The following is a 57671-nucleotide window of genomic DNA, read 5'->3' on the forward strand; positions in this document are numbered from 1 at the left end:
CCCCCCCCCCCCCCCGCCCAGTCGCCCGTGGAGGTGGCGGGAATCGAACCCGCGTCCTCCGTCGCCTTGCCAGGACTTCTCCGTGCGCAGTCCGCTGTGCCTCTGCTCGGCCCCACCGGTCACGCGGACGAGCCGGTGTGACGGGCCCAGTCGCTGTGGGTGTCCCGCTCAGGCCCCGCGACCGGGCCTGACGGTGAGCCTCCTCAATGATGCCAGCGACCGGGGCGGAGGCACCCCCGGGCCGACAACTTCGCTACCTAGCTCAGGCGGCCAGGGCGAAGTCAGCGCGACTCTTGTTGGCGCTTATTGGTTTGCAGCGACGCTTGAGGTGGTCTCCTGCCTGCACCTGCACGCTTCCCCTGACTCAACGTCCGGAGTCGAAACCGTTCACCCCCTTGTTCGTGGTAACCACCAGGATAACGTCCCGGCCCCACTCGATCATTCCCTATTCCGGGATGGCCCCGTGCACCGGCCCGGGACACACACCCACCAGCAACACCCGCCACAGCCGCCGCAGCGCCCCCATGCCTACCAGCGGCCCTTCGCCGCCCGGCCCGCGGTCCTGGCGATGTAGCGCTCGGCGTCCCGCTTGGCCAGGTCGCGCCGCTTGTCGTAGGCCTTCTTGCCCCGCGCCAGCGCCAACTCGACCTTGACCTTGCCGTTCTTGAAGTACATCGACAGCGGCACCAGCGACAGCCCGCCCTCGCGCGTCTTACCGATCAGCCGCACGATCTCCTTGCGGTGCAGCAGGAGCTTGCGGGTCCGGCGCGGCGCGTGGTTGGTCCACGTGCCCTGCGTGTACTCGGGGATGTGGACGTTGCGCAGCCACACCTCGCCGTCGTCGACCGTGGCGAAGGCGTCCACCAGGGAGGCCCGCCCGGCGCGCAGGCTCTTCACCTCGGTGCCGGTGAGCACGATGCCGGCCTCGTAGGTGTCCAGCACCGAGTAGTCGTGCCGCGCCTTGCGGTTGGACGCGATCAGCTTCTGGCCTGTCTCCCTGGGCATGACATCAACCTTACGGCGTGTGACCAGCGGTTTTCACATCACAGCCGGACGTAGAGCCGTAGGGTGACGTACCCGGTGACGGCCGAGATGACCGTGGCCACCAGAACCAGGATCGGCGACACGTACGCCACGTCGGCCAGCCCCAGCTTGGGGAAGACCCCGGCGCGGATCGGCGCGGCGAACACGGTGTCGATGAACAGCGACTTGAACCCGAACAGCATCCCGACGGCGAGCACCGCGCCGACAAGGCCGGCCACCACCGCCTCGAGCAGGAACGGGAGCTGGGTGTACCACCGGGTGGCGCCCACGAGCCGCATGATGCCAACCTCGGTGCGCCTGGTGAACGCCGAGAGTTGGATGGTGTTCGAGATCAGCAACAGCGCGGCCAGCGCCTGCAGCAGGGCGATCGCGAACACGCCGTTGCGCAGCCCGTTGAGCAGGCTGAACAGCCGGTCCAGGAACGCCCCCTGGTCGGCGACCCGATCCACCCCCGGCTTGCCGGCGAGCTCCTTCTGGAAGGCGTCGAACCGCTCCGGGTTCTTCAGCTTCACCCACAGCGTGGCCGGCAGCGCCTCCGGCCGGGTGAGCTGGACCAGCTCCGGGTTGCCCTCGAACGAGCGCTTGAAGCGCTCGAAGCTCTTCTCCTGGTTCTCGTACACGACCGAGTCGACCTGGCCGTTGGTCTCCAGGCTGCTGCGCAGCGCGGCGCACGGGTCCTTGCCGCAGTCCCGGTCGTTGGCGCTGACGTCCTTGGTCAGGTAGACCGCCACCTCCACCTTGTCGTGGTAGCGGTCCTGCATCTTGTCGATCATCCGGACCACGAGCAGGCCGCCACCGAGCAGGAGGAGGGAGATCGAGGTCGTCAGGATCATCGCGATGGTCATCGTGACGTTCCGGCGCAGGCCGGTGATGACCTCGCTGAAGACGAAGCTGGCGCGCATCGGGGTCGTTCCTCGTGATCGGGGCGGGTGGGGTTATCAGCGGCCGACGCCGTAGACGCCGCGGCGGTCGTCGCGGACCACCCGGCCGAGCTGCAGCTCCACCACCCGGCGCCGCATGGAGTCGACGATCGAGTGGTCGTGGGTGGCCATCAGGACGGTGGTCCCGGTGCGGTTGATCCGTTCCAGCAGCAACATGATGTCCTGGCTGGTGTCCGGGTCGAGGTTGCCGGTGGGCTCGTCGGCCAGCAGCACCAGTGGCCGGTTGACGAAGGCGCGGGCGATGGCGACCCGCTGCTGCTCGCCGCCGGACAGCTCGGTCGGCATCCGGTCGGCCTTGCCCTCCAGGCCGACCAGCTCCAGCACCTCGGGCACGACCTTCTTGATCGTGTGCCGGGGCTTGCCGATGACCTCCAGCGCGAAGGCGACGTTCTCGGCCACCGTCTTGTTCTGCAGGAGCCGGAAGTCCTGGAACACGCACCCGATGCGCTGGCGGAGCTTGGGCACCCGGCGGCGGGGCAGCTTGGCCACGTCCCAGTCGGCGACCTCCACCAGGCCCTTGCTGGGGACGTCCTCGCGCAGCAGCAGGCGCAGGAACGTGGACTTGCCGGACCCGGACGGACCGATCAAGAACACGAACTCGCCCTTGTCGACCTGGACCGAGACATCCTGCAGCGCGGGCCTGGTCGAGGTCTTGTAGACCTTGGTGACGTGTTCGAGCCGGATCACGAGGGGCGAGTCTAGCCTGCGGCCGTTCGGTTGACCCGGCTAGCCCACGCGAGTCAAGAGGACATGAGGTGATTGATCACGCCGTGACCACTTCGTGGCATACGGTGCGCCACCGGCTGTTCACCTATCGCGACCGTCGCGGCTACCCGGTCGGGTCGTCTCAGGCGTCCTGGGTGGCGTGGCGGCGCCGCCAGCGAATGCCGGCCTCCAGGAACCCGTCGATGTCGCCGTCGAGCACCGCGGCCGGGTTACCCACCTCGTGCTCGGTACGCAGGTCCTTGACCATCTGGTAGGGATGCAGCACGTAGGAGCGCATCTGGTTGCCCCAGCTCGAGCCGCCGTCGCCCTTGAGCGCGTCGATCTTGGCCTGTTCGGCCTGCCGCTGCCGCTCCAGCAGCTTGGCCTGCAGGACCGCCATGGCGGTGGCCTTGTTCTGCAGCTGCGATCGCTCGTTCTGGCAGGAGACGACGATGCCGGTCGGGATGTGGGTGATGCGCACCGCCGAGTCGGTGGTGTTGACGCCCTGCCCGCCCGGGCCGGAGGAGCGGTAGACGTCGACGCGCAGGTCCTTCTCGTCGATCTCGACGTGGTCGGACTGGTCGACGACCGGGACCACCTCGACCCCGGCGAAGGAGGTCTGGCGGCGGCCCTGGTTGTCGAACGGGGAGATGCGCACCAGGCGGTGCGTGCCCTGCTCCACCGACAGCGTGCCGTAGGCGTAGGGCGCCCTGATCTGGAAGGTCGCCGACTTGATGCCGGCCTCTTCGGCGTAGGAGGTGTCGTAGACCTGCACCGGGTAGCCGTGCCGCTCGGCCCAGCGCAGGTACATGCGGGTCAGCATCTCGGCGAAGTCGGCGGCGTCCACCCCGCCGGCCTCGGCCCGCACCGTGACCAGTGCCTCGCGCTCGTCGTACTCGCCGGAGAGCAGGGTGCGGACCTCCAGGGCGGAGATCTCCTCGCGCAGCTTGGCGCGCTCGGCGTCGGCCTCGGCCGCGCTGTCCGGGTCGCCTTCGGCCTCGGCCAGCTCGTACAGCACGCCCAGGTCGTCCAGCCGGCCGCGCAGCTCGCTGACGCGGCGCAGCTCGCCCTGCTTGTGCGAGAGCTGGCTGGTGACCCGCTGGGCGTGCTCCTGGTCGTCCCACAGGTCGGGCCGGGCGGCCTCGGTCTCCAGCGCCCCGATGTCGCGCCGCAGCCGCTCGAGGTCCATCACCGCCTCGACGCTGGCGAGCGTGGCGGTGAGGTCCTTGATGTCGGCAGCGACGTCGGGGTTCACATCCGCCAAGGGTACGTGAGCCGGCCGGCGCCGACAGGCCCGGGACCGCCCTGCCCGCGCCGGCTCACCGGCCGATCGCGTCCAGCAGCTTCAGCACGGCCCGCACGTGTGCCACGGTGAAGTCGGCGGCCGCCTTGGCGTAGGGGTCGTCGACCGACTTGGCCGCCTGCTTGGCCTCGTCGAGCTCGGCCGTGTAGGTGGCGCGGGCGGACTCCACCAGGGCGGAGCGCTGCTTGGGGGTCAGCATCCCGGCGTGCACCAGGCGCAGGATGAGCGGGCTGCGCAGCTGGTCCTGCCCGGGCTCGCTGGCCAGCCAGGACTTGAATGCCTTCTTGCCGGCCGCGGTCAGCACGTACTGCTGGCTGGAGCGGGGGCCCTGCTTGCCCAGCCGGAGCAGCCCCGCGTCGGCCAGCGCCGGCAGCTCGCGGTACACCTGGCTGCGCGTGACACTGAAGAAGCCGCCGAAGCGCTCGGTGGCCGCGGCCACCAGCTGGCCACCCGTCATCGGACCGTCGTGCAGCAGGCCCAGCAGGGCCGCGGCAGTGGCGTTGAGCGCGTTTTGATCGGTCACCTTTCCCACGGTGCCACGCCTTTCCCCCGCTGTCCACAGTGGTCGGCCGTTCCGTCCACAGTGGCTTGACGAGGTTGCGCCAACCGGCGGACAGTGGGCCGTCGTTCGCGCCGCCGCCATCCGGCGGCAAGGGCGCCGACGTGTCCGGACACACCACCCGAAAGACGGGCGCCGCCCGCCCGTGGCGGGAACAATGGGCGCCGATGGGTTCGTGAACGTCACGCCGTGCGTCGCCGGCGTCCCGCCGTTCGGCCCTAGCGGTCGACCTGCCGTGTCGCCTTAGCTTCAGGGCGTGATGACGGTGCTGGCGGGTTCGCGCCCGGGGGCACGTGGCGGGCCCGACCCCCGACCGGACCCGTCAGCGGAGGTTTGGACCCTGTGGGCGGTTTCCTGATCCGGCGGCTGGCCAACTACGTGCTGCTGTGCCTGGTCGCCACCTTCCTCGCCTACGCGCTGGCCTCGCTGACCTTCGACCCGCTGGCCCGGCTGGCCGAGCGTAACCCGCCGCCCCCGGCCGCGGTGGTGGAGTCGATGCGCCAGGAGCTGCGGCTGGACGAGCCGGTCCCGCAGCGGTTCGCCAGCTGGTTCGGCGGGGTGGTGCGGGGTGACTTCGGCCGGACGGTGACCGGCCAGACGATCTCCGACGAGCTGGGCCGTCGGATCGGGGTGAGCCTGCGACTGTTCCTGTTGGGCACCGTGGTCGGCGTCGCCGCGGGAGTGCTGGTCGGAATGGTGGGGGCGGTGCGGCAGCACCGGCCGGCCGACTACCTGGGCACGTTGTTCGCGTTCGTACTGTTGTCCATGCCGACGTTCCTGGTCGGAACGTTGTTGAAGTTCGGTGGGCTGCAGCTCAACCTCGCGGCCGGCACGACGCTGGTGTACTTCACCGGTGAGTACGACCCCGGGCTGCGCGGGGGCTGGGGCAGCGCGCTGGTGGACCGGCTGCAACATCTCGTTCTGCCCACATTGACCATCGCACTGCACCAGATCGCCTATTACAGCCGGTACCAGCGCAGTGCGATGCTCGACGTGCTGGGCAGCGAGTTCCTCCGCACCGCGCGGGCCAAGGGGCTCACCCGGCGGCAGGCGCTGTTGCGGCACGGGCTGCGGACCGCGCTGGTCCCGATGGCCACCCTGTTCGCCTTCGGGTTCGGTCTGCTGGTGACGGGCAGCGTGTTCACCGAACGCATCTTCGGCTGGTACGGGATGGGCGACTGGTTGGTGTACGGGATCGAGCAGCAGGACACCAACATCGTGGCCACGGTCACGTTGTTCGTGGCCGTGATGGTGTTGGTGTCCGGGTGGCTGGCGGACGTCCTCTACGCCGTGCTCGACCCGCGGGTGCGGATCGGGAGCCTGGGGGGTCACCGGTGACGCTGGGGGTACGGGAGGCCAAGCGCGCGGGCACGACGGGTGCCGGTGGTGGCGGGCCGGTGGACGCCGCGCCGGACGGGCTGCGGGCGAGCACCCGGGGCCGGCTGGTGTTACGCCGGTTCTTACGGAGCCGGTCCGCCGTGTTCGGTCTGGTCACGATCGCCGCGTTGTACGTGCTGGCCTTCGTGGGCCCGCTGCTCGCGCCCTGGGACCACACCCAGCAGGACTACTCGGCGTTCCTGCGGCCCCCGAGCACCAGCCACTGGTTCGGTACCACGCAGATCGGGGAGGATGTCTTCGCGCAGACGATGCGCGGACTGCAGAAGTCGCTCACGATCGGACTGCTGGTCGGTCTGTTGTCGACGCTCGTGGCGGCGGTGGTCGGGGCGGTCGCCGGCTACTTCGGCGGCTGGGTGGACCGGGTTCTCATGTGGCTGGTGGACCTGTTGCTGGTACTGCCGTCATTCCTGGTGGTCGCGATCGCCAGTCCCGCCTTCCGGGGCCACTCCTGGGTGTTGTTCGCCCTGTTGCTGGCGGCGTTCGGGTGGATGCTGACCGCCCGGATCGTGCGGGGCATGACGTTGACGCTGCGGGAACGGGAGTTCGTCAGGGCGGCACGGTTCATGGGCCAGCCCTCCTGGCACATCATCGCCAGGCACATCCTGCCCAACATGGCCTCGCTGCTGATCATCGACGCAACGCTCAACGTCGGCACCGCGGTCCTGGCCGAGACCGGGTTGAGTTACTTCGGGTTCGGGGTGCAGCCGCCGGACGTCTCGTTGGGAACGCTGATCGCCAGCGGCAGCCGGTCGGCACTGACCTTCCCGTGGCTGTTCCTGTTCGCGGGTGGGTTCCTGACGTTGGCGGTGTTGTGCGTGAACCTCGTCGGGGACGGCCTGCGGGCGGCCATCGACCCGAGTGCGGCCCGTGGCACCGCACGGGTTCGTGGTGCTCGCCGTGCCAGGCGGTTTCTCCGTCGGGCGGGGGCTGCCTGATGCGGTTCCACGGTTGTGTTAGCCCAGTCTCGCGGGCGCTCGGCCCGGTGGTGCTGGCGGCATGACGTCTGCGCACTCTCCCCTCGACCCGCCGAAGGCCGCCCCGGGCGAGCCCGTGCTGGAGGTGTCCGATCTGGAGGTCTCCTTCCCCAGCGAGGCCGGCCGCGTGCGGGCGGTGCGGGGGCTGGGATACCGGGTGGACCCCGGCGAGGTGCTGGGGATCGTCGGCGAGTCGGGCTCGGGGAAGTCGGTGTCCTCGCTGGCGGTGATGGGCCTGTTGGGCGCGGGCGCACGGGTGTCCGGATCGATCCGGTTCCGGGGCCGCGAGCTGCTGGGCCTGTCCGACGGGGAGCTATCCCGCATCCGTGGCCGGCGCATCGCGATGGTCTTCCAGGACCCGCTTTCCGCGCTCACCCCGGTCTACTCGGTGGGTGACCAGGTCGCCGAGGCGGTGCGCACGCATGCCGGCGTGTCCCGGAGGGAAGCGGCGCGGCGTGCGGTGGAGCTGCTCGATCTGGTGGGCATCCCCAACGCGGCCGAGCGGGCGGGCGCGTTCCCGCACGAGTTCTCCGGCGGGATGCGGCAGCGGGTGGTGATCGCGATGGCGATCGCCCACGACCCGGACCTGATCATTGCCGACGAGCCGACCACCGCGCTGGACGTCACCGTGCAGGCCCAGGTCCTGGACGTGCTGCGCACGGCCCGCGAGGTCACCGGTGCCGGCATCGTGCTGATCACGCACGACCTCGGGGTGGTGGCGGGTGTCGCCGACCGGGTCCTGGTGATGTATGCCGGCCGTGCGGTCGAGACGGGCACGGTGGACCAGATCTTCGCGCGCCCGCGGATGCCTTACACCCTCGGCCTGCTGGGTGCGCTCCCCCGGGTGGACGAGGCCGAGAAGCGGCCGCTGGTGCCGATCGACGGGCAGCCGCCGTCCCTGGTGCAGCTGCCACCGGGGTGTTCGTTCGCCCCGCGCTGCCCGGTGTCCGTTCCTCAGTGCACCCTCGGCGAGCCCGCGCTGGCTCCCGTCGACGGTGGCACCGGGCATCGGGCGGCGTGTATCCGCAGTGACGAGATCGCCCGCAGCGAGGCGGTGCCGGCCGAGATCTACCACGTCGAGCCGGTGCGACCGGCGCGTGAGCCGGGACCGGTGCAACGGGCGTCGCGGGTGGTTCTTCAGGTGCGGGACCTGGTCAAGCACTACCCCGTCAGCAAGGGCTTGCTGCGGCGCCGGGCAGGGCTGATCCGCGCGGTGGACGGGGTCACCTTCGACATCCGGCAGGGTGAGGCGTTCGGGCTGGTCGGTGAGTCTGGTTGTGGCAAGACCAGCACCCTGATGGAGATCCTCGGCCTGCGGGCGCCCGCGGCCGGGACCGTGCGGATTCTCGGCCGGGACGTGGTGGAGCTGGACCGGCGGGCCCGCAGGGCGGTTCGTCGGGACCTGCAGGTGGTGTTCCAGGATCCGATGGCCTCGCTGGATCCGCGGATGCCGGTTGGGGCCGCTGTGGCCGAACCCATGGAGGTGCACGGCTACCCGCGCGAGCGGATCCGGCGGCGGGTGCCGGAGTTGCTACGGCTGGTCGGGCTGGGTTTCGAACATGCCGACCGCTACCCGGTGGAGCTTTCCGGAGGGCAACGGCAACGGGTCTGTATCGCACGGGCGCTGGCTCTGGAGCCGAAGCTGGTGGTGCTCGACGAGCCGGTGTCCGCGTTGGACGTCTCGATCCAGGCCGGGGTCATCAACCTGTTGGACGAGCTCAAGGACCGGCTCGGGCTGTCCTACCTGTTCGTCGCGCACGACCTGTCGGTGGTGCGGCACGTCGCGGACCGGGTGGCGGTGATGTACCTGGGGCGGATCGTGGAGGTCGGCGAGGCGGAGACGGTGTTCGGCGCTGCCCTGCACCCCTACACCCAGGCGTTGTTGTCGGCTGTGCCCGTGCCGGATCCGGTGACCGAGCGCGCGCGGGAGCGGATCGTCCTCACCGGTGACCTGCCGAGCCCGGCCGATCCCCCTTCGGGATGCCGGTTCCGTACCCGCTGCTTCCTGCATGCCGCGTTGTCGGCGGAGGACAGGGCGGTGTGCGCCACGGTGGATCCGCCGCGCAAGCCGCGCGGCGACGGCGCGGACCACGAGGTGGCCTGCCACTTCGCGCGGCCGCGGAAGGTGTTGTGAACGTGCCGTGCGTCCGACCGGGGCGGCTCGGTGGGACGCACCGGCGACGTCCGCGGGCAGCAGGGCGCGCGGGCGAGGGGTCAAGAGAGGGAGGTTCCACGGACGTGACTCGTGCGAGAGGGAGGCTCGCCAGGATCACCACGGTGGTCGCACCGCTCACCGTCGCGGCTCTTGTGTCGACCGCCTGCGGTGGTGGCGACGACGATGTGCTCAAGGGCGCGGAGCACCAGGCCGTGGGGGTCAATGACATCAACCCGCAGGACCCGTCCACATTGCGTGATGGTGGCGACCTGAGATGGCCGTTGGACCAGTTACCCACCAACTTCAACCGGAACCACGTGAGTGGCACCACCGGCTACGCCAAGCGCGTCATGGACGGGCTGATGCCGCACGCGTTCCGCGCGAACGCCGACAACACCCTGGAGGTCGACAAGGACTACTTCGACTCCATCGAGTTGACCTCGCTCGATCCGCAGGTCGTCACCTACCGGATCAGTTCGAAGGCCACCTGGGACGACGGCACGCCGATCACGTGGGAGGACCTGAAAGCGCAGGTTGAGGCGCTCAACGGGGCGAACAGGGACTACCAGGCGGGCAGCACGGGCGGCTACCGGGACGTGGCGTCGGTCGAGCGGGGCACGGACGACCGCGAGGCGCGCGTGACGTTCCGCAAGCACTACGGCGAGTGGCGGGCATTGTTCACCGACCTCTACCCGAAGTCCACGAACTCGGATCCGCAGGTGTTCAACAAGGGGTGGGTCGACCGCCCGCTGGTGACGGCGGGCCCGTTCAGGATGGAGTCGGTGGACCGCACCGCCAAGACGATCACTCTGGTGCGCAACGAGCGGTGGTGGGGTGCGAAGCCGCGGCTGGACCGCATCATCTTCCGTGCCCTGGAGCGCGGCTCCTGGCCGGAGGCGTTGCAGAACAACGAGATCGACTTCTACGAGATCGGCTCCAACGTGGACCTGTACCAACGGGCCAAGGAGATGCCGGAGGTGCAGGTCCGGCAGGCGTTGGAACCGAAGTACAACACGGTCCTGTTCAATGGCGCGCCCTCGTCGGTGTTGGCCGACCAGCGCACCCGGCTGGCGGTGCAGAAGGCCATCAACCGGGAGGCGATGACCAACGCGCTGGTGGGGCAGATCCTGCCGGGCGCCAAGCCGTTGGGGAACCACATGTACGTCCAGGGGCAGAAGGAGTATCGGGACCATTCCGGGCTGGTGCCGTTCGATCCGGGCCAGGCCAAGACGGAACTGGACGAGCTGGGGTGGCGGCAGGACGGTGACGTGCGCACCAAGGACGGTAAGGAGCTCGTGGTCCGCTTCGTCATCCCGGCCACCAATCCCACCTCCCAGCAGATGGCCAAGATGACACAGGAGCAGTTGCGCCAGGTCGGGGTGAAGCTGGAGATTCAGCCGGTGCCGAGCCAGGAGTTCATCAAGAACTACCTCGAGCCCGGGAACTTCGACCTCATCGGGATCGGTTGGGAGGCCACCGCGTTCCCCGTCGACAGCAACCATCCGATCTTCTACCTGTCGCCCGACCAGCGGCAGCAGAACTACGGGCAGGTCGGCAACGACACCATCAACGCGATGTTCGACGAGGCCAGCGCCGAGCTCGACGACGCCCGGCGGGCGGAGCTGGTGAACCGGATCGACGAGGAGGTCTGGAAGTCCGGGCACAGCCTGCCGGCGTATCAGGCACCCGGCGGTGTTGCTGCCCGCAGGTCATTGGCGAACTTCGGTGCGCGGGGCGTCGCGGACCTCGACTATGCGCGGATCGGCTTCACCGGCTGAGGCTCAGCGGTCGCGTGGAACGGGGCCCGGGAGGCGCGTCCTCTCCGGGCCCCGTGTCCGTTCGCGCACATTGCGTCATGATGACGTACCCGCTTCATCTTCTCTGCGGTGGAAGCCGGACGAGACTCCTTCATCCGCTCGCCTAGGGTGAGTGGCAACACGGGAGCCGAGAGGGTGGAGGACGAGCGGAGGAACCAGGTGTGAGCCGAGGATGTATCCGCCTGTTGGCGCTTACCGCCGTCACCCTGTTCCTGTCCGCCTGCGGCGGCGTGGGAGGCAACGGGACCGGCGTGGGTCCGGAGATCGGCCACAACGACATCGCCCCGCGCCAGCCCGAACATCTGGTGGACGGCGGCGAGCTGCGGTGGCCGGTGTCCTCGTTTCCCGACAACTTCAACTACCTGCACGTCGACGGTAACGAGCGCGGTGTCTACGAGATCGTGGCGGCGATCCTGCCGACGCCGGTGCGGTTCGCCGCGGACGGTTCGGTGCAGCCGAACCCGGACTACGTGGAGTCGCTCGAGCTCACCGGTCGGGACCCGCAGGTGGTCACCTACCGGCTCAACCCGCGTGCTCGCTGGTCCGACGGCACTCCGGTGACGTGGCGGGACTTCCGGTCGCAGTGGCTGGCGATGCGGGGCACCGACGCGGCGTTCCGGATCGTCGCGGCCAACGGCTACGAGCGGATCGGCGACATTGCGCGCGGTGTCGACGACTTCGAGGTGCGGATGACCTTCACCGAGCGGTTCGCCGACTGGAAGGCGGTCTTCGACGTCCTCTACCCGCAGCGCATGACCTCGGATCCGAACCTGTTCAACGTCGGCTGGAAGAACCAGGTTCCGGTCACGGCCGGCCCGTTCCGGGTGGAGCGGATCGACCGGACGGCGAAGACGGTCGCGCTGGCGCGGGACCCGAACTGGTGGGGTGAGCGGCCCCGGCTGGAGCGGATCTTCTTCCGCACCGTGCCGCCGGACGCGCAGGTGGACGCGTTGGCCAACGGGGAGTTGGACTTCGCCGACATCGGCGACGACGTGAACGCCTTCCAGCGGGCATCGGGTCTGCCGCGGGTCGAGATCCGCCGGGCGTCGGCCCCGCACATCCGGCAGATCACCTTCAACGGTGGCCGCGGTTCGGTGTTGGCGGACCAGGAGTTGCGGCTGGCGCTGCAGCGGGCGATCGACCGCCGGGCGATCACCAGCGCGCTGGTCGGCCGGATCGACCCGGGTGCCCGGCCGCTGGGCAACCACATCTATGGCCGGGAGATGCGGTACTACCGGGACAACTCGCAGATCGTGGCCTTCGACCCGGAGGCGGCCATGCAGAAGCTGGACGAGCTGGGGTGGCGGAGGGACGGGGACGTTCGGCGCAAGGACGGCCGGGAGTTGCGGATCCGGGACGTTGTGCCGGCCCGGAAGCCCAGCAGCGAGCAGGAGGCCAAGCTGGTGCAGCAACAGCTCGGCCGGATCGGGGTGCGGGTCGACATCGTCCGGGTGCCGGGTGACGACTTCTTCGACAAGTACGTGAACGTGGGCGACTTCGACATCACCCATTTCGGCTGGGTCGGCACGTCCTTCCCGATCAGCTCGAAGGCGTCCATCTACAGGGTGCAGGACCAGGTGCGGCAGAACTACGGCCGGATCGGGAACGAGACCATCAACCAGCTGTTCGACGCGGCGAGCCGAGAGCTGGACGAGCAGCGGGCCGCGGAGCTGGCGAACCGGATCGACGAGGAGATCTGGAGGTCCGGGCACTCCCTGGTCACCTACCAGCGACCGGACGTGGTGGCGGTGCGGCGGGGCCTGTCCAACCTGGGTGCTCGTGGCTTCATGAACCCGCCGCTCTACACCAGGATCGGTTACGTCCAAGGCTAGGCGCGATCGGTCGCGCCGGTCAGTCGATCGCGTGCGGGGAGGGCCGCCGGTTGCGTGTTCCTACGCTGGGGACGCCCCCACCCTCCCGGGTTTGCGCAGCCCACGGCCAGCCTATCAGCGGGAAGCCACAGGTCAAGGTCGTGATCGCGGGCTGTGGACTGATCTTGGGGTGGTGGATAACTGGCTTGGTTCGCTCAGCATCGGCCAGCCGCGCTCGCGGGATCACGGAGCAAGGAGCCGTGACATCGGCGATGTCACTCCTCATGCCCTCCGGGACGGGCTCGTCGACGTCCTGCGAAACAGGCTCGGCACGGGACGGCCGCGAGGGGGCGGGAGGATGGCCGGGTGAGCGCGCCACGGATCGTCCCCACCGGGCATCCTCGGTCGTGGGCCCGCCCGGTCCGACATCTCGTTGCCGTGACCGGGTTGGTGGCCGTGGTGTGCGTGCTGGTGATCGGCGTGTCCGTGATCGCCCTGACGACGTCACTCGCCGAGACACGTCCGCTGTCGGCGCGGGCTTGGGGGGAGGCCACCCGGGTGGCCGACGATGCGGTTGACGTGTCGTGGCCGATGCCGGATGGGAGCCAGCGAACGGCTCGGGTGGCGGTCACGGATCCGGGCTCGGTGGTCGGCCGGGTGCCGGTGGCCTATGACCCGCAGGACCCTGCCCGTGCGGTCGTTCCCGGTGCCGCCCTGCTGGTTCGTGCCGACCGCGCATCGAGCGGGATCGCGTTCGGCGGGCTGGTGTTGGTGGGGGTGGCGGCGTTGACCCTGACCCGGTTGGCCTCGTGGGCACGGGTCGCGCGCCGGCCGGCGCGCACGGCGCGGGTCCGGCGGGTACGGGTGCATCGCGGGCTCTTGGCACGCACGTGGCTGGAGACGGAAGACGAGCCCCGGCGCTGGATTCCGGTCGCGTTCGATCCCGTGCTCGTTGTCATCCCCTCCCCCACCGAGGTGTTGCTACACGGCGATCCACTGCGGGACAGGACCGTGGCGGCACGCGTGGGAGCGGCGTGGCTGCCGCCGTCGGGCCGGGTGGCGACGCACGAGCCCGGGGGCCGAGTGATCGACTTTCCCACGCGCCCGGATGAGACGGCAGCGGTCCGGGCGGCCGTCACGGGCCGCCCGCTTCGGCAGCTGCGCATGGACGCCGTGCTGGTGGTGCCGGCGCCCGTGGTCGGGCTGCTGTGGGCCTATCTCGATGGTGGGGGCTTCCCGGTGTGGGTGGCGGCGACCGCGGTGGCCGCGGCGCTGGGGCTCTGGTGGGCTGCCTTCCGCGGATCTGACCCCTCCTGACCACCGGGTCAGGCCGGCCGCGACGTATCGGCCGTTCCGACGGGGCCGGGCGGGGGCCTCGGCCATAGCCGCCGCCACCGAGCGTGTCAATTACGGTACGTAAGATTACCGCTACTGGGTGTTCTCGGTTGGCCGGCCCGGTGAAGTCGCCCGCTTCGGGTGGCCGGGCCCGGGCCGGGCCGTCAACCTCGGAGGTGGTCGGTGGTTCAGCACGCAAGTGACCCGGTCGGGGAGGTGCTGACGGTGCAGGTCAGGTGGCTGCAGGACAAGCTGTCGGACAAGGTTCACGACAAAGTGCACGACAAGTTGCAGAACAAGTGGGTCGTGCGTACCCGGGCATGGGTGGCCGGAATGCCCGAGGACGACCTGCGAACCGTGGACAAGTGCATGGTGTGCGAAAAGCCGTTGAAGCGGCATCGCAACGTGGCCGGGGACGGCCGGGTGTGCTCACCGGAATGCGCCCTGGTCTGGACGGAGAAGCTGGACGCCTGAGCGGACCGACGCCGGTGGTTTGCGCCCGGGTAAGGGCAATCGGGCGCACCGGCCACCGGGAGGAGAACGACGAGCCGAACCGGCATGCAAATCGTGGAAAAGCAGAGAAAAAGGTGCTGCCCCTCATCGGAATGAGGGGCAGCACCTCCGTGGTAGCGGGGGCAGGATTCGAACCTGCGACCTCTGGGTTATGAGCCCAGCGAGCTACCGAGCTGCTCCACCCCGCGTCGACGTCACTTACTTTACGTGCTGGTGACGCGGGCGTGCAAATCAGGTGGCCGCGGGGTGATGTGACCTCCGGCTCATCCGCCCGGCGGCGGGTTCTGCTGGCCCGGCTGTCCGCCGCCCGAGGAGCCCTTGGCCTGCTCGAACCGCTTCGTGGCCTCGTCGAGCTCCTTGTATGCCTGGCCGAGCTGGGCGAAGTCGCCGGACTGCTGTGCCTTGCGGATCTTCTCCAGCGCGTTGGCGATGTCCTGCACCGCCTTGCTCAGCTCCGGGTTCGGCTGCCCGTCACCGGGAGGCGGCGTGGCATCGCCCGGCGGTGGTGTGGTCTCCGACGGGGGCTGCTGTCCCTGGTCCGGCTCGGTCACGTTGGACCCGGCACCCTTGCCGAACACCTGGTCCAACGCCTTGGCCAGGGTCTCGGCGTAGCCGACCTTCCCACCGAAGCTCACCAACACCCGGGCCACCTGCGGGAACGACGAGTTCTGCTGGCTGCGTTCGATGTAGACCGGCTCCACGTAGAGCAGGCCGCCGGCGACCGGCAGGGTCAGCAGGTTGCCGTACACCACCTTGGTTTGCCGCTGCTGCCACAGGTTGAGCTCGCGGGACACCTCCGAAGAGGACACGAACTGGGTCTGTACCTGTTGCGGGCCCTTGGTCTGGGTGTCCGACGGCAGCTGCAAAACCCGGAGTTTCCCGTAGTTTTCCGGATCGGAGCTGGCCGAGACGTAGGCCGACATGAACTCCCGGCGCAGGCTCACCAGGGCGCTCGTCAGCTGGAACTCCAGCTGGTTGCTCTTGGTGGGGTTACCGGCCAGCACGTAGTACGGCGGCTGGGCCTGCTGGCCCTGCGCGTCGGTCGTCGGGTCCGAGGGGACGTCCCAGAAGGACACCGTCGAGTAGAACTCGCGCGGGTCGGACACGTGGTACCGGGCCAGCAGGTCACGCTGGACCTTGAACAGGTCCTCCGGGTAGCGGAAGTGCGCGCGCAGCGAGTCCGAGATCTCGCTGGAGGGCTTGACCACCCCGGGGAAGACGCCCCTCCACGCCTTGAGGACCGGGTCCTTCTCGTCGACCGCGTACAGGTTCACCGTGCCGTCGTAGGCGTCCACCACGGCCTTGACCGAGTTGCGGATGTAGCTGATCGTCTTGTTCGGCTGCTTCCGCACCCCGGTGAGGGTGTCCGTCGTGGCCTCCCCGAGCGCGGTGCGCTGCGCGTACGGGTAGTTGTCCAGGGTGGTGTAGCCGTCGACGATCCACACCATCCGCCCGTCGACCACGGCCGGGTAGGGGTCGCCGTCCACCGTCAGCCACGGAGCGACCGCGCTGACCCGGTCCCGCGGGTCACGCTTGAAGATGATCTTCGAGTTCTCCCCGATCGCGTCGGAGAACAGCAGGTTCCGCTCGCCGTAGTGCGCGGCGAAGATCAGCCGGTTGAACCAGTCGCCGACCGGCACCCCGCCCTTGCCGGTGTAGGTGTAGCGGGTGGCGTCGGTGTCGTACTCGCGCGGCGCCTGGCCGTCCCGGCCGCCGACGATCGCGTAGTCGGTGACCAGCTCGCCGTAGTAGACGCGTGGCTGGTCGACCTTGATGTCGCCCTGGTTGATCGGGTGTTCCTTGTTACCCGACAGCTCGCTGACGGTGAAGACGGGGTAGCCGCCCTCGCCGCCGGCGTCCTTCAGCGCCGAGTTGACCGTGTTCGCCGGAGCCGCGACGAAGCCGTTGCCATGCGTGTACACCAGGTGCCGGTTGATCCAGTCGCGCTGGTTCGGGGCCAGCCCGTTGGTGTTGATCTCTCGCGCGGCGACGATGTAGTCCTGCGTCTTGCCGTTGACCGTGTAGCGGTCGATGTCCAGCTTCTCCGGGAAGCCGTAGAAGTTACGGCGCTGCTGGAGCTGGGTGAACGTGCGGGACAGCACGCCGGGGTCGAGCAGCCGGACGTTCGGGATGGTGACCTTCTCGTCGCGGATCTCGCTCGGCGAGGCGTCCGACTTCCCCTCGTAGCGCTCGTAGGTCACGTTCTCCGAGGTGATGTTGAACGCCTGCCGGGTGGCGGCGATGTTGCGTTCGATCGACGCCGCCTCCTTCTCGTTGGCGTTCGGCTTGACCGAGAACTGCTCCAGGATCGCCGGGAAGGCTGCGCCGACCAGCAGGCTGGACAGCAGCAACAGCACTGCCGAGATCGCCGGCAGCTGCAGGTTGCGCAGGAATGCGCCGGCGAAGAACGCGACCGCGCAGAAGATCGCGATGATCAACAGGATCAGCTTCGCGGGCAGGACCGCGTGCAGGTCGGTGTAGCTGGCGCCGGTGAAGCGGTCGTTGCGGCCCGAGTACAGCAACGCGTAGCGGTCGAAGAAATAGGCGGCGGCCTTGAGCAGCACGAAGATGCCGGCCAGCACCGCGAGCTGGACGCGGGCGGGGACCGCGAGCTGGCCACGGGTGCCGCGGCCGCCCAGGCGGATGCCGCCGAAGAGGTAGTGCGCGACCAGGGCGGCGAAGAAGGACACCGCGACCGCGACGAAGGCCCAGGACAGCAGCCACCGGTAGAACGGCAGCTGGAAGGCGTAGAAGCCGATGTCCTTGCCGAACTCGGGGTCGGTGACGCCGAAGCTGGTGCCGTTGAGGAACAGCTGCACGAGCCGCCAGTCGCCCTGGGCGGCGACGGCCGCGATCAACCCGATCAGCACCGGCACGCCGATCCCGAAAAGCTTCAGCCGGGTGACCACGAACGAGCGATAGCGGGAGACCGGATCATCCGGTCCGGTGACGGGAACGAAGATCGGCCGGGTCCGGTAGGCGATCGCCAGGTTGAGCGCCACCAGGCCGCCGACCACCACGCCGGCGGAGACGAACAGGGCGATCCGGGTGAGCAGCAGGGTGCCGAACACCGACCGGTAGCCGACCTCGCCGAACCACAGCCAGTCGATGTAGGTGTTGAGCAGGCGCGAGCCGCTGACCAGCACGAGCAGCAGCACGGCCGCGAGAATGAGCAGGATCCGACTGCGCTTGGACAGCTTCGGCAGTCCGACCGGGGGCCGCATGGCCACGGGGCACGCTCCTACGGTCACTTCGACGGTACGGCCGGACGGCTGCCTGGCCAACCGCATGCCACGCCTGGTGGACACCCGTCCGCAATGTCCAACTCTAGAGAGGTATCTCGGGTTCCCGGATGCCCCCGTCGGCGGGGGTCCGGTGCCAATATGTCGGCCATGTCCCCCTCCGCAATCCCTGAAGAGCTAACCACTGCCCTTCCCGGCGCCGCCCGGGAGGTGGAGGACTACGTCTCCACCTCCGGGTGGGAGCAGCCGCCGCAGCTGTTCGCGCTGGTGCCGACCAAGGAGCTGCTGTCCCGCGAGCCGGGCCTGGCCGATCAGGTCGACCCGAACGCCGCGCTGACCCCGGTGGCGCAGGACCCGCTGCCCGCCGGCGACCTGGCCAGGTCGCTGGCCGCCATCGCCTGGCCGAATACCGTCGCGGGGTGCGCGTTGGCCCAGGAGATCCTGGTTCTTCCGCCGGAGGCGCAGGAGCAGCTGGCCGAGGTCGGTACCGACCCGGACCAGCTGCAGAAGGTCGCCGCCGAGCACCCGGAGCGGAAGGAGGCCCGGCTGGTCGCCGCGGTGCTGCGGGATGGCACGGAGGCGTGCGTGCTGCGGGTCCGCGGCAGCGGCGAGGAGCCCGACCAGGTGATCGAGCACACCGGTCTGGCCCCGAACCTGACCGAGGTGTTGCAGAACACGCTGAGCACGAAGTCCTGACGCGCGGATCAGCTCGAGCGCGAAGTCCCTGGAAGACCGCGGGGGTCGCCCTTTGGTGGGCGGCCCCCGCCCGTTCGTCTCGGATGCCGTCGGCCAGGTGCCGATCGTGGCCGCGGGGCGGAGATGCCACGGGCACCTGGGCTCAGCCTGCACCGAAACCACTTCCACCACGAGTACGCCAACAGGTCCCGCTCGTGCCAAGCCGGCTTTGGGGATCAGGTCCGTGTCGTCGTCAGGAGCAGCTGGGGACCGATCGGCCGGCCTGCAGGTCCTCCAGGGCCTTGACCGCGTCCCGCAGCGTGCTCACCTTGACCAGGCGCAGGCCGTCGGGGGTGTGGCTGGCGGCCTCGGCGCAGTTGTCGGCGGGCACCAGGAAGAGCTCGGCGCCGGCCTCGCGGGCGGCGACCATCTTGAACGGGATGCCGCCGATCGGGTTGACCTTGCCCTGGGTGTCGATCTCGCCGGTGCCGGCCACCGAGCGCCCGCCGGTCAGCTCGCCCGGGGTGAGCTTGTCCACGATGGCGAGGGCGAACACCAGCCCGGCCGACGGGCCGCCGACCTCGTCGAGACCGATGTCGATCTGGAACGGCACGTCCGGCCGGTCGATCGGGATCACCCCGAGCAGGCCCTGGGTACGGTCCTCGGCGCGGCCCAGGGTGACCTGGGCGGTGCGCCGCTCCCCGTCGCGCCGGAACACCACCGGCACCTGTTGCCCGGGCTTGGTGTCGGTCAGTGCCTCCCGCACCTGCTCGGCGCGGCTGACGGCACGGCCGTTGACCTCCAGCAGCCGGTCACCGGGCTCGATCGTGCCGTCCACGGCGCCGCCCTTGGCGACCTCCCCGACCAACACCTTCGTCGGGTAGTCGAGGTAGCGCAGCGCGGCGACCTCGGCGCTGGTCTGGGAGTCCCGGAACGCCTTGGTGTTCTCCTGCTCGACTTCCTTCTGCGACTTGTCCGGGGGGAAGAACTCGTCGCGGGGGGCGAGCGCGTACCGGCCGCTGGCCCACAGCCCGAACGCGCCGAACAGGGTGATCTCGTCGCTGACCGACACCGTGGTCATCGTCAGGTGGCCACCGACCGGCTGCTCCGGTTGGCCCTTGATCTGCACGACCTCGCTGTCGTTGAATTTGCCGAGGGTGTCGTATGTGGGACCGGGGCCCAGCGCGACATAGGGCACCGTGACGAACGCGCCGAGCAGGCCGAGCGCCGCGACGAGCGCGAAGCTGACCACCAGCGTCCAGGTACGACGGCTCACGAGCTCACAGACTACGGGCCGCTGCTTCTGGTCACCGTGAACCAGCCGGTACGCCTGCTCCAGGCCCCGCGTACGGTGGACTCATGAGTGATGTGCCGTTCGGGTTCCAGCCGCCCGAGGACCCCGAGGACCGGGGCTCGAAGCGGCCGGGGGGTGAGCAGCCCGGCGGGTCCTCTCCGCAGGGCCCCGGGGGTGGGCCGCCGCCCGGTTTCCCGGGCATGCCCGGCGGAGGCGCGTTCGACTTCGGCGCGCTGGGCCAGATGCTGACCCAGCTCGGCCAGATCCTCAGCCACGCCACGACCTCGAGCGGACCGGTCAACTACGACCTGGCGAAGCAGCTGGCGGCGCAGCGCCTGGCGGCCGGCGGCGCGGGCACCCCGACCAACGAGCAGGCCGGTGCGGTCGCGGACGCGGTGCACCTGGCCGAACTGTGGCTGGATGCGGTCACCACGCTGCCGGCGGGGGCACGCACGGCGCAGGCGTGGTCGGCCGAGGCGTGGGTGGAGTACACCGTCCCGACGTGGCGCCGGCTGTGCGACCCGGTGGCGCAGCGGGTGTCCGGCGCGTGGGTCGAGGCGTTGCCGGAGGAGGCGAAGCAGGCCGCGGGCCCGCTGCTGTCGATGCTGGGCCAGATGGGTGGCCTGGCCTTCGGGTCACAGTTGGGCAACGCGCTCGGTGAGCTGGCGTCGGAGGTGTTGACCTCGACCGACGTGGGGCTTCCGTTGGGTCCGGAGGCCACGGCAGCCCTGCTGCCGACCAACGTCGAGCGGTTCACCGCCGGCCTGGAGCGTCCGGCCAGCGAGGTGATGGTCTTCCTGGCCGCCCGGGAGGCGGCGCACCACCGGTTGTTCGCGCACGTGCCGTGGCTGCGGCAGCGGTTGCTGGCGACGGTGGAGGAGTACGCGCGCGGGATCAAGGTGGACACCGCCGCGCTGGAGGAGCTGGCCGGCCAGGTGGACCCGACCAACCCGGCCAGTATCGAGGAGGCCATGCGCTCCAACCTGTTGGAGCCGCAGACCACCCCGGAGCAGAAGGCGGCGCTGACCCGGCTGGAGACGTTGCTGGCCCTGGTCGAGGGCTGGGTGGACGTCGTGGTCGGCGACGCGGTGGGCGAGCGGCTGCCGGGCGCCGAGGCGTTGCGGGAGACGTTGCGCCGGCGGCGGGCCAGCGGCGGCCCGGCCGAGCAGACCTTCGCCACCCTGGTGGGTCTGGAGCTGCGTCCGCGCAAGCTGCGCGCGGCGGCCGCGCTGTGGCGCCTGGTCGGCGACCGGCACGGACTCGAGACACGGGACGGGGTCTGGGCGCACCCGGACCTGGTGCCCACGGCCGAGGACCTGGACGACCCGTTCGCCTTCGTCGAGCGGTTGGGTGGCGCCGGTGAACTCGAGGACCCGTTGGCCGCGCTGGAGCGGACCCGCGAGGCCGAGCGGCGCGCCAAGGAGGAGAAGCCGACGGGCGAGGCCGAGCGCGAGGAAGGCGACGAGGGCGGGCAGCCCGGCGAGAGCGGGCGCTGATGCGTCCCTGGGCGGGCGCCGGCCCGCGCCGGCCTTCCTCCGTGGCTTGTCTGCTGCCTCTCCGGTAGCTGGCTGATGTGCCCCTCGTCCATCACCGCGGCGACCCGATTCGGCTGCGTCCCTTGTTTCTCGGCCACAACTTTGGTCTTGGACCGCAATACCACTGGCCCGAGCCCGAGCCACGATTGCTCACTGCACGATCATTTGTCGCAACCCGCGGGACTCCGTTGATCGCTGAGTAGCCGGGAATGCCGCAGCCGGTCGGTCGTCAGTCGTCGCAGGCTGCCTCGCCGTTCTCCGCGACCTCGTCGCGCACTCCGTCGGCATCCTCGGGGTCCGCGCCGATGTTCCAGCCCGCCGCGGCGGACAGGCCCTCCAGGAAGCCGATAGCGCGTTCGGCGCGCGGGTAGCGCCGGACCAGTTCCCAGAAGTCCGGCCCGTGGCCGGGCACGAGCAGGTGCGTGAGCTCGTGCACGAGCACGTAGTCCAGCACCCACGCGGGGACCTCGCGTAACCGGTCGCTGACCCGGATCGTGCGCTCGCTTGGTGTGCAGGAGGCCCATCTGGTGCGCATGGGCGGCACCCAGCGCACGCCGAGGGGCACGGCGCGCCCGTCCAGGTACCGGCCGGAGAGCTCTCGGCAGCGAAGCAGCAACGCCGCGTCGGACGTGCGCGCCGGGGAGCGGCGCCGGCTTTCGCTGCGGTCGAGCCGGCGCAGCATCTCCGCCACCCAGTGTTCCTCCTCGGCCCGGGTCATCCGGGCCGGAATGAGCACGACCACCGTGTCGCCCTCCCGATAGGCGCTCACGGTTCGCCGCCGCCGGCGACTCCGGCGGACCTCCACCCGCGGTTCGGCCACGGGCTCACCGTATGCGGCCCGGCGGACGCGCGGGGCGCAAACCCCACCGGTCCGGGTGAACAACACCGACCACTGGCACGCCTACCTGCGCTAATGCCGGGTTGTGCATGGGTGCGCGGGTAGCGTGACCGGCATGGCGGCCTGGCGTGGGTCCCGGCGCTGGTACGGAGTGGATTCCACCCGAGGGCCACGGCGGGCGTGACGGAGTGGGAACCCGACGAGTGGGGGTGGAGCCGCCGGCTCCGGGGTGCACCAGGACGCCTGGTCAGGTCCCCGAGCGCGACGGGCGATCGTGCTCAACACCCCGGCTCCGGGCCGGGGTCAACTGGTCAAGGGAGGCAGCCGTGGCGCAAACCACGACGACGTACAACGGCTACTGCGTCAAGTGCCGTGCCAAGCGCGACTTCGAAGGAACGGTCCAGGAGAAGAACGGCCGCAGGATGGCCAAGGGCGTGTGTCCCCAGTGCGGCACGAACATGACCCGGATCCTGGGCAAGGCGTCTTGACGCGGCCTCGAGCCACCTGCGGGGCGGTCCTCAACGGAGGACCGCCCCGCCTCCTGTCAACCCCACTTCCACGCCCTGTGGATAACCACAACAGCCTGTGGATGGTCATTTTCGCTGCGTGACGATCGCTGGCACGCTGCAAAACATGATCACGACGACACCCCCAGACACCCGCGAGGACCTGCCACGACGGCCCCGACTACTACCGGGGCTGGCGGTCCTCTGGCGTTCCCCGGCAACCGCACAGCTCGGCATCGACCCGGCCCGCGCCGCGGTCGTGCAGGGCCTCACCGCGCCCCAAGCCCGGCTCCTGCGCGACCTCGACGGCCACCACACCGTTGAGGAGCTGACCGCGGACGACACCACCGGCGAGATCACCGAGCTGCTCGCCCTACTGGCCGGGCGCGGCCTGCTGGAGGACGCCACGCCACCACCCGGGCCCGGGGAGTGGGCGCTGTCCCCGCACCTGGCACCGGAGCTGGTCGGCTGGAGCCTGGGCACGGGCCGCCCGGCCCGCGGCGCGATCACCGACCGCGCCGACACCGCGGTCGTCGTACAGGGCAACGGCCGGCTCACCGTCGCGGTGGCCACCGCGCTCGCCACCGCCGGAATCGGCCGCGTCCACGTCCTGACCACCGGAGCCGTCCGGCCGGAGGACACCGGAACCGGCTACCGCGACGCCGACGTGGGCCGAGCCAGGGACGAGGCCGCCATGGACGCGGTGTCACGCGCCGCGCCAGACGTCCTGGCCAGCCGCACACCACCACAACACGGACCGGACCTGACGATCCTGGCGGACGCGGTCGTCCCGGATCCGACACGGGTCAGCCGCCTCACCCGAGACGGTCACCCACACCTCGCGGTTCGCGTCCGCGACGGCACAGGGATGGTGGGTCCGGTGGTCCTCCCCGGTCGCTCGAGCTGCCTCCGCTGCGCCGACCTCCACCGGGCGGACCGCGACCGCGGCTGGCCCACGATGGCCGCCCAACTCGCCGGCCACACCCAGCACGCGGACATCGCCAGCACCCTCATGACCACCGGCCTGGCCGTCGCGCAAGCCTTACTGATCCTGGGCTGGCCAGACACCGACACCAAGCCACCACCGACCTACAACGGCACGCTCGAGCTCGATCCGGTGCGCGGAACAATCCTCCGCCGCACCTGGCCGCCGCACCCCTCCTGTCCATGCCGTCGCGACAAACGCAAACACTGACAAGCCAGCTCAAACCCACCAAGAGAACGGGCCAAAACCAAACAGGGAACGGGATAGGGGGAAAGAGGGTTAAGGGGTAGGGAATGGGGAGGGCGGGGTGGGGGGTGGGGGGAGGGGGCGGGGAGGGGAGACCGACTCCGAACCCACGCCCCAGGGCCCTCCCGAGCGCCGTTCGCGGCCCGGCTCCCGGCCTCGGGGCCGGACCCCGGATTAGTCCCCTGGGCAGGGCTGGGCCGGGGTGGTTCGGCCGGACGGTGGATGATCACTTCACCAGTGGCCTGTAGGTTGGCTACGCAGTATTCCGGTGACTGGCATTCCACTGCGTTCGCAGGCTCGCCCAAGGGAGAATCGCCGCGTGACCGACATCCCGCGTCGAACCGTCCAGCGCACCGCCAAGCTCGCCAGTCTGCCGCTGGGCGTGGCCGGGCGGGTCGCGGCCGGGTGGGGCAAGCGGTTGGCCGGCCGCAGCGCGGAGGAAGTGTCCGCGGAGGTGTCCGCCCGGACCGCGGAGCAGGTCTTCGCGGTGCTCGGCCAGCTCAAGGGTGGCGCGATGAAGTTCGGGCAGGCCCTGAGCGTGTTCGAGGCCGCGGTGCCCGACGAGCTCGCCGCCCCCTACCGCGAGGCGTTGACCCGGCTGCAGTCCGCCGCTCCCCCGCTGGCCGCACGTACCGTGCACCGCGTGCTGGCCGAGCAGCTGGGCCGGAGCTGGGCCCGCCGGTTCGCCGAGTTCGACGACGAGCCGGCCGCGGCGGCCAGCATCGGCCAGGTGCACCGCGCGGTGTGGCACGACGGCCGCGAGGTCGCGGTGAAGGTGCAGTACCCGGGCGCGGACGAGGCGTTGCTGGCCGACCTGCGCCAGCTGCAGCGGTTCAGCCGCCTGTTCCAGGCGCTGGTGCCAGGAACCGAGGTCAAGCCGCTGCTCAACGAACTCCGGGACCGGATGGCAGAGGAGCTCGACTACCGCAGCGAGGCTGACAACCAGCGGGCGTTCGCCGCCGCTTTCGACGGCGACTCGCGGGTGCGCGTGCCCAAGGTGGTCGCGAGCGCGCCGAAGGTGATGGTGACCGAGTGGGTCAGCGGCGACCCGCTGTCCCGGATCATTCGGGAAGGCAGCCGGGAGGAGCGCGACGCGGCGGGCCGGCGACTCGCGGAGTTCCATTTCTCTTCACCGGCGCGGGTCGGCCTGCTGCACGCCGACCCGCACCCGGGCAACTTCATGATCCTCCCGGACGGCCGGATGTGTGTCATCGACTACGGCGCGGTGGCCCGGCTTCCCGACGGCCTGCCCCCGACGCTGGGCGTGATGACACGCCTGGCGTTGGAGCGGCGTTCAGCGGAGCTGCTCGAGTTGTTGCGCAACGAGCACTTCGTGCGGCCGGGCACGGAGCTCGACGCCGACGAGGTCCTGGACTACCTCGCGCCGTTCGTGGAGCCACTACGTCCGGAGCGGTTCCACTTCACCCGCCGCTGGCTGCAGTCCCAGGCCGAGCGGATCGGCGACCTGCAGAGCGACGACTTCCGCACCGGCCGCTCGCTGAACCTGCCACCGCAGTACCTGCTCATCCACCGGGTGACGTTTGGCGCCATCGGGATCATGTGCCAGCTCGATGCCGAGGTGCCGGCGCGGGCGATCGTGACGGAGTGGCAACCGGGTTTCGCCGGTGACGAATAGCCGTGCTCCCAAACGGGGCCACGGGTTCTGGCCAGCACCGCGGAAACGATCGGGAGACGTTGCTCCACGACGCGGGTAGCGAGCTGAGCGGCTCACCACCAGTCGGTCGGTAGCTTCCCCTCGATGTCCCGCACGTGTCGCCGCGCGCAGTCGGGGCACAGCCAGCGGGTCTGTTCCCCGGAACGCTCGGCGACCCAGGTGAGTGCGGTCAGGGAGTCCTCGGTGTCTCGCCGGGCTCCGCATCGCAGACAGACGGCGACCGTCCGGTTGGTCACGATCGCGACGATACGCCGCGGCCCGATCAGCCGGTCGGCGCGGTCCCCAGGTGGACGGTGTCCGCGGCCAACCAGTAGATGTCGTCCCGGGCACCCGCGAAGTGCGGGCTCGTGGTGTCGAGGAGTGCGTGGACCGCCTCCAGGTCGTCGGCGCCCAGCCGGTCCGCGGTGATCTCGAGCAGCCACCGTAGGCGATCGACCACGGCCTCGCGGACCTGCGCGGACGCTGGGGCAGGGTGGTCGACGAGGGTGGTGAACGAGGTGACGTCCACCAGCCCGGCCGCGGCGAGCGCGCGCGTCCAGCCGACCGGGAGGCGCACCGCATCCGGCATCGTGTCCCGCAGCTCACGGAACCACTCACCGCGCGTCGCACACAGCCGGTGCTCCAGGCCGGGCGCCCCGATGCCCACGTCCCACGGCAGGGTGCGGGCCTCCAGCCCGCCCTCGGCGAGCGCCAGTCGGCCGCCCGGGGTGAGCAGGGCAGCAAGACGGCGCACGGCGAGCTGCTGGTCGGGCAGGTGGTGTACCACGTGGGACGCCCAGACGAGGTCTCCGGCGGGGATGTCGGTGAACGCCCTCGGGTCGGCAACGTCCGCCTTGACCGGTCGTACCTCGACCTGCCCGCCCAGCTGGCCGCGGACCAGGGCGACGCTGTGGTCGAGCACCTCCGGGGTCATGTCGACCAGGACGAGCGTTCCGCCGCCGTGGTCGGCCAGCTGACGGGCGAGTTCGAGGCTCATCCCGCCCGCACCGGGTCCGACGTCGATGACGGTGCGGGTGGATGCGGTCACAACGCTGCGGGCGATCTCCTGGTAGCTCGCCGTGGCAAGTGCGTCATGGCGGCTCAGATCACCGAGCTTCTCCGCCCAGTCGATTCCGTCGTGGCCGTGCCCGTGTCCGTGCGTTGTCACCCGATGGACGGTACGTCAATGAGCCGGCACTGTGAAAATGGACTTGCGGAACCGGTGCTCTTGGTCACGGCAATTCGGCCGCCTGCAACATCTGCCCAAGATCAGCTGGATGGCGACAATTGCTGGTCCGACCGGGAAAGGACTTTTATGGTGCCCTGAACTTCGGTTCTGGGGAACGCCGCAACGCCCTGATGGGGCGGGATGTTCCAGTTTCGTGCGGACCGGTCGCCACAGGGCAAGTAAGGGTATCGCGGGCGGACCGCGCCGTTGCGCTCGTAGATCGGGGCGGGTGGTGCTAAGGAGTGTCGGGGCGTAGGTGTGCATCTCCGGGCGGGCAGCGGCTCGAGGCACGAGGTGCGAATGATCCGTACCCCAGTCACGAACGGCGGCTATCACCGGAATTCCCAGGCGCGTTCCCAGCAACGTGTTGGGAAAGCGTTCGAACAGTGATCAGCCGCGACAGACGGGGTCGGCGTTCGGCGGCGGGGCTGAGGAGCCCACGATCGACCGGTCACACCGGGCCCGATTGGGACTATCCCAACACAGTCTCAGAATCGTCCCGAAGCCGGCACTGCCGGCGCCGCCCCGGGAAGGGCGACGCCGGCAGCGTTCGGTTTGTCAGCGACAGAGCCCGGTGGCGGCGCGGTTGGCCCGCCTGTCGGCATACCGCGCCAGCCAGCGCCATCGCTGGGTCCGGAGCAGCTGCCGCGCCAGGCGCTCCTGGCTGGCGGCAGCGTGGTCCTCATACATTCGGGTTCTGGCAAGGGCTTCATGGATGAGCATGGCGTTGGTCCCCAGGAAGATCTGTTGTTCGGGTGTGCGGGCGAGCGTCAGCTGCGCGGTCATGCGGCGGCCTCCTCGCTGCGGCGGTTCTGCTTGGGCAGCTCCGGAGCGGTCCGCTGCTCGGCCAGCTCCCGGGCGCGGTCCTCCTTGCGGGGACGGCCGCGCGGCCGCTTGCGCGCGATCACGTTGCCGCGCTCGAAGATCTCGCCGCCCCAGACGCCCCACGGCTCGCGCCGGGCCAGGGCACCGGCCAGGCACCGCGCCTTGACCGGGCAGCTGGCGCACAGCTGCTTGGCCTGCTCCAGCTGGGCCGGAGCCTCGGCGAACCACAGGTCCGGGTCGTTGACCCGGCAGGGCAGGGCGAGCTCCTCCGCAGGTGCGGCCGTCGCCAGCTCGGCGACGCCGACCGTGGAGCCCCCGACGGTCGGTGCGACGGGCAACGCCCCGCCGGCCAGCGGGACGGTGGCGGTGAACATGAACGGCTCCTCCGTTCTGTCGTGCGGTACTACGGGTCGATCTGCATCTCGGTGTGCATCTCGGGTTTTCAAGGTGGTGCTGGATCTCCTTGGCCGGAGAAACACGAAGGCCGCGGATCCGACTTCGCGGTCCGCGGCCTTCGTGAGCCTGTCCTGATCTGTCAGGGACTTCTCTCGAGCGGCGCGAACGAGCGAGCGCGGAAGGTTGCGTTCGGGACGTCGGTGGCGAGCATCAGCGGCTGGGCGATCACGGCCCACCGGACCTGGCGGCGGACATACTCCACGCCCGACTTACCCAGCTGCTGATCGGCGCGCGCGCCGAAACCCCCGGACAACCGGTGGCCAGGGGTCGCTGCCGTCGTAATCAGCTCCATCTCGGGCCACCTCCTTCATCCGGTAGTCGGTCGTCGTCCCGTCGGGCTCGCACCCGGCCCCTGCAGGTTATTGGCAGGAGCGCGGCGCCGGCAACATCTTTTTCTACATTCCCTCAGGATCTGGTGAGGAACTTCCGTTGACCAGGGCGATCACGTCGGCGCCGTAGCGATCGAGCTTGGCCGCACCGATCCCGGGGATGGCCACCAGGCCGGCCTGGTCGGCCGGGCGTTGCTCGGCGATCGCGGTGAGCGTGGCGTCGGTGAACACCACGTAGGCGGGCACCTTCAGCTGCCGGGCCCGCTCGCTGCGCCACTCCTTGAGCCGGAGCAGGAGTTCCTCGTCCACGTTGGACGGGCAGTGGTCGCATCGGCCGAGCTTGACCGCCATCGTGCCCACGAGTGGTCCACCACATACCCGACACTGGCGTTTGGCCTGGTTCCGAAGGCTGTTCTTGGACAGCAGCGCACCGTCCCGCTGCCGCCTGGTGGGGAGCGCCGCGGGGTGGTTGTCCGGGATCAGGTGGTAGAGGAAGCGGCTGCGTCGCCGATGCCGACGCCCGCCGGGCGAGCGGGAGAGCGCCCAGGACAGGAAGAGGTGTTCCCGGGCGCGAGTGACGCCGACGTAGAGCAGCCGGCGCTCTTCCTCGACCGCCTCGTCGTCGCCGTCGGCGTGCTGGATCGGCAACGTGCCGTCAACGAGCCCGACCAGGAACACCACGTCCCACTCCAGGCCCTTGGCGGCATGCAGCGAGGCGAGGGTGACGCCCTCAACGGTGGGTGGGTGCTGGGCCTCGGCGCGGATGTCCAGTTCGTGGCCGAAGCGGGGCAGGTCCATGTCCTCCAGCGTGCTCGCCAGTTCCTCGGCGAGTTCGACCAAGGCGTGCAGCGACTCCCACCGCTCGCGCATGGCGCCGCCGGGCGGGCGCTCGGTGCTGAGGCCGAGCGGAGCAAGAACGGTTCGGACCTGCTCGGCGAGCGTGCCTTCCGGCGGGGTGCCGGCGGCGGCACGCAGAGCCTGCATCGCCTGCCGCACCTCGGGGCGAACGAAGAAGCGCTCACCGCCGCGCACCTGGTACGGGATGCCCAGGTCGGACAATGCCTGCTCGTAGACCTCGGACTGGGCGTTGACGCGGAACAGCACCGCGATCTCACTGGCAGGGACGCCAGCTCCCAGCAGGTCCTTGATGCGAGCAGCGACGGCGGCGGCCTCGGCGGGCTCGTCATCGTGCTCGGCGAACTCGGGTTCCGCCCCGCCGGGGCGCTGTCCGACCAGCTTCAGCCGGGAACCCGCCGGGCGGCCGTGGGCGGCACCGATCACCTTGTTGGCCAGCTCCACCACCTGGGGGGTCGACCGGTAGTCGCGTTCCAGGCGTACGACGGTGGCCTCGGGGAAGCGCCGGGGGAAGTCGAGCAGCCAGCGGGGTGAGGCACCGGCGAAGGTGTAGATCGTCTGGTTGGCGTCGCCCACCACAGTCAGGTCGTCGCGATTACCCAGCCATGCGTCGAGCACACGCTGCTGTAGCGGCGTGACGTCCTGATATTCGTCGACCACGAAGCAGCGGTAGCGGTCGCGGAACTCCGTGGCGACGTCGGTGTGCTCCTCGAGCGCTGCGGCGGTGTGCAGCAGCAGGTCGTCGAAGTCCAGCGTCCTGGCCCGGTTCTTCAGCTGCTCGTAGGTGGCGTAGACCTGGACGACCTGTTCTGCGGGCAGCGGCGTCTCGCGATGCACCTTTGCGGTCACCGCCGGGTAGTCGTCAGGTGTCACCAGGGACGCCTTGGCCCACTCGATCTCACCGGCGAGGTCACGCAAGGCTTCGGCGTTCGTCGGGGCACCGACACGATGGGCGGCCTGGCCGACCACGCGCAGCTTGTGCTCCACCAGCTGCCACTGCTCGTCGTCGACGACACGTGGCCAGAAGTAACGGAGCTGGCGAAGAGCGGCGGCGTGGAAGGTGCGTGCCTGGACACCGTGCACGCCCAGCGCACGTAGTCGCGTACGCATCTCACCCGCGGCACGCGCCGTGAAGGTCACAGCCAGCACCTGGCTGGGAGCGACATGCCCGCGATGTGCCAGGTACGCGATGCGGCGGGTGATGGTGCGGGTCTTGCCGGTACCGGCGCCCGCGAGGACACACACGGGGCCGCGCGGGGCGACCACCGCGGCCCGCTGCTCCGGATCAAGTCCCTCCAGCAGCCCTTGCCCGGTGTCCATGCCCGCCATCCTCGCACCCGCCCTGCGCGGCGCTACCGCACCCCACGGGCCATCGGATGTCACGTCGCTACGCCATGTTGACGTCGTGGAACAGCATTCGGACCTCGATCATGACCTCGAACGGAACCGTGGCGGACACCGCGCGCCACCGAAAACACATGCTCGCGCCGCGGAAAACATGTGCTGGCGCCACCGGGAACAGGTGCTGGTGCCGTTTCGACAACGCCAAGGACACCAACGGGCGTAGGCGAGGTGCACGGTTTCTGTGCCCGATGGGCACGGTCGGGCACCCCGAACAGCGCCTTCTTCCAGCACCCAAGTCTGGGCAGCCCCGGCTGGTTCATGTCAATGAACCGCCCCACGCGTGCGGCAGGTTCTGACATGCACCTCTCGTGCACTCGAGATGTGCGGACATTGAGCGCGAGAAGCGCGCGAACTGCAGCCGAGATGTGCGTGCCGTGCTCTGGTCTTGTGCGTGTCGTGCGGTCAGCCCGCCTGCGCCCAGGCGGCCACGATCTTCCCCGCGATCGACGACATGCCCGGCACGCGAACGCCAGGCACCCGGCCGCCTTCACGGAGTACCGCACGAACCTCGTCCCGATGCACCCATCGGGCGTCCTCGATCTCCCCGTCGGCCAGGCGAAGTGGCGCGTGCCGCGAGGCGACCGCGGTGAAACCGAGCATCAGGGATCGTGGAAACGGCCAGGGCTGGCTGGCCAGGTAACGCACACCGTGCACGGTCAGGCCCACCTCCTCGGCGATCTCCCGCACCACGCACGCCTCCAGCGACTCCCCCGCCTCCACGAAGCCGGCCAGGATCGAGTACCGTTCCGGCGGCCAGACCGGCTGCCGGGCGAGCAGCACGTGCTCCCCGTTGACACCTTCCTCGTCGTGCACCAGGCAGATCACTGCCGGATCGGTGCGCGGGTATTCCTCCCGGCCGCACCCGGGGCACTGCCGGGCCCACCCGGCCTTCTCCCGGTGCGTCGGGGTGCCGCACACGGCACAGAATCCGGCCGCGTCGTGCCAGTTGAGGAGCGCCACCGCAGAGGTCATCAGCCCCGCATCGGTGTCATTGAGAAGGGCGCCGGCAATGCGCAGGTCAGCCCAGTCCCCGCCATCGTCGTCCGGCGATTCCACGCGAACGGCCCAGTAGCAGGTGCCGTCCTGCTCCCCCAACAACACGGCGTGCTCCACGGGCTCGGGACCGAACTCGGCGGTCCCGGAGTAGGTCAGGGCCAGCTCGCCGTGGTCACCCGCCATCCGGGCCCGGCCATGGTGGTCGATCCGCAGCAGGCGACCGGTGGGCCACTCCCGCTGTAGCCGCTCGGTGTCGTCCCGCAACACCTCGTCGCGGGCCACCGTGGAGCGGGACAACGCCGGGGCGCCGGCGAGCTGGAAAGGCTCGCCGGCGCGGGCACCGTTCACCGTCGAGCAGCTTCTTCCTCCCGTGATTCTCACGGCAGGCGCACACCACCCAGCGCGGCGAGCGGAGCCGAGAGCCGGTCGGCGTCGCCCACGACCACGCCGGTCCAGCGGGTCGGCGCGAAGAAACGCCGCGCGGCCTCGGCGACCTCGGCCACCGTGACCCGCTCCAGCCGGCCGGGGTGGTCCCGCAGCCAGTCCGGGCCGAGCCCGACCCCGGCCAGGGTGAGCAGCATCGAGGCGAGCCCGGCCTGGGATGCGGTGGAGGTCAGCAGCGCCCCGACCGCGAACCGGCGGGCCGACTCCACCTCGGCTTCGGCCGGCGGGGTGACCGCCATCCGACCGAGCTCGTAGCGGATCTCCAGCAGCGCCGGCGCGGTCACCTCGCTGGCGGTGTCCGCGTCCAGCAGCAGGGTCGCCGCACCAGGAGTGAACTCCGGCGAGCTGTGCGCGCTGTAGGTGTAGCCCTTGTCCTCGCGGATGTTCTCCACCAGGCGCGAGGAGAAGAAGCCACCGAACACCAGGTTCGCCAGCTGCAACGCCGGGTAGGCCGGGTCGGTGCGCGGAACCACCTGCGTGGAGAGCCGGATCTGGGACTGCACGGCACCGGGCCGCGGCACCAGCAGCAGGTCACCGCCGCTCACCTCGGGCAGCGAGGGTAGCTCGGTAGCGGCACGCTCCGACTGCCAACCGGACAGGGCGCCAATCACCGCGTCGATCGCGCGCGTCGGGTCGATGTCGCCGACCAGCACCAGCACGGATCCGCGGGGAACCACGGCGTCCGCGTGCATGGCGCGCACGTCCTCGACCGAAACCGCGGCAACATCCTCCGGTTCCGGGATCTCCCGCGTGAACGGGTGGTCGCCGTAGCGGTGGCGCTGCAGCGCCTCACGCGCAATCACCCGGGGCTGGGACCGGGCGACCGTGATCCGCTCCAGCAGCCGTTCCCGCTCGCGCCGCACCTCGTCGTCGGGGTAGGCGGCACCGGCGAGGACATCGGCGAGCACGTCAAGCAGCACGTCCAGGCCGTCGGCCAGGGCGCTGCCGCTGAGGCTGAGCCGCTCCGGGTCCACGGCGGCGTCCAGTTCACCGCCGACCCGCGCGAGATCGGTGTCGACCTGCATGCGGGTGCGTCGCCCGGTGCCGCACAGGAGGGTGGAGGCGAGCAGCTCCGCGCGGGCGGCGTGCGTGGCCGACTCCCCCGCGAACGGGATCCGCATCCGCATCTCGACCAAGGGCACGGCGGGGCGACGCACCGCAATGACCCGCAGCCCGTTCGGCAGGAGGGTGTCGACGGTCAGTGGCTCGGCGACCGTGCGCTGTTCCCCGAGCGGGGGCAGCGGGCGGGGCCCGCGCACGGTGCGGCCGATCTCCTCGGCGCTGCGGTGCGGCGGGGTCGCCGGGGTGGTGGTCGCAGTCACTGGCTTCCTCCGTTGGGGACGACGGTCAGCACCGCGCGCGAGTCGGGGCGCAGCGCCTTGGCGGCCGCGGCGACGTCGGCGGGCGTGATGGCGGAGATGCGCCGCGGCAGCTCCCCGACGATCTCGGCCCGGCCGTGCAGCAGCTCCATCGCGCCATAGGCGAGGGTGCGGGAGACCAGCCGGTCGTGGTCGTGGTGCAGGCCGGCGACCCAGCGGGCGGTCACCCGGCCGAGTTCGTCGGCGTCCGGGCCCTCCCCGGCCAGTCGATCCAGCTCCTCGTCGAGCACGGCCAGCACCCGGTCCGGGTGGGCCTCGGGCGGGTGGATGGCGGTGACGGTGAAGGTGTCCGGGTCGCGGGCGTCCAGCGCGCTGAACAGGCCGCAGCCGGCGGACACGTCGGTGACCAGAGCCTCCCGGTGCACCAGGCGCTGCTCCAGTCGCGAGGAGTGGCCGTCGGTGAGCACCGCGGCCAGCACCACGTTCGCGAGGTAGGCGTCCAGCTCGGCGACCGGGTCGGGCAGCCGGTAGCCGACCGCGAGCGCGGGCAGCGGGGCGTGCGGGTCGAGGTGCTCGGCGCGCTGTTCGCCGGCCGGCGGTGGCTCGGCGAACGACGGGCGGGGTGGGGTACCGCGGGCGGGGACGTCGCCGAAGTGCCGGTGCACCAGCTCGGTCGTGGTGGCCACGTCCAGGTCGCCGGCGACGGTGAGCACGGCGTTGCCCGGCGAGTAGTAGGTGTCGAAGAAGGCCGCACAGTCGTCGACGGTGGCCTGCTCGAGGTCGGTGAAGTCGCCGTAGCCGTTGTGGGCGTTGGCGAACGTCCGGTAGAGCACCGGTGGGAGGTGGATCCAGGGGAACCCGCCGTAGGGCCGGTTCAGCACGTTGAGCCGGATCTCCTCCTTGACCACGTCTACCTGGTTGCGGAGGTTCTCCTCGGTGATGCGGGGCGCCCGCATGCGGTCGGCCTCCAGGAACAGCGCCCGCTCGAGCGCCGCGGAGGGCAGCACCTCGAAGTAGTCGGTGTAGTCGGGGTGGGTGGAGCCGTTGAAGGTGCCGCCGGAGCCCTGCACGTGCCGGAAGTGGGCCAGCTTCTCCAGGCTCTCGCTGCCCTGGAACATCAGGTGCTCGAACAGGTGGGCGAAGCCGGTTCGGCCCTCCGGCTCGGACCGGAAGCCCACGTCGTAGTGCACGCTGACGGCGATCACCGGGGCGCTGTGGTCCGGTGCGAGCACGACGCGCAGCCCGTTGGGCAGCGTGAACCTGTGCAGCTGGGGTGCGGCCATGTCCGCCAGCCTACGTGCGTCACGGACGGTCAGGTCCGAGGATCGGACCATCCGCGGTCGGGTGACGACGGACCGTGGCCCCGGTGGTGACGTCAACCGGGCGCGGCAACCCTCGCCGGTCTGGCCGAGGACGCGGCGGCCGGAGCGGTCGACGGCGTGTCGGAAGATCCGGACACTGCTGCGTGCGGAGGCGTGGCGCGAGGTCACCGAATGCTGACCAGCGGTTGCGAGTCCAGGCCGGCATATGTCGCAGGCAGTGTGCGCATCGCCGGCTGGACGCGCTCAGGACATGCCTGGCGAGTGCGCCTCGATGTGTGCCGCCGATCGCGGCGCGCGGCTCGCTGGCAGCAGCGAGCTCGGTCGGGTCTGCCTTGGACTTTCCCTCCGCGCGATCAGGTTTCCGCAGCGTGGATCGGATTGACGCCTCCGGTCACCGTCTCAGGTCACGTCGAGGGGTCAGGTCGACGCCCGCAGGGAGCGCAGGTGGTCGGCCTCGGCGAGCGCGCCGTCCAATGCCGCCAGGAACGCCGGGAACCGCTGGGCGAAACGCCGCAGGTCGCCGTCATCTGCTCCGCCGTACCAGTACAGGCCCGGGGTCCCATCGGCGCCGGGATCGAGCACCGCGAAGGTCTGCAGCCAGTGGTCGGCCTCGCCGAGCACCACGGCGTAGGGCAGCGACCGGGAGAACACCATCTCGCGGTCGGCCACCGGGACCGTGTCGGGTGTTGCCGACCGCAGGTACTCGCGCAGCCCGCGCACCTGCTCGATCAGGGCGCTGCCACGGCGGGTGCGGGCGGGCATCCACCGGGAGCCGATCACGAGCGCCGACCCGCCGACCAGGACGGCGAGCCCGAGCAACGCGAGGTGGGTGGTGAGGGTCAGGACGACGGTGAGCACCACCCCGGCGAGGCCCACTCCCAGGCCGATCCACCACCAGCGGCTCCGCTCGTTGTCGGGACGGTGCTGGAACCAGCGCGAGGCGACCACGTCGCGGTACAGGTGGTCGCGCACGGCGGTGAGGTCCAGCCCGGCGCCGCCCAGTTCGGACACCCGCACGTGGTCACGCCCGCCCGGACCGATGCTGGGCAGCAGTGCTTCATAGACAGCGCGCTCGTAGGCGCGGAGGTGTTCGTCGGGCGGGTTGCGGCGAACGATGCGCCAGTCCGGGCTCGGCCCGGGCACCTCCTCGATCCACAGGTAGTTGCGCACCGCGAGGTCGACGACGGTGGCGGCCACGTCAACGACGTCGACATGCTCATCGACCACGGTGCCGACCTGCCCGGGCAGGACACCGTCGGGCGAGGCGAAGCCCACCCGTCCCCCGGCGTCGGTGACCAGGACGGTGACCGGGCCGACGTCGCTGGCCAGGGCACGCGTGTCGCGCCCGCGCGCCCACCAGAGCAGCGCGACCCCACCGACGAGGAACAGGGTCAGCCCGCCCAGACCCGCCCCGGTGGCCGGTGTGAGGGCGAACGCGCCAGCCAGGCTGAAGGTCTTCTCGAAGCGTGCGGTGGCCGGGACCGTGCCGGGCTCCATGCCGACGGCGAGGTCGAGCCGGTGGCCGGCCTTGAGCCCGATCTCCTGCGCACGCACGATGTGACCGTCAGTGATCTGTGAGACGTCGCAGCCGGTGGTCGAGCCGACCGCGCCGGCAAGGCAGGTGACCGAGCGCGGCGGGGTGGGTGAGACGAAGGAGATGGTGACCGTGTCGATGTCGGTGTCCCAGCCTCCGGTCACCTGCCACCGGGCTTCCTGTCCCTCGCCAACATCGGCGGCAACACCGTCCACCGTGTACTTCAGGGTGGAGGTTCCCGGCCCCATCTCGGCGGCCAGGGTGTCGGGGCCGGCGCTGATCCCGCCGTCCGGTCCCTCGAAGGATCTCGTGTCGACGGAGTAGACGCGTTCGAGGTCGTCGCCGACGGCCTGGCGCAACGGGACCCGGCGGGTCACCTGTTTCCCTTCCGGGACAACAACCTTCTCGGTGACGGTCAGCCGGCCGTCCCGCTCCAGTCGGAGCTTGACGTCCACCGCGACGCCGCCGGGGAGCGCGGTGGTCGGGCTCGGCTCCGCGGGGCCGGGGGACGGTGGTGGGGGCGGAGAGCCGAGGAACCCGGTCGCGGTGACGAACACCGCCGCAGCGGTCGCCCCCCATTTCGCCAACACGCCGCGGAATATAACGAAGTGTTCCTATGCTTGGCGGGCAGTTGGGAGATCACGCCGCTACCGGGTCCGGTGACGTGTCTCGGCAGGCCGCCCCTTATATGTGTGGCAGGGGTTGTTTGCCGCGGGCTGGTCGGCTGGCGGGCTGGTCATCCGTAACCGTGCCGGGACCGGTCACGGCGGCGGAGCTTTGAGGGGGATTCAGGTATGACGCAGCCACCACCAGGCTCCTGGCCGCCACCACGCCCGGTCGCACCACCGCCCCTGGCCCGCCCACTCGGGCATCCGCCCGCCGCACCACCCGCACATCCCACCGCGCACCAGCCAGCGACACGATCGGCGACCCGCGCGTCAGCTCCCGGCAGTCAGTCGGCACCGGCCAGACCAACGCCCCACCGCACCGCGGACCGGCCAACGACACCACCACCGACCGGTACACCAGTTCCCGCCGACCAACCCACGCCAACGGCCCCCACCACCGCACCACCAACGCAACCGGCGACCGGTGCGCCAGTTCCCACCGGCCACCCGACACCCACCGCACCACCGATCCCTCGCACCGCGGACCGGCTCATAACGCCGCCGGCGACGGGTGCACCGGTTCCCGGCAGTCACTCGACACCGACCCACCCGACCGCGCACCAGCCGACGGCACCACCATCGACCAGTGCGCCGGCGTCCGCTCCGCCGACCACGGCACCGACCCGCCCCGCTGCGGTGCCGACGCCACCAAGGACCGGGACTCCAGCTCCCACGGGACATCCGAGACCCGCAGGGCCACCATTTCCCCCTCCCCTGACTCCGCTACCACCACCACGGGCGGCCCACTCCGGCGCTCCCCCGGGTACCCCTTTGCCGCCGGCCCCAGCGATGCCGGCACCGCATCCGGCTCGGGCCCCTCGGCCCAGAGCACTTCACCCGACATCCCCGTACTGGACGCGTCCGGGCTGCCACCCCACTCCTTTTCCCCCACAACGGAAGTCCGCAGCCGGGCCGCTGGTCGCGATCGGACTGGTCGTCGCGGCGGTGCTCGGGGTCGCGCTCGTCGGCATCGTCACGTCAACCGGCTCGAGCTACCGCACGGCCGAGCCCGGCTACGAGAACTACCCGACCTTCTCCACCACAACCACCACAACGTCCGCCACCGGCACCACAGTCGCCGCCATCCCGACCACGGCGGAACGTACGTCCCCCCGAGCCACGCCGACCGCGGGCCAGCGCACCCCCGCCACCCGTCGGGAACCCCCGAAACCACGGCCCGTTCCCAAGCTCGCCGACAACCCGCTGATGGCCAACGGCCTCGGCGTGCCGAAGACCCAGTGCTCCCTTCCCCGGTGGAACGCCTCCCCCGCCGGGCAGCAGGCCTACTACGAGGCCGCCGTGAACTGCATGGCACGAGCCTGGGCGCCGGTTCTCTCGGCCGCGGGTCTGCCCACCGAGCCGCCCCGTGTCTACACCCCGACGGGTCGCCACAGCTCCCCCTGCGGCAACCGCGCCGCCACCGACAACGCGTACTACTGCCGCGGCAACATTTACATGCCGCCGCAGTACTTCACGAAGGTCGAGGGCCTACGGATGGAGCAGCCCGCGGTCTTCCTCGGGGTCCTCGCCCATGAGTACGGCCACCACGTCCAGGAGCTGAGCGGGATCATGCAGGCCGCGTGGAGCATCCGCTACGACGTCGGGGAGGAGAGCGTGGCCGGCCTGGAGAACTCCCGGCGGACCGAGCTGCAGGCGACGTGCTTCGGGGGCATGGTCTACGCGGGCCTTGTCGGCAACGGCTCGGTCGGCCGTGGCCTGTACGACGCCGCGCTGCGCGACAACTACCAGCGCGGGGATCACAATGGGCGGCCACGGGATCACGGGCATCCGCAGAACAACGGGGTATGGTTCCAGCACGGCGCGGAGAAGAACCGCACCGCCCAGTGCAACACCTGGAGCGCATCACCCGACTCGGTGGCCTGAGCAGCCCGACCTGGTGGCCTGGGCAGGCTGGGGTTCCCCTGCTCTTCCGCGGGCGCCCGATCTCTCTATGCTCGGGCAGGTCAGTCGAGGACCAAGGGGAAATGCCTCTGATGACGCCGAGGGTGCCGCACGGCTCCGGGCCCCAGCGAGCCGCCACCACTGTCCCGCCCCTTGCCAATCCCGACAGCCTCCCCACCCAGCCGGTTCCGGTGCGAGCCGGACCACAGGGGGAGTCGGGGACGCCGCCCGCACCCCGGTTCCCGTCGACGCCGTCGTGGTCGCTCGCCCGGCATCGCGGCCGGCCCGCCACGCCCCGTGCTCCGGTCCGCACCACCCAGCGGCCACCGGTACCCGCTCCCCCACTGCCGCCACCGCGCGTGGCACCACCGGTGGAGACGACGGGCTATCACCCGTTGATGGACCTGCCGACCGTCCGTTTCCAGGCGGTACGCCAACCCCCGCCCACCGGCTTCCCCCGTGCCAGACCGGCAACCGACCGCCCGAAGGGCAGTGTTCCGGTGGCGGTCATGCTGGTCGTCGCCACCCTGCTCACCGTCACCTTCATCGGGTTCATCGGAACGAGCGGTGCGGCTCAGCGCGTGGCCGAACCCGGGTACGACCACTATTCCCGGTACACGCCGCTGCCCACCCTCGCCGGACCGAGCCACCCAGCCACCACGAGCGCGACAGCCCCGGACATCACGCCACCCGAGGGCGTGACGTCCGACCCGACCCCGGTGTATCGCACCGAGGACAACCCGTTGCACTCCCGCGGGCTCAAGCCCGCTCCCATCAGTTGCGACCTACCCCGCTTCCGGTCCGACCCGGCCGGCCAGGATGCCTTCTACCGGGCGGCATTGCCCTGCCTGCGGGCGGCGTGGGCGCCGGTGCTCAAGGGGGCGAACCTGCCCCTCCCCCCGATCGAGTTGCGCACGATCACCGGAACAGTGAGCACGCCGTGCGGAAACCGGGGGCAGAAGGACACCGCCCTCTACTGCGACGGCGTCATCTACATGACGGCCCGGTACTACGCGGAACTGGAGCGCATGGGCAACCGACCGGGCCGATACCTGGCCGTGCTGGCGCACGAGTACGGCCACCACGTCCAGGAGGCGAGCGGCATCCTGCGTGCGGCCTACGACCGCGGGTACGAGGTGGGCCACGACACCCCGGCGGGGCTGGAGGTGTCGCGGCGCGCGGAACTTCAGGCGACCTGCTTCGGCGCGATGTTCCTGGCCGCGGCCGCCGGTCGGGGGGCGGTGAACCGCACCGTCGTGGACGAGGCCTTGGAGGACTTCAGCAACCGGGGCGACTGGCCGGGGGCGCAGCGGCCCCGGGACCACGGCAAGCCCGAACTGAACCGGCTGTGGGCGCATCGCGGCTTCCAGGCGAGCAGCACCGCCGCGTGCAACACCTGGATTTCCGCACCGCCGGACGTGGCCTGACGCACCGCGCAGCGTCGCTCAGCGCGGCGGTCCCGGAGGCCAGGGCGGGTCTGGGCCGTGGGCCGGAGGCCACGAGGGTTCGTTGCGCGCGGGGGGCTGCGTGGGCCACGCCGGTTCACCACCGCGTGCCGGCGGCGATGCCGTACCCGGCCATGGGGTTCCGTTGGTCGGCGGTGGGTTTCCGGTCGACGGAAAACGGCGTATGGACGGAGGCCGGCGCCCGGTCGGACCACCGTCATTGCGCCCGCGTTGCTGTTCGGGCATCCGGTGGCGCTTCTGCTCGCCCGATGCGTGCCGCCCTTCCGAGACGAACCGTTCCGAAACCGGTGGCGACTGACGTGGCGCTGGACGCCGCTGCCGCGTCCGTTTCGCCGGGCTCCCTGAACCACTCCGTGAGCTGCTCGCTGAACCACCACCCGACGGGCGGCTCGCCGCGCGGGGGCCGGCACCACGGGCACGACGGCGAGCCGGGGTCGGGCGGGTCGCCGGCATCCGCACCACGAGGAGCCCGAGGAGCGCGCCGGAGACGGCCGCGACGGTAAGCAGCACGACGCCGAGCCGGTTGCGCAGGGCGGGGCCGCTGTCCGTGGTGCCGGTGCCGGCGATCTGGGCGCGGAGCCGCCCGGCGCCAGGGGTGCCGATGACCTCGACCTCCAGGACCTCTCCCTTGCGGTGGCCGCACCCGTCGAGCGTGGCCTGCCGGGCCTGCCCGTCGATCTGTACCTCGACGACGTCCAGGGCGTTGGGCGAGCCGCAGGAGGCCGGGTTCACCACGGTCGCGGCGAGCCGGTGTTCCGCCCCGCTTCCGGCCTCCGGGCCGGCAGCACGCCACCAGACCGCGACCGCCGCGCCGACCCCCACTGCCCCGAGGACCAGCAGGACCAGCAGCCATCGGACCGGTCTGTGCACCGACACGGCCCAGATCGTGGCAGATCCTCGGTGGCCCGCCCTAGGGATGGGGCGGCGGTTCCCGCGATGGCGCGGTTCACGCCGGCGCGCCGTCCCCGGTCAGGGCCTGGCCGGCCGACCCCGGTGGTCAGGTGTTCTCCGTCCCGGCCCGCTCCTCGGCAGGGGTGACCTTGCGGACGTAGAGGAGCCGGTCGCCGACCTCGACGGCGTCCACCTCGGGGGCGTCGACCCGGTGGAGCCGGCCGCCCCGGACGACCCCGAGCACGATCTCCGAGAGGTGTCTGGGCGAGCCACCCACCTCCGACGGCTCGACGTCGCGTTCGGCGATGGCCAGTCCGGTGTCCGGGGTGAGCAGGTCCTCGAAGATCTCCACCACAGAGGGGGTGGAGGTGGCCATGCCCAGCAGGCGGCCGGCGGTCTCGCTGGAGATCACCACCGAGTCCGCACCGGACTGGCGGAGCAGGTGGACGTTCTCCTGTTCGCGTACGGCAGCCACGATCTGTGCCTTGGGCGCGAGCTGGCGGGCGGTGAGCGTGACCAGCACGGCGGTGTCGTCCCGGTTGGTCGCGACCACGACCGAGCGGGCCAGCGGGACGCCGGCCACCCGGAGCACGTCGTTGCGGGTTCCGGAGCCGCTGACCGTGACCAGCCCGAGGGAGGACGCCACGTCGAGCATCCGCTGATCGGTGTCCACCACGACGATGCTCGCGGGGTCGACACCATCACCCAACAGGGCGCTGACGGCGGACCGGCCCTTGGTACCGAAGCCGATCACCACGACGTGGTCGCGCACCTTGCGCCTCCACCTCTGGATCTTGAGGGATTGCCGCGACCGCTCGGTGAGCACCTCGAGGGTGGTCCCGACCAGCACGATGAGGAACAGCACCCGCAGCGGGGTGATGATGAGGACGTTGACCAGCCGGGCAGTGTCGCTCACCGGCGTGATGTCCCCGTAACCCGTGGTGGACAGGGACACGGTTGCGTAATAGACGCAGTCGAGCAGGGAGAGGCCGTCGCCGTTGGCGTCGGTGTAGTCGTCCCGGTCGACGTAGACGATGAGGACGACGGCGGCAAGGACCACGAGAGCGCCGACGACGCGGCGCACGATGGAACGGATCGGACTCACCCCGGTGACGGGCATCCGGACCACGCCGACCAGGGCATGGCCCGGGCGCTCGGTGAGGTGGTCCGACGGCACAGGTCGCCGTGTCATCACACGCCTTCCCCCGAGTCACGGCGTTCCCCAGCGGCAGTCCGCCCGCCCCACTGTGGGGGATGGTGGTCGTCGCTCACGACGCTGCAGCGTAACCCGATGGCGGGGCGCATGGTCACCGCTGTGCTTCGACGCGCCGAAGCACAGCGGCCGTGCCATGGTGGCGCCGTGCGAACGAGATCCTCCCAATCCGCCACCGCGCTCGCTGGGTTCCTGGCCGGCGCGGGCGCGTTGCATTTCCTTGCGCCGGCACCCTACGACGGGATCGTGCCGAGGGCGCTTCCCGGCCGCCCACGCACCTGGACCTACCTGTCGGGTCTGGCTGAGCTGGGTTGTGCCGGGCTGGTCGCTGCGCGCCGAACCCGCCGGTCCGGGGCACTGCTGGCGGCCCTGCTGTTCATCGCCGTGTTCCCGGCGAACGTGCGGATGGCCGTGGAGTGGTCGAAGCGGCCGTGGCCGTACCGGCTGGCCGCCTTCGGACGGCTCCCGCTGCAGGTTCCCCTGGTGTTGTGGGCGCTGCGCGTGCACCGCGAGGCGGCCAAGGACCAGGAAGTCCATTAAGGACATTCACGCTGGCGAGCCAGGCCACCGCGGGCAACGCCGTTTCCGGCGTCCGAAAACGCACAGCACTGCCGGGTCAGGATTCCGCCCGGTGCTGTCGGAGCCCCGCCTGGGCGCATCCCGCTTCCAGCTCGTCGAGTCCGAAGGCGGCGACCGGGCCGAGCGCACCGGTCCCGGACATCCCGCCCTCCAGGGCCTTTCGGGCGCCCCACGCGAGCATCTCGGCGGTGAACCGGTAGGGGCTGGCACCGCGCAGCTCCACCTCGGCCAGCCGCTGGCCGTCGCCGGAGCGCACGATCGCCACCACCGCGGCCGAGGCCAGCTCGCTGCGCGGGTCCGGGGCTTCCGGCAGGCGGGAGGCCACCATCCCGGCAATCCTGCTCGCCGCGGTCGTGAGCACCGGGACCTTGGCCCCGATCCGGGACGCCTGGCTCACGGAGCGGGTCGACTTGCCGAACCAGCCCAGGTAGACATCGACGTCCACCAGGTTGGGGTGCGCCGCGGGCAGGGCGAAGTGCTCGCTCGCGCCGATGGACACCGCCTGGCGGACGCGGTCACCGGCGGGGAAGTCGGCCACCCGCTGGGCGGGCGGCTCGTCGCGCAGCTGCCCATCGGCGAACGTGTAGCTGGTTTCGCCGAGCACGCCGGCCAACGAGACCATCGTTCCGCGGCTGAACGCCCGCCCCTTGATGTTGGTCATGAAGTACCCGATCTCGACTCGGCGCGCGCGTTCCGGGTCGGCACGGCGCAGGGCCAGCTCGGCGGCGAGGTTGCCGGGCACGTAGTCGTAGCCGAAGGCGGTCACCAGCCCTGCCCCGCTGCGCTCGGCGAGCGGGCCGAACCGGGTGAACACGGTGCGCACGAAGGGCGGCTCTCCGGTGGAGTCCAGGTACTTCGCCCCGGTCTCGGTGGCCGCGCGGACGGCGGTCTCGCCGTACTTCAAAAACGGTCCGACCGTGCTGACCAGCACATCCCCCGGAGCGAGGAGGTCACGCAGGGCCAGCTCGCCCTCGGTGGACGTGACATCGACCACGGCGGTCTCGGTCTCGCCGTCGAGGCTGGTTGCGAGCCCGGTCAGCTTGTGCGGATCGCGTCCCACCAGCAACGGGCGGGATCCGGCCCTGGCCAGGGCCTCGGCGGTGAGCCGTCCGGTATGTCCGGTGGCACCCAACAGCACGATGCGACTTCCCATGGCGCACTCCCGATCACGCTTGGCAGCAATTCTGGATCAGGGCCTAGGATGCCGGAGTGCTGTCCTTGCAGCACGCCGCGTTCGCCTTGGGCTGGCGTGGCGTTGTCATTGCCGACGTGGCGGTCCTCGGTTCCCGGGTGTCCGCTGTTGTGCGTGTCCACAGGGACGTCCACCGCTGGCGTGTGCGCAACGGCTGGCCGCCGGAAACCGATCCGTCCTGGTTCCGTTCGTGGTTCGAGCCCGAGCTGCACGACCGGCTGCCGGTGTCGGCGGTGGAGCTCGTCGGTGTCCTGGTGGAGGAGGCGACGCTGCACAACGCCCTGCGTGCGTGCGGCACGTTGATGACGCTGGCGCCGTGCGCCGTGGTGCTGTCGACGCCGCAGCACGACCCCTGGCCGCTGATTGAGCTGGACTATTACGGCATCGGTGTGGTGACGACGCTGGCCGACGGCAGCTCGGAGGTGTCGATCCCGCCCGAGGACCGGTCCGGGGAGTTCGGGCCGTCGCTGTTCGGGCGCTGGCTGCTGGAAGTGCTCTACGACCGGGTGCTCAAGGCTGAGGTGGCACGAGCCCGGGCACGGCGCTGAGTTCGACGTTCGGCGGTCATGCAGAACGGTTGCGGATCTGATTTCTGGCCGATTGTCGGCGACGGAAATGACGGGACGCTTCGCATTCCTGGTCGACGAGTGATCGGCATTGGTTTCCGCCCGGCGGATTGGTCGTGAGCCGGAAATGTTCTCCGCGTGCCAGGATGGCGGCCGGCGCGGTGCCGGCTACGGACGGGACAGGCCGTCCAGGTGGGCGTTGAGGCGCCCGAGTAGCGTGCGGAGCTGGGAGATCTCCCGGTCGTCCAGCGGTGCGGCCAGCTCGGCGTCCCCGTCCGCCACCACGCGCTCGACGTCGGCCAGCACCTGACGGCCATAGCCGGTGAGCGAGAGCCGGACGGCGCGCCGGTCACCGACGGAGATCTCGCGTTCCACCAAGCCGGTGGTCACCAGCTTGTTGACCTGGCGGGTCAGCGTCGGGGCCTCGATCGCCAGCCGACCGGCCAGCTCGTTGTTGCCCACGGCACCGTCGGCCAGGCCACGCAGCACGAGGAACCCGGCGAAGGTGACGCCGTGCCCGGTGAGCGCGCGGTCCAGGTGGGCCCGCGCGGCACGCGCCACCACGTTGAGCTCCTGCCCGAGGCATCGCCAGTCATTGCCGCTGGCTACCACGGTCCCAGCGTATCGGCGGGTGCGGTGGGGCCGCAGCGGCTGAGAACGTGGCCCGCCCGCCACACCCCCGGGGTGTGGCGGGCGGGATCGGCGGACCGTGTACGGGGAAGGCAGTCGGGGCGAGGGGGTGGTCGAGCAGGCGGATAGCCGCGGAGAGACGTGGCTTCGGGGAGATGGGGATCAGGCCCTTGGCAGCGTGTCTGGAAGGTGCGTCGCGATGGGCGGCCGTCCCGCTGATCGTGGCCCGTAGCCGGGCGCTGACAGCCGAGACCGAGCGATCAATCGGGGCAGTCGAGGACTTTCCCTCCGCGCTCCAGCCGGGCGGGGTCCGGACATTCCCTCCGGATCAGCCGCGGGTGAAGCGGTAGCCCTCCCAGTGCTGGGCGTCGTGATGCCACTCCACGCCCTCGCCGGGCTCCAGAGCCAGCACCACCGGCAGCGAATGCGGCCAGCGGCGCACCGCGTCGGAGAGTGGAACGAGCAGGTAGTCCTCGGGCTTGGGGTCGGCGGGCTGCTCGGGACCGACGAAGGAGTAGCCCTCCTCGTCACGCTGGATGTCGGTGAGCGGGCGCTCGCCGGTGACCACGGCACGCTCCACCACGGCGGTGGCGTCCGGGCCGAGCCCCGGCCACTTCTCCACGTCCAGGTCCACACCCTGGGGTGGCTGCTCCGGCGACACCGGGACGCCGATCTGCCAACCGTTGCCCGCCCAGTCCCACAACGCGAGCTGCCCCGACCGCAACTCGTCCAGCGACCCCACGTGCGGCCACGCGTTGACCACGTCCACCAGGGCCATCATCGCGACCTGGTTGCTGCTGTCGCCGGGGCCGTCGAACAACCAGTCGCCCTCGTCGGTGCGGCGCACGATCACGAGCGGGGCACGCAGCTCCACCAGTTCCTGCGCGACCTCGACCTGGGTCTCGGGCGGGCTTTCCAGAGGCCAGTTCTGAGCAAGGGGCATTGCGCCATGCTTCTAGCCCGCGTGCCGGGCAGCAAATCCGCTGCTCAACACAAGCCTCGACCGGGCGGGCCGTGGGAGGGCGCCGGGTTCGACGCGACGCGGGCTAGATCTGCGGCACGGATCGCAGCAGCGTGCGTAGCCCGTCGGCGTCGAGGAGGTCGGCGGGGCGGAGCGTGCGGTTCTGGCGCACATAGTGGAACGCGGCGCGCACTTTCTCCAGTGGGGAACCGGAAAGTGCCGTCCAGGCCAACCGGTACGCGGCGAGCTGGACGGCAACCGCGGGCAGACGCTCGGCATCGGGAACCGCGCCGGTCTTCCAGTCCACCACCGTCCATCCCCCGTCGGGGTCGGCGAAAACCGCGTCCATCCGGCCGCGCACGGCGATGCCGTCGATCTCGGTTTCGAACGGCACCTCCACCTCGCGGGGCATGCGCTCGGCCCACGCGCTGGCCAGGAAGGCGTCCTGGAGCTGCTCGAGGTGCTCGTCGGGGGCGAAATCGGCGTCCGCGGCGCCGGGTAGCTCGTCGAGGTCGAGCAGGCGGCCGGCGGAGAACCGCTGTTCCAGCCAGGTGTGGAAGGCGGTGCCGCGGCGGGCCAGCGGGTTCGGGGGAAACGGCAGCGGACGGCGCAGGCGGCGGGCGAGCGCGTCCGGGTCGGCGGCCAGTTCGACGAGCTGGCTCACCGAGAGCTGACCGGGCAGGGCGACGTGCTCGCGGCGGGTGGCGGCCGCCGCCCGTTCGGCGAGCAACACCTCGACGTCGCGTGCCCAGCCCTCGGGATCGTCGTCGATCTCGTCCAGGGAAAACAGTCCGTCCTCGGCGCCTTGGTCATCCACTGTGGACTTCCGGACGCTGATGACGGCAGCGCGCACCAGTTGCGCGCCCTCAGCCACGGCACCGCGCCGCCCGCCCAGTGGGTCGACCGGCCAGCGTTCGGTGCGGGTGTGTTCGGCCAGCGGGTTCTTCTCGTCCTCGCCGGGTTCTGCCGCCCACTCCTCGATCCGGCCCAGGCCGGGATGGGTGGTGAGCACCTCGTGCACCTCGCGCAGGAACGCGGAGGGACCACGCCGCTGGGTGTCCCCCCACCAGTGGCCGGACACGAGCAGGGTGTGCTCGGCGCGGGTGAGCGCGACGTAGAGCAGTCGTCGTTCCTCGGTGAGGCGACGTTCCTCGAAATCGTCTTCGTGTTGCTTGAGTGCGGCCTCGATTTCCCTGCGGTCTGCGCAGCTTTCCCACGACAGCGTGGGCAGGTCCGCGGCGTCGCCGCGGAGCGGAGCGGGCAGCTCGGTGACCGAACGCAGCCAGCTCGCGGACTTCTTCCGGCCGGGGAACACCTCGGCGACCAGGTGTGGGACGGCCACGATCCGCCACTCCAGGCCCTTGGCGGCGTGCACGGTGAGCACCTGGATGCGGTCCTGCGCGACCTCCACCTCACCGGGTTCCAGGCCGTCCTCGGCGCGTTCGGCGGCGCTGAGGTAGTCGAGCAGGCTCGGCAGGGTCGCGGCGGGGCTGGCGGCGGCAAAGTCGTTGACCACGTCGGCGAAGGCGTCCAGGTGCGCGCGACCGACCACGCCCGGGCGGGCGAGGGCCTCGATGTCCAGCAACAGGGTGCGTTCGACGTCGGCGACCAGCTCGGGAAGCGACTGGTCCAGCCGACGGCGCAGGGCGGCCAGCTCCCTGCCGAGGCGGCGGAGGCGGGCATAGCCGTCGGGCGCGTAGTTCTCCGCCGGGCCGGGGTCGTCGATCGCGTCGACCAGGCCGGCCCGCTCGGCATGCTCGCCGGGGACGGCGTCGGCTAGCCCGGCGAGCGGGTCGTCGTCCCCGGAAGCGTCGCGTGGCCGGCCGGCCAGCTCTCCGGCGCGCCGCCACAGCGCGGCGAGGTCGGCCGCGCCGAGCCGCCACCGCGACCCGGTCAACAGCCGGGCGGCCGCGGTCCCGGCGAGCGGGTCGACCAGCATCCGTAGCGCGCTGACCAGGTCGCGGACCTCGGGTTCGTCGAGCAGCCCGCCCAGGCCGACCACCTCGACGGGAAGCCCACGCCGCCGCAGGACGTCGGCGACATCGGCCATGTCGGCGCGGCGACGCACGAGCACGGCCGTGGTGGGTGGCTGTCCCGTCTCGTCCACTGTGGACATCCATCGGCTGGCGATACCGTCGGCCATCCACTCCAGTTCAGCGCGGATGTCGGTGAGCAGCGCACAGGTCACGTCGCCGGGTTCGGCGTCGTCGCGGGGCCGCAGCTCGTCGACGTCGAGGCCGGCGGTGCGCAGCGGCTCGGACACCACGTTGGCCAGGGTGAGCACTTCCGGCGGATTGCGAAAGCTGGTCAGCAGGCCGTATCTGGTGGCCGGCGCGCGGTCTTCTCCGTCGCGGCGGGGAAAGTCGGTGGCAAATCGTGGCAGGTTGGCGGCCGAGGCACCGCGCCACCCGTAGATGGCCTGCGCGGGGTCGCCGACAGCAGTAACCGGGATCTGTTGGCCTTTTCCGAAAAGCGCGCGGAGCAGGACGCGTTGCGCATGGCCGGTGTCCTGGTACTCGTCGAGCAGGACCGCGCCGTAACGGGACCGCTCCCCCGTCGTCACCTCCGGGTGCTCGTCGGCGAGTCGGGCGGCCAACGCCATCTGGTCGGCGAAGTCCATGGTGCCCTCGCGACGCTTACGCTGCGCGTAGGCGTCCAGCAGGGGCAGGAGGGCGACGCGGAGACGTTGCGTGGCAAGAACTTCCTGAAGCTGCTTGTTCAGTGTGGCTCGCTGCCCCTTCGCACGTGGGGCGTTCTCGATGGCCGCGCACAGCTCCTCGGCATGCTGGTGCAGCCGCCGAGGATCCACGAGGTGCTCGCCCATCTCGCCGGCCAGCGCGAGCAGGTAGCCGGTGACGGTGGCGGGAACCCGGTCGGTGTCCAGGTCCTCGGTCCAGGTGCTGACGACCCGGTGCGCGAGCTGCCAGGTGGCGGTCTCGGTGAGCACGCGGGCGCCGGGCTCGACGGGCAGCCGCAACCCGTGCTCGGCGACGAGCCGGCCGGCATAGGCGTGGTAGGTCAGAACGGTGGGTTCCCCGGCCAGCACCTGGGCGCGCAGTTCGCCGCTCGGGTCGACCCGGTCGGGTAGTGGGGAGCCGGCGAGCCGGCGCAGCCGGGCCCGTACCCGGTCGGCGAGCTGGCGGGCGGCCTTGCGGGTGAAGGTCAGGCCGAGGACCCGGTCCGGCGTGACGATGCGGTTGGCCACCAACCACACGACGCGTGCGGCCATCGTCTCGGTCTTGCCTGCGCCCGCGCCCGCAACCACCAGGGCCGGTTCGGCGGGCGCGGCGATCACCGCGGCCTGCTCCTCGGTCGGGGGTGGCAGGCCGAGCGCGGCCGCGAGTTGCCGCGGTGTGACAACGGGTTCGGGAAGTGCCGTACGCCGCGACGGCTCATCGCCCCAGAGTGTTCCCTCGGAACGGTGGTCGAGGACGGTCACGATCCCACCTGCCGTCCGGAGGGTTGCAGCGGGCAACACGTGCGCGCCGTGCAGCGCGGGCAGTCGGTGTTCTCGGTGGCGGTGTACTCCGGGCCGGTGCTGGCGACGGCAGCCGCGCGCAGGGCGTCCTTCCAGGCCCGGACCCGGTCCGGGTCGAGGGCGGGCTGCGTGCGCTCGGTCGCGCTGCCGTACCGGTCCGCGCGCGCCACGTAGAGCAGGCGGGCGCCGCCGGGTTCGGAAGGCAGGCCGAGGGACCGGTAGGCGCCGAGGGCGGCCGCGAGCTGATAGACGGCCAGCTGTGGGTTCTCCTCGGCGTCGGCCTTGGTGACCGGGTTCTTGCCGGTCTTGACGTCCACGACCACCGGACGGCCCTGCTTGTCCACCTCGAGCCTGTCGACACGGCCGCGGACCCGCACACGGCGCGTGTCGGTTGCGTCGTCTGCGTCGAGCGCGACCACGAGCTCGTGTTCGACGGCTACCTGGTTCAGCTCGTCCCTGGTGCGGTGCAGCCAGTTGCGGAAGGTGTCGAGCATGCGTTCCACCCGCTGCCGTTCCCGGCGGGAGAACCAGGGCGCACCGGCGTCGACCGCCGCCCACGCCTCGTCGAGCGCGCGGCGCACCTCGTCGGCGTCCGCTCCGCTGGCGACGGCCTGAACGAGCGCGTGCACGAGCGAGCCGGTGACGTTCGCCAGCTCGGCCGCGTCCTGTCCGCCGTGCCGTTCCACCAGCCACCGCAACGGGCATTTCGTCAGGGTTTCTACTGTGGACGGTGAGACCCGTACCGCCTCGTCATCTGTCCATAGTGGAGTATCGGTGGAGATGTCCGGCAGGCCGTACCAGGTGTCCGGGTGCGCACCCGGGACGCCGGCCGCGGCGAGCCGGGCGAGCTGACGCGCGGCGCGGCGGCGCCGGCCGGTCTCGGTGGCCGGGTCGCAGACGGCGCGCCGGAGTTCTCCCACCAGCTCGGACAGCACCAGACCTCGTTCCGGCCGGAACAGCGGGCGTACCGCGGTTTCCGGGTCGAGAGACTCGTCGTCCAGCTCGTCGAGGAACCGGGAGGGCTGCTCCTCCTCTCCGCGCACCGCGCTGACGAACAACGTGCGGCGGGCCCGACTGGCGGCCACCAGCAGCAGGCGGCGTTCCTCGGCGAGCAGCGGTGCGGTGGCCGACACCGCGCTGTCCTGCGGCACGCCGGAAAGCAGGTCGACCATGCGCTCCACGCCCAGCAGGGAGCCGCGCAACCGAAGGTCCGGCCAGGTGCCCTCCTGAACGCTCGGCACCGCCACGACCGTCCACTCCCGGCCGGCGGCGGCGTGCGCGGTGAGTACCGCGACGGCCTCGCCCTGGGGCGCGACCGGGGCGAGGGTGTCGCCCATGATCTGTTGGGACAGCAGGTGCTCGGCGAAGCTCTCCACGCCGGATCCGGGGAGGCGGTCGGTGTGGCGGGCGGCGGCGTCGAACAACGCGACGACGGCGTCCAGTTCGCGGTCGGCCTGCGCCCCCGCAGTGCCGCCACGGGCTGCCTGCGTTGCCCACCGCCTTTCCAGGCCGCTGGCCTGCCACACCGCCCACAGCACGTGCTCGGCGGTCGCGCCGTCGGCGATCTCCTGCTGGGCCAGGCGCAGCAGCCGGGCGAGCTGACGCGCGGCGCCGGCCTCGCCGTCTTCCAGAGCGGCGAGCTTCTCGTCGCTGGTGAGCGCCTCGACGAGCAGCTCACCGCTACCGCGATCGCCGCCGGCGGCCAGTTCCAGCCGGCGCAGCCCACGGCGGAGGCGGCGCAGTGCCAGGGGGTCGGCGCCACCGAGGGGCGACACGAGCAACGCCGCGGCGAGATCGGAGTCCAGTGTGGACGGACGGGCTGCCGCGCGGAGCAGCGCGAGGAACGGCCAGACCGCAGGCTGTTGGGCCAGGGGCAGCTCGTCGGCGGGCACCGCCACCGGCACACCGGCGGCCAGCAACGCGCGCCGCAGCACGGGAAGGGTGTTGGCGGTGGAGCGAACCAGCACGGCCATCTCCGACCAGGGCACGCCGTCGAGCAGGTGTGCGCGACGGAGCTGGTCGGCCACCCAGGTGGCCTCCTGGGCGGCCGAGGCGAGCAGACGGACCTGCACCTGGCCACCCAGCGCGGTCAGCTCGCCGGTCTCCCCGGCGGGTCCCACGAGGTCACGGTGCCCTCCGGCGCCGGGCAGGCGGGCGGCGAGCCGGCGCACCGCCGACCGCACGGCGGGCGCCATCCGGTGGTCGACGGTGAGGAGGACGGTGCGCTCGCCGGAGGGGTCGGCGCCGGTCAGCCCGCGCGGGTCGGCGCCGCGGAAGCCGAAGATCGCCTGATCCGGGTCGCCGGCGAGAACGAACTCGCTCGCCGACGACCCGAGCCGACGGATCAGGTGGTGCGCCAGGGGGTCGAGGTGCTGGGCGTCGTCGACGAGCAGGTGCCGGACCCGGGCACGTTCGGCGGCCAGCAGGTCCGGGTCGGTGTCCAGGGCGAGCAGCGCGGAGGCGATCAGCTCCGCGGCGTCCAGTGCCGGGCCGCCGCCGTGCGGGCCCTCGCCGCCGGCCGCGCCACGCAGCAGCGTGACCTGCTCGTAGACCTCGAAGAACTGGCCGGCCGCCACCCACTCGCCGCGGTCGTGCCGCTTACCCAGGTCGATGAGGTCGTCGGGGCCGAGGCCGCGCTCGGCGGCCCGCAGCAGCAGGTCCCGCAGCTCGGCGGCGAAGCCGGGCAGGGTGAGGGCGGGGCGCAGGTGCTCCGGCCAGTAGCCGGCGCCGGTCTCGGCGTCGCCGGCGAGCAGCTCGCGGACCACGGTGTCCTGTTCCGGGCCGGAGAGCAGCTTCGGCGGCGGGCTACCCTGCTGGACGGCCTGCAGCCGCAGCACGCCGAACGCGTAGGAGTGGACGGTGCGCACCAGGGGCTGGCGGATCGTGCGGAGTGGCGCGTCACTCCGGTCCACGTCGGTGAGCAGCGTGGTGATCCGGGCGCGCAGGGCCACGGCCGCCTTGCGGTTGGCCGTCAGGACGAGGACGTTCTCCGGGTCGGCGCCGCGACGCAGGATCCGGTCGGTGGCGACCTCGGCGAGCAACGTGGTCTTGCCCGTGCCCGGTCCACCGAGGACGCGCAGGAAGCCGCCGGGGTGCTCCAGCACCCGCCGGCCGGCCGCGTCCCACTCCGGCCGGGGCTGGGCCGGGGCGGGCCGACGTACCAGGAGGGGGGCTGGCACGGCGGGCGACATACCGCCGATGGAACCACGCCGCTCCGACATTCGGGCGCACCACCCGTCCGCGCGTCTCCGCCTGGTCACCGACTCGACCGGGTGACGTTAGCGAGTGAGTGACGGAGGCCGACGAACAGGTGCCGCGTGTCGTGAGAACGGTAGTTCTCGACAATGTCGTGTCGATTAATCCAATGGTGGATATGGCGGCTGGTAGAACGGCAGGCGTGAACGTGTCTCCACTCCATGTGCACCAGTTCGGCGAGGGCCGGCCGCTGCTCGCCCTCCACGGCATCACCGCGCACGGGGCCCGCTGGCGCCGGTTCGGCCCGGAGCACCTGCCCGGGTTCCGGGTGATCGGACCTGATCTCCGGGGCCACGGCCGGTCCACACACCTGCCGCCGTGGACCCTCGAACAGCACGCCGCCGACGTCCTGGGTGTCCTGGACGAACTCGGTCTCGATCGGATTCCGGTGATGGGCCACTCCTACGGCGGTGCGGTGGCGCTGTACCTCGCGCAGCTGGCTCCCGAACGCATCGAGCGGTTGCTTCTGCTGGACCACGCCATCGGGCTGTCCGCGGAGTGGATGAGCGAGTTCGCCGAGGGACAGCTGACGAAGCAGGTGTACTTCGCCGACCGGGCGGAGGCGCGCGCGTGGCTGCGTGACGACTGGCCCGGGGCGAGCGAGGAGGCCCTGGACGACGAGACCGCCGACCACCTCGCCCAGGATGAGGACGGGCGCTGGTACTGGCGCTACCACCGCACGGCCGTGATCACGGCATGCTCGGAGATGACGCGGCCGCACGTCGTGCCCCCGGCCGGGACGCGGACGCTCGTGGTGCAGGCCATGCAGGACGACTTCGTGCGACCGGAGTTCCTGACCGACGCCAAGGCCGTGCTCGGAGACGACCTCGTGGTGGCCGAGATCGATTGTGGCCACATGGTCTACATCAACGACCCAACCGAGACCGGCAGGCTGATGCGGGACTTCCTGACCGAGCAACTCGGTAGTTCGGGGTGAACGGGACATGATTCGCACCCAGATCGGAATCCCAGCTCCGCCGATATCCCATGGGTTGGCGGCGTGCACGGGTGATAGAACCACCGGGTGAACAGCAGCCCGCTCCACGTGCACCAGCACGGCGACGTCAGCGATCGACCGCTCGTCATCCTGCATGGGATCACCGGACATGGTGCGCGGTGGCGTCCGCGGGCCACGCATCTCGCCGGGTTCCGGGTGATCGCCCCGGACCTGCGTGGGCATGGCAGGTCGACGTACCAGCCGCCGTGGACGCTGGAGCAACACGCGGCCGATGTGCTCGGCGTACTCGACGCCTGCGGGCTGGAGCGGGCGCCGATCGTCGGGCACTCCTTCGGCGGGGCGGTGGCGCTGCACGTTGCGCGGACGGCACCGAAGCGGGTTGCCGGTCTGGTGCTGGTCGATCCCGCGATCGGTATGCCGCCCGACTTGATGGCCGCCGTGGCCGACGACGAGTTGGCGAAGGAGTACTTCTTCGCCCATCCCGAAGAGGCCAAGGCGTGGATGCGCAAGCAATGGACCGTGGTCGACGAACAGGCTGTGGAGCAGCAGGTCGCCGATCACCTCGTCCAGGACGATGCCGGACGCTGGCACTGGCGCTACCACCGGGGTGCGGTGCTCACCGCGTTTTCGGAGGTGGCTCGGCCGCAGGTCGTGCCGCCGGCCGGAACGGGGACACTCGTGGTGCGCCCGACCCGCGGCGGTATCGTGCCTCCCGCGTTCCTCGCCGGCTGCGAAGCTGCGCTCGGGGACGACTTCGTTGTGGCGGACATCGACTGCGGTCACACGGTGGCGTCGGAACGTCCCGCGGAGCTGGCCGTGTTGATCAAGGATTTTCTGGCGAGGACTTCCTAGCGGAACAGGCCAGGTGGATCACGTGGACGACGCCCTCATCGAGCGGGTTCGGGAGGTTGTGGCGAGCATCCCGGCCGGGCGGGTGCTCGCCTACGGCGACGTCGCGGAGCTGGCGGGCGCACCCTCACCGCGCCTGGTCGGGCGGATTCTCGCGGTGGACGGTCACGACGTTCCGTGGCACCGGGTGCTGCGCTCGGATGGCACCGTGGCTGCGCACCTGGCTACGGATCAGCTTGCTCGGCTCCGCGCGGAAGGCGTGCTGGCCGACGGCCAGCGGATCGACATGCGCCGCTACCGCTGGACGGACCCGTTCCCGGAGCCCGGGGACGACCAACCGGCGCTGTGGTGACACCGGCTCCGGCAGGTCACGTAGCAAGAGTTCGGCTAGCTGCAGGGGATCTTCGTCACCGACGCGCTCCGGTTCCTTACCCAGACGCCCAACGCAGCGCCGGCCGTGTACGTGACAAACACGGATGGCCGGCTCGGCTTCGACCTCATGTACCAGCGTGGCCCCAACACGGATGATCAGATGGCGCGGCTGGCCAAGGACATCGGGGCCGACCTGATCTCGATCGCTTCCTGATCCCGGTTAGTCCTGGGGGCGCCGGGGCTCGAGTTCGATGAGTTCGAAGGCGGCGGCATAGCGGGTGCCGAAGAGTTTTCCGGCGCGGCGGGCGTTGCTCACGACGTGCTGGATCGACCACAGCTCGCCGCCGAGCGCTTCGAGGTAGGCGCGGTGCTCGCGCAGCGCGGCAAGACCGGCTTCGAGAGTGTCGGTGACATCGACGGCGTGATCGATGTTGGTCGAGTCCGCCACGGCGACCCAACGCAGGTGAGGTAACGGGTTCTCGCGGATGGCTTGAAGTACGGCGTTTCCGGCGTTGCGGTGATCGGTGGAGTTGCTGCCGCCGAAGGCCCACTGCTCATGGTGGTTGAGGATCATGAGCAGCTCGGGGTCGCGTCGTTGGAGGGATTGGGTGATGTCGCGGCGGAGTTCGGGGGTGTTCTGGATGGCGAAATCGGGGTAGTGGAGGAACTCCAGGTCCTCGACGCCGACGTGTGGAGCGGCCGCGCGCTCTTCCCGCTCGCGCAGTGGGCCTGCCTGGTCGGGATGCATGCCCTGGATGCCGGCCTCACCGCTGGAGATGAAGACGTAGCTGACGGTCTTGCCCTGTGCGGTCCAGCGGGCCACGGCGGTGGCCGGGCCGTACTCCATGTCGTCTGGGTGCGCGAGCACGCAGACCGCGGTGGACCACTCCTCGGGCATGGGTTGAAGCCCCGACATTGCCGCAGCGTATCTGTGGTGACAAGAGGTCACGACTTCTGTGGGAGGGCCCGGGAGGCTGTCTCGGGGGCGACGCCGCACCAGTGGAACTGCACCTCGCACAGGCGGTGGGCCTTCTTGCGACCGGTGTCGTCGAGCCGCCACGCGGCGACGAGCCACCGGCCGGCAGGCGAGTGGATCTGGTTGAGGTACTCGCGGGCCACGGCGGCGGTGTAGTCGGCGGCTGGGTCGTAGTCGCGGGTCCGGCCGACGTAGAAGCCGTGGTCATCGAGGGTCAGACGGTGGGTGAGATGGCGGGCACCGCGCTTGACCTCGTAGAACTCGAGCAGATGCCACCACCGCCAGGTGGAAGGACCGGTCATCGCACACCTCCGGGTCGGGTTGCGAGCGAGACTGCTAGAAAGTTTTCTCTACAGCTAGAGAAAACTTTCTAGATCACCTGAAAGGGGTCGCAGCTGGCAAGTGCCAAGGTCGTAGGCTGCGTGCCGCAGTGATCAGAGCCTGGAGGTGCTAGTGCCGGAGAGCTTCAGCCCCACGGTCCGGCTCCGGAAGGTGGCCCGCACGCTGTGCCGCTGGCGGGACAGATCCGGTCTGAACGGCGACGAGGTGGTGGCGAAGCTGCGCTGGGCGCGCTCCAAGCTCAGCAAGATCGAGAATGCTCGGCAGAACATCGAGCCGGCCGATGTCATCGCCCTCGCCGTGATCTACGGCGTCGATGAAGCCGAGCGCGATGCGCTCGTGGAGACCGCAGCCACCGCCACCGACAAGGGCTGGTGGCAGAGCTATGGGGAGCTCGCCCCCTTCGAGGGGTTCGGCGACTACGTCGGGCTCGAGTCCGAAGCCGTGTTGGTCCGGAACTTTGAGATCGACCTGATCCCAGGTCTGCTTCAGACCGAGGAGTACGCCACGGCCATCGCGCAGGCGTGGGCACCGCGTGCCTCGGATGAGGAGATTCAGAAGCGCGTATCTCTTCGCCGCCAACGCCAAGCCCGGCTGGAGGGGGATCCCCCGCTGGCACTCCACGCGATCGTCACTGAGACGGCCCTCCAGGTACCGGCAGGCGCACCAGAGCTAAGGCGTCGCCAGCTTGAGCACGTCCTGGACCGAGCATCGCTCGATCACGTCTCCGTGCAGGTGCTCCCCATGTCATGCGGCCCCCACCCCTCGATGGGCATCCCGTTCGTCATCCTGAGCTTCCCGATCGACGCTGATCCCGACGTCGCATACATCGAACACCTAACCGGCGGCGTCTATGTGGAGCAAGGCTCGGAGGTAGACGCATATATCCTGAATTTTCGGGCGCTGCAAGAGATCGCTCTGGATCCCGAGGATTCCGCAGCGCTCATCCGCAAACTGATCAGTGGCCTGCCTATGCACACGTAGGAGTACCGATGCCCGTCTTAGACATCCGTCGAGCATGTTGGCGCAGGAGCACCAGGAGCGGAGGCGGCAACTGCGTCGAGGTCGCCTGGTTATGGCGGAAGAGCAGCCGTAGCGGCGACGCCAATGGCGGTGGCGGCGCCTGTGTCGAGG

General features: G+C 70.8%; 51 protein-coding genes, 1 tRNA gene and 1 other RNA gene (1 of these 53 only partly in view). 23 read left to right on the forward strand and 30 right to left on the reverse strand.

Annotated elements, in window-relative coordinates; all coding sequences use genetic code 11:
• Nucleotides 1-25: 25 nt before the first annotated feature.
• The 6 genes from ssrA to IEY55_RS05390 form a co-directional block, all read right to left on the reverse strand.
• Nucleotides 26-395: a transfer-messenger RNA gene (gene ssrA, locus IEY55_RS05365) on the reverse strand.
• A 133-nt stretch (nt 396-528) separates the two neighbouring features.
• Entirely contained in the window at nt 529-1005 is a 477-nt protein-coding gene (gene smpB / locus IEY55_RS05370; protein ID WP_189054555.1) for an SsrA-binding protein SmpB, read from the reverse strand.
• A gap of 38 nt (nt 1006-1043) precedes the next feature.
• Nucleotides 1044-1946, reverse strand: a complete 903-nt coding sequence (gene ftsX / locus IEY55_RS05375; RefSeq protein ID WP_189054557.1) for a permease-like cell division protein FtsX — start codon at nt 1944-1946, stop codon at nt 1044-1046.
• Nucleotides 1947-1982: 36 nt separating this feature from the next.
• Nucleotides 1983-2672 (reverse strand): cell division ATP-binding protein FtsE, encoded by a 690-nt coding sequence (gene ftsE / locus IEY55_RS05380; RefSeq protein WP_189054559.1) that lies wholly within the window; start codon nt 2670-2672, stop codon nt 1983-1985.
• A 160-nt stretch (nt 2673-2832) separates the two neighbouring features.
• The gene (gene prfB / locus IEY55_RS05385) at nt 2833-3945 is read right to left on the reverse strand and encodes a peptide chain release factor 2 (protein ID WP_189054561.1); all 1113 of its coding nucleotides are present in this window, start codon (nt 3943-3945) and stop codon (nt 2833-2835) included.
• Nucleotides 3946-4009: 64 nt separating this feature from the next.
• A complete protein-coding gene (locus tag IEY55_RS05390) occupies nt 4010-4516 on the reverse strand; it encodes a PadR family transcriptional regulator (protein WP_373289967.1) in 507 nt (168 codons plus the stop codon).
• A 378-nt stretch (nt 4517-4894) separates the two neighbouring features.
• On the opposite strand from IEY55_RS05390, the gene IEY55_RS05395 reads away from it, so the two are divergent.
• The 7 genes from IEY55_RS05395 to IEY55_RS05425 all read left to right on the forward strand — a co-directional run bounded on the left by IEY55_RS05395 (nt 4895) and on the right by IEY55_RS05425 (nt 14516).
• The gene (locus tag IEY55_RS05395) at nt 4895-5890 is read left to right on the forward strand and encodes an ABC transporter permease (protein ID WP_189054565.1); all 996 of its coding nucleotides are present in this window, start codon (nt 4895-4897) and stop codon (nt 5888-5890) included.
• The gene (locus IEY55_RS05400; RefSeq protein WP_229686077.1) at nt 5887-6885 is read left to right on the forward strand and encodes an ABC transporter permease; all 999 of its coding nucleotides are present in this window, start codon (nt 5887-5889) and stop codon (nt 6883-6885) included. Before IEY55_RS05395 ends, IEY55_RS05400 begins: the two co-directional genes overlap by 4 nt.
• Before the next feature lie 61 nt (nt 6886-6946).
• Nucleotides 6947-9058: an ABC transporter ATP-binding protein gene (locus tag IEY55_RS05405; protein ID WP_189054567.1), complete on the forward strand. Its 2112-nt coding sequence runs from the start codon at nt 6947-6949 to the stop codon at nt 9056-9058.
• Between the two features lie 104 nt (nt 9059-9162).
• Complete coding sequence (locus IEY55_RS05410; protein WP_189054569.1) at nt 9163-10857, forward strand: ABC transporter family substrate-binding protein; 1695 nt, start codon at nt 9163-9165, stop codon at nt 10855-10857.
• A 200-nt stretch (nt 10858-11057) separates the two neighbouring features.
• Nucleotides 11058-12728, forward strand: a complete 1671-nt coding sequence (locus tag IEY55_RS05415; protein WP_189054571.1) for an ABC transporter family substrate-binding protein — start codon at nt 11058-11060, stop codon at nt 12726-12728.
• 345 nt (nt 12729-13073) lie between these two features.
• The gene (locus IEY55_RS05420; RefSeq protein ID WP_189054573.1) at nt 13074-14024 is read left to right on the forward strand and encodes a hypothetical protein; all 951 of its coding nucleotides are present in this window, start codon (nt 13074-13076) and stop codon (nt 14022-14024) included.
• Between the two features lie 201 nt (nt 14025-14225).
• The gene (locus tag IEY55_RS05425; RefSeq protein WP_189054877.1) at nt 14226-14516 is read left to right on the forward strand and encodes a hypothetical protein; all 291 of its coding nucleotides are present in this window, start codon (nt 14226-14228) and stop codon (nt 14514-14516) included.
• Nucleotides 14517-14666: 150 nt separating this feature from the next.
• On the opposite strand, the gene IEY55_RS05430 is transcribed toward IEY55_RS05425, so the two are convergent.
• Both IEY55_RS05430 and IEY55_RS05435 read right to left on the reverse strand, forming a co-directional pair.
• Nucleotides 14667-14743: transfer RNA gene (locus tag IEY55_RS05430), tRNA-Met, on the reverse strand.
• Nucleotides 14744-14818: 75 nt separating this feature from the next.
• Complete coding sequence (locus tag IEY55_RS05435) at nt 14819-17779, reverse strand: UPF0182 family protein (protein WP_189054845.1); 2961 nt, start codon at nt 17777-17779, stop codon at nt 14819-14821.
• A 168-nt stretch (nt 17780-17947) separates the two neighbouring features.
• On the opposite strand from IEY55_RS05435, the gene IEY55_RS05440 reads away from it, so the two are divergent.
• Nucleotides 17948-18493 (forward strand): PPA1309 family protein, encoded by a 546-nt coding sequence (locus IEY55_RS05440; RefSeq protein WP_189054575.1) that lies wholly within the window; start codon nt 17948-17950, stop codon nt 18491-18493.
• Between the two features lie 232 nt (nt 18494-18725).
• On the opposite strand, the gene IEY55_RS05445 is transcribed toward IEY55_RS05440, so the two are convergent.
• Complete coding sequence (locus IEY55_RS05445) at nt 18726-19748, reverse strand: YlbL family protein (RefSeq protein WP_189054577.1); 1023 nt, start codon at nt 19746-19748, stop codon at nt 18726-18728.
• A gap of 83 nt (nt 19749-19831) precedes the next feature.
• Between IEY55_RS05445 and IEY55_RS05450 the strand changes: the two genes are divergently transcribed.
• Entirely contained in the window at nt 19832-21262 is a 1431-nt protein-coding gene (locus IEY55_RS05450) for a zinc-dependent metalloprotease (protein WP_189054579.1), read from the forward strand.
• A 268-nt stretch (nt 21263-21530) separates the two neighbouring features.
• On the opposite strand, the gene IEY55_RS05455 is transcribed toward IEY55_RS05450, so the two are convergent.
• Nucleotides 21531-22121, reverse strand: a complete 591-nt coding sequence (locus IEY55_RS05455; RefSeq protein ID WP_189054581.1) for a M48 metallopeptidase family protein — start codon at nt 22119-22121, stop codon at nt 21531-21533.
• Between the two features lie 344 nt (nt 22122-22465).
• On the opposite strand from IEY55_RS05455, the gene IEY55_RS05460 reads away from it, so the two are divergent.
• From IEY55_RS05460 to IEY55_RS05470, 3 genes are all read left to right on the forward strand, one after another.
• Nucleotides 22466-22627, forward strand: a complete 162-nt coding sequence (locus tag IEY55_RS05460; protein ID WP_189054583.1) for a DUF5679 domain-containing protein — start codon at nt 22466-22468, stop codon at nt 22625-22627.
• A gap of 145 nt (nt 22628-22772) precedes the next feature.
• Nucleotides 22773-23840, forward strand: a complete 1068-nt coding sequence (locus IEY55_RS05465) for a TOMM precursor leader peptide-binding protein (RefSeq protein ID WP_189054585.1) — start codon at nt 22773-22775, stop codon at nt 23838-23840.
• A 355-nt stretch (nt 23841-24195) separates the two neighbouring features.
• On the forward strand, nt 24196-25512 hold the full coding sequence (locus IEY55_RS05470; RefSeq protein ID WP_189054587.1) for an ABC1 kinase family protein: 1317 nt from the start codon (nt 24196-24198) through the stop codon (nt 25510-25512).
• Between the two features lie 92 nt (nt 25513-25604).
• Here the strand turns inward: IEY55_RS05470 and IEY55_RS05475 are convergent, their stop codons facing one another.
• From IEY55_RS05475 to IEY55_RS05515, 9 genes are all read right to left on the reverse strand, one after another.
• On the reverse strand, nt 25605-25787 hold the full coding sequence (locus tag IEY55_RS05475; RefSeq protein ID WP_189054879.1) for a hypothetical protein: 183 nt from the start codon (nt 25785-25787) through the stop codon (nt 25605-25607).
• 26 nt (nt 25788-25813) lie between these two features.
• A complete protein-coding gene (locus IEY55_RS05480; RefSeq protein WP_189054589.1) occupies nt 25814-26698 on the reverse strand; it encodes a class I SAM-dependent methyltransferase in 885 nt (294 codons plus the stop codon).
• Nucleotides 26699-27316: 618 nt separating this feature from the next.
• Nucleotides 27317-27544: a hypothetical protein gene (locus tag IEY55_RS05485; protein ID WP_189054881.1), complete on the reverse strand. Its 228-nt coding sequence runs from the start codon at nt 27542-27544 to the stop codon at nt 27317-27319.
• Nucleotides 27541-27957, reverse strand: coding sequence for a WhiB family transcriptional regulator (locus IEY55_RS05490; RefSeq protein WP_189054591.1), 417 nt, complete (start codon nt 27955-27957; stop codon nt 27541-27543). The genes IEY55_RS05485 and IEY55_RS05490 overlap by 4 nt, the downstream gene beginning before the upstream one ends.
• Before the next feature lie 161 nt (nt 27958-28118).
• The gene (locus tag IEY55_RS05495) at nt 28119-28331 is read right to left on the reverse strand and encodes a hypothetical protein (RefSeq protein WP_189054593.1); all 213 of its coding nucleotides are present in this window, start codon (nt 28329-28331) and stop codon (nt 28119-28121) included.
• 103 nt (nt 28332-28434) lie between these two features.
• Nucleotides 28435-30552, reverse strand: a complete 2118-nt coding sequence (locus IEY55_RS05500) for an ATP-dependent DNA helicase UvrD2 (protein ID WP_189054595.1) — start codon at nt 30550-30552, stop codon at nt 28435-28437.
• A gap of 477 nt (nt 30553-31029) precedes the next feature.
• A complete protein-coding gene (gene nudC / locus IEY55_RS05505; RefSeq protein ID WP_229686078.1) occupies nt 31030-31971 on the reverse strand; it encodes an NAD(+) diphosphatase in 942 nt (313 codons plus the stop codon).
• Nucleotides 31972-32000: 29 nt separating this feature from the next.
• Nucleotides 32001-33389, reverse strand: coding sequence for a M16 family metallopeptidase (locus IEY55_RS05510; protein ID WP_189054597.1), 1389 nt, complete (start codon nt 33387-33389; stop codon nt 32001-32003).
• Nucleotides 33386-34669, reverse strand: a complete 1284-nt coding sequence (locus IEY55_RS05515; RefSeq protein WP_189054599.1) for a M16 family metallopeptidase — start codon at nt 34667-34669, stop codon at nt 33386-33388. Before IEY55_RS05515 ends, IEY55_RS05510 begins: the two co-directional genes overlap by 4 nt.
• A 61-nt stretch (nt 34670-34730) precedes the next feature.
• On the opposite strand from IEY55_RS05515, the gene IEY55_RS05520 reads away from it, so the two are divergent.
• On the forward strand, nt 34731-34886 hold the full coding sequence (locus IEY55_RS05520; RefSeq protein ID WP_189054601.1) for a hypothetical protein: 156 nt from the start codon (nt 34731-34733) through the stop codon (nt 34884-34886).
• Between the two features lie 239 nt (nt 34887-35125).
• Here IEY55_RS05520 and IEY55_RS05525 read toward each other — a convergent pair whose 3' ends face one another.
• Together IEY55_RS05525 and IEY55_RS05530 are read right to left on the reverse strand one after the other, a co-directional pair.
• On the reverse strand, nt 35126-36832 hold the full coding sequence (locus tag IEY55_RS05525; RefSeq protein WP_189054603.1) for a DUF2207 family protein: 1707 nt from the start codon (nt 36830-36832) through the stop codon (nt 35126-35128).
• A gap of 568 nt (nt 36833-37400) precedes the next feature.
• Nucleotides 37401-37754 carry a hypothetical protein gene (locus IEY55_RS05530; RefSeq protein WP_189054605.1) on the reverse strand — a complete coding sequence of 118 codons (354 nt, stop codon included), beginning with the start codon at nt 37752-37754 and terminating at the stop codon, nt 37401-37403.
• A 101-nt stretch (nt 37755-37855) separates the two neighbouring features.
• On the opposite strand from IEY55_RS05530, the gene IEY55_RS32495 reads away from it, so the two are divergent.
• Nucleotides 37856-38794: a neutral zinc metallopeptidase gene (locus tag IEY55_RS32495; RefSeq protein ID WP_189054606.1), complete on the forward strand. Its 939-nt coding sequence runs from the start codon at nt 37856-37858 to the stop codon at nt 38792-38794.
• A gap of 416 nt (nt 38795-39210) precedes the next feature.
• Nucleotides 39211-40239, forward strand: coding sequence for a neutral zinc metallopeptidase (locus IEY55_RS05540; RefSeq protein ID WP_189054608.1), 1029 nt, complete (start codon nt 39211-39213; stop codon nt 40237-40239).
• Between the two features lie 18 nt (nt 40240-40257).
• On the opposite strand, the gene IEY55_RS05545 is transcribed toward IEY55_RS05540, so the two are convergent.
• Nucleotides 40258-41154, reverse strand: a complete 897-nt coding sequence (locus tag IEY55_RS05545) for a hypothetical protein (protein ID WP_189054610.1) — start codon at nt 41152-41154, stop codon at nt 40258-40260.
• A gap of 121 nt (nt 41155-41275) precedes the next feature.
• Nucleotides 41276-42361 (reverse strand): potassium channel family protein, encoded by a 1086-nt coding sequence (locus IEY55_RS05550; RefSeq protein ID WP_189054611.1) that lies wholly within the window; start codon nt 42359-42361, stop codon nt 41276-41278.
• A gap of 168 nt (nt 42362-42529) precedes the next feature.
• Here IEY55_RS05550 and IEY55_RS05555 point away from each other — a divergent pair, with 168 nt between their 5' ends.
• Complete coding sequence (locus tag IEY55_RS05555) at nt 42530-42922, forward strand: DoxX family protein (RefSeq protein ID WP_189054613.1); 393 nt, start codon at nt 42530-42532, stop codon at nt 42920-42922.
• A gap of 76 nt (nt 42923-42998) precedes the next feature.
• Here the strand turns inward: IEY55_RS05555 and IEY55_RS05560 are convergent, their stop codons facing one another.
• Entirely contained in the window at nt 42999-44114 is a 1116-nt protein-coding gene (locus IEY55_RS05560; RefSeq protein ID WP_189054615.1) for a saccharopine dehydrogenase family protein, read from the reverse strand.
• Nucleotides 44115-44170: 56 nt separating this feature from the next.
• Between IEY55_RS05560 and IEY55_RS05565 the strand changes: the two genes are divergently transcribed.
• A complete protein-coding gene (locus tag IEY55_RS05565) occupies nt 44171-44701 on the forward strand; it encodes a hypothetical protein (RefSeq protein ID WP_189054617.1) in 531 nt (176 codons plus the stop codon).
• A 186-nt stretch (nt 44702-44887) separates the two neighbouring features.
• On the opposite strand, the gene IEY55_RS05570 is transcribed toward IEY55_RS05565, so the two are convergent.
• From IEY55_RS05570 to IEY55_RS05585, 4 genes are all read right to left on the reverse strand, one after another.
• Nucleotides 44888-45331 (reverse strand): MarR family winged helix-turn-helix transcriptional regulator, encoded by a 444-nt coding sequence (locus IEY55_RS05570; protein ID WP_189054619.1) that lies wholly within the window; start codon nt 45329-45331, stop codon nt 44888-44890.
• Nucleotides 45332-45677: 346 nt separating this feature from the next.
• The gene (locus IEY55_RS05575) at nt 45678-46292 is read right to left on the reverse strand and encodes a hypothetical protein (protein ID WP_189054621.1); all 615 of its coding nucleotides are present in this window, start codon (nt 46290-46292) and stop codon (nt 45678-45680) included.
• 103 nt (nt 46293-46395) lie between these two features.
• Nucleotides 46396-49635, reverse strand: a complete 3240-nt coding sequence (locus tag IEY55_RS05580) for an ATP-dependent helicase (RefSeq protein WP_229686101.1) — start codon at nt 49633-49635, stop codon at nt 46396-46398.
• Between the two features lie 110 nt (nt 49636-49745).
• A complete protein-coding gene (locus IEY55_RS05585) occupies nt 49746-52979 on the reverse strand; it encodes an ATP-dependent helicase (protein ID WP_189054849.1) in 3234 nt (1077 codons plus the stop codon).
• 206 nt (nt 52980-53185) lie between these two features.
• Between IEY55_RS05585 and IEY55_RS05590 the strand changes: the two genes are divergently transcribed.
• The 4 genes from IEY55_RS05590 (at nt 53186) to IEY55_RS32500 (ending at nt 55436) form a co-directional block, all read left to right on the forward strand.
• Nucleotides 53186-53980, forward strand: coding sequence for an alpha/beta fold hydrolase (locus IEY55_RS05590; protein WP_229686079.1), 795 nt, complete (start codon nt 53186-53188; stop codon nt 53978-53980).
• 87 nt (nt 53981-54067) lie between these two features.
• Nucleotides 54068-54853, forward strand: coding sequence for an alpha/beta fold hydrolase (locus IEY55_RS05595; RefSeq protein ID WP_189054627.1), 786 nt, complete (start codon nt 54068-54070; stop codon nt 54851-54853).
• Between the two features lie 22 nt (nt 54854-54875).
• The gene (locus IEY55_RS05600) at nt 54876-55202 is read left to right on the forward strand and encodes an MGMT family protein (RefSeq protein WP_189054629.1); all 327 of its coding nucleotides are present in this window, start codon (nt 54876-54878) and stop codon (nt 55200-55202) included.
• A 111-nt stretch (nt 55203-55313) separates the two neighbouring features.
• Nucleotides 55314-55436: a hypothetical protein gene (locus tag IEY55_RS32500; protein WP_268239279.1), complete on the forward strand. Its 123-nt coding sequence runs from the start codon at nt 55314-55316 to the stop codon at nt 55434-55436.
• A 6-nt stretch (nt 55437-55442) separates the two neighbouring features.
• Here the strand turns inward: IEY55_RS32500 and IEY55_RS05605 are convergent, their stop codons facing one another.
• Nucleotides 55443-56138: a PIG-L deacetylase family protein gene (locus IEY55_RS05605; RefSeq protein ID WP_189054631.1), complete on the reverse strand. Its 696-nt coding sequence runs from the start codon at nt 56136-56138 to the stop codon at nt 55443-55445.
• Between the two features lie 29 nt (nt 56139-56167).
• Nucleotides 56168-56500: a hypothetical protein gene (locus IEY55_RS05610; protein ID WP_189054633.1), complete on the reverse strand. Its 333-nt coding sequence runs from the start codon at nt 56498-56500 to the stop codon at nt 56168-56170.
• A gap of 151 nt (nt 56501-56651) precedes the next feature.
• On the opposite strand from IEY55_RS05610, the gene IEY55_RS05615 reads away from it, so the two are divergent.
• Complete coding sequence (locus IEY55_RS05615; RefSeq protein WP_189054635.1) at nt 56652-57521, forward strand: helix-turn-helix domain-containing protein; 870 nt, start codon at nt 56652-56654, stop codon at nt 57519-57521.
• A gap of 8 nt (nt 57522-57529) precedes the next feature.
• A protein-coding gene (locus IEY55_RS05620; RefSeq protein ID WP_189054637.1) for a DUF397 domain-containing protein crosses the window boundary here: on the forward strand, nt 57530-57671 show its start. It continues 191 nt past the right edge of the window; the window shows 142 of its 333 coding nt (coding positions 1-142); it begins with the start codon at nt 57530-57532; the stop codon falls past the right edge of the window.

It is taken from the genome of Longimycelium tulufanense, from assembly GCF_014645795.1.
Lineage (GTDB): Bacteria > Actinomycetota > Actinomycetes > Mycobacteriales > Pseudonocardiaceae > Longimycelium > Longimycelium tulufanense.

Bases quoted from the DNA above. Each gene is read 5' to 3' on its own strand.
- IEY55_RS05575 (WP_189054621.1), bottom strand. From the start codon at position 46,292: ATGCCCCTTGCTCAGAACTGGCCTCTGGAAAGCCCGCCCGAGACCCAG.
- smpB (WP_189054555.1), bottom strand. From the start codon at position 1,005: ATGCCCAGGGAGACAGGCCAGAAGCTGATCGCGTCCAACCGCAAGGCG.
- IEY55_RS05515 (WP_189054599.1), bottom strand. From the start codon at position 34,669: ATGGCCGCACCCCAGCTGCACAGGTTCACGCTGCCCAACGGGCTGCGC.
- IEY55_RS05450 (WP_189054579.1), top strand. From the start codon at position 19,832: ATGAGTGATGTGCCGTTCGGGTTCCAGCCGCCCGAGGACCCCGAGGAC.
- IEY55_RS05490 (WP_189054591.1), bottom strand. From the start codon at position 27,957: ATGTTCACCGCCACCGTCCCGCTGGCCGGCGGGGCGTTGCCCGTCGCA.
- IEY55_RS05440 (WP_189054575.1), top strand. From the start codon at position 17,948: ATGTCCCCCTCCGCAATCCCTGAAGAGCTAACCACTGCCCTTCCCGGC.
- IEY55_RS05495 (WP_189054593.1), bottom strand. From the start codon at position 28,331: ATGGAGCTGATTACGACGGCAGCGACCCCTGGCCACCGGTTGTCCGGG.
- IEY55_RS05405 (WP_189054567.1), top strand. From the start codon at position 6,947: ATGACGTCTGCGCACTCTCCCCTCGACCCGCCGAAGGCCGCCCCGGGC.
- IEY55_RS05605 (WP_189054631.1), bottom strand. From the start codon at position 56,138: ATGTCGGGGCTTCAACCCATGCCCGAGGAGTGGTCCACCGCGGTCTGC.
- IEY55_RS05500 (WP_189054595.1), bottom strand. From the start codon at position 30,552: ATGGCGGGCATGGACACCGGGCAAGGGCTGCTGGAGGGACTTGATCCG.
- IEY55_RS05540 (WP_189054608.1), top strand. From the start codon at position 39,211: ATGGACCTGCCGACCGTCCGTTTCCAGGCGGTACGCCAACCCCCGCCC.
- ftsX (WP_189054557.1), bottom strand. From the start codon at position 1,946: ATGCGCGCCAGCTTCGTCTTCAGCGAGGTCATCACCGGCCTGCGCCGG.
- IEY55_RS05485 (WP_189054881.1), bottom strand. From the start codon at position 27,544: ATGACCGCGCAGCTGACGCTCGCCCGCACACCCGAACAACAGATCTTC.
- IEY55_RS05585 (WP_189054849.1), bottom strand. From the start codon at position 52,979: ATGTCGCCCGCCGTGCCAGCCCCCCTCCTGGTACGTCGGCCCGCCCCG.
- IEY55_RS05465 (WP_189054585.1), top strand. From the start codon at position 22,773: ATGATCACGACGACACCCCCAGACACCCGCGAGGACCTGCCACGACGG.
- IEY55_RS05435 (WP_189054845.1), bottom strand. From the start codon at position 17,779: ATGCGGCCCCCGGTCGGACTGCCGAAGCTGTCCAAGCGCAGTCGGATC.
- IEY55_RS05550 (WP_189054611.1), bottom strand. From the start codon at position 42,361: ATGACACGGCGACCTGTGCCGTCGGACCACCTCACCGAGCGCCCGGGC.
- IEY55_RS05530 (WP_189054605.1), bottom strand. From the start codon at position 37,754: ATGTCGGGTGAAGTGCTCTGGGCCGAGGGGCCCGAGCCGGATGCGGTG.
- IEY55_RS05560 (WP_189054615.1), bottom strand. From the start codon at position 44,114: ATGGGAAGTCGCATCGTGCTGTTGGGTGCCACCGGACATACCGGACGG.
- IEY55_RS05610 (WP_189054633.1), bottom strand. From the start codon at position 56,500: ATGACCGGTCCTTCCACCTGGCGGTGGTGGCATCTGCTCGAGTTCTAC.